Here is a 57,671-nt window from a genome sequence, read left to right as displayed (position 1 = left end):
CCCTCCATGTGAGTAATGCCAGTCAGTTAAGCAAATATTAGTAAAATGTAGTAAAAATGAGTGTATGTAAATACGCTCATTTTTTTTTATGACTTTATCTGAAAATTTAGATTGCACCCTTCAACATTCTTTACCTTCACTTAGCCATTTTAGTGAATTTATTGATTTCAACTGGATTGAGGAAAGTCTGAATCAAACAGGTAAGGCATCAATTAGAAGAAGGAAGTTACCCGCTGAACATGTGGTATGGCTTGTCATTGGACTCGCTTTATTTCGAAATCAACCTATCGGATATGTCGTAGAACAACTAAAACTTGTATTTGGTACAACAGAATATTGTGTTCCTAGCGCAGTAGTACAAGCACGACAACGTTTAGGATCAGAACCTTTAAATGCGCTATTTTCTTTACTTAGCCAAGCCTGGTTTGAAGAATCTCAGCAGCAATACTCAAACTTTCACGGTCTGAGTGTGTGCGCTGTTGATGGTGTTGTTTGGTCTATGCCTTATACAGATGAGAATTTTGCACACTTTGGTTCATCTAAAGGAAAAACTGCTGATGCTCCTTATCCACAAGTGAGAGCAACCTGCTTAGTAAATACCGCGACCCATGAAATTATAGATGCTCAAATAGGCAGTATGGATCAAGGTGAACTCACACTGGCAAGCCAATTATCTCCTTGTTCACACAGTATTACCCTATTTGATCGAGCCTATTTCTCTGCAGATTTTCTCATCGGGTGGCAAAAACGTGCAGAAGAAAGTCATTGGCTTATGCGTGCAAAAGATAATTTACGGTATGAGATTGTGGAGCGTAATTCGCAACATGACTTTCATATTAGAATGCCGATATCAACAAGAGCTAAAAAACTTAATCCAGCCTTAGGAGATTATTGGGAAGCACGTCTCATTGAGGTTGAGCAGGCAGGTAAGATTAGACGTTATATCACTTCACTAATAGATTCAAAGAGATATCCATTATTAGCTTTAGCAAAACTCTATGCCCAGCGTTGGGAAATAGAAATGTGTTACCGAGAAATCAAGAGTAACTTACAGGAAGGGAAGCATTTAAGGAGTAAACAACCTACCTTGATTTATCAAGAGTTATGGGGAGTCTTTATTGCCTATAATATTCTAAGAAGACAAATGAAATATATGGCTCAACGTGCAAAAGTCAGTCCTTTGAGAATGAGCTTTCATATTACCTCTATTGCTATCCTTAACCTATTGAAGTTTGATTCTTTGGCTTCCGCAGGCAATTTGCCTAAACATCTAGAAAGTTTAATGGAAAAATCTAAAAGGTATGTTTTACCGAAAAAAAGAAGTAGAAACTACCCACGAGTTGTGAAAGGGAAACCACAGAAATACCCAAAAAAATGCCAGTCAATCTCTTAACTGACTGGCATTACTCCATGTGAGGGCTTTTTTATTATTTATCTTTTTTATAAAAATACATCACTCCATCTTAGCTCAAAATTAATAGAAAAATCATTCAAGCTAAGTGCTTACTTATCTTCACATTTCTTTGCGCGTTCTCACTTGAATGCAGAACACTTTTCAAACAATCTCAAAGCTAGACTGCAAATTAAACGATATCGTTGCTGGACTCAAAACGATAACTCTACAGCGCATTCATGACCTAAGTCTTCATCTATTTATATCTGTCTTAAGGACATAAAAAAAATCATCCATGAATGCCGAAAACCTGGAGAAATATAACAATGCTATTTATTTTTGCTGTTCTGCTCCTCCTGCTGTGCTTATGGGCTGTTTTCTATTTTGAGCTCTCCCGAACCACGGGCGCATTTTCCCTGATTATTGCTTCGATTCTGGTCGCATTTATTAGCCCGTGGTCGCTCATCTTTGGCATTCCATTGATCATTATTAATCTGATTGTACTGATCGATCCATTGCGGATGGCAGTGATTACCCGTCCTTCTTATCGAGCGCTGGCCAATGCCATGCCAAGCATCAGCCCAACCGAGCGTGAAGCATTGGAATCCGGAACCAGCTGGTGGGAAAAAGAACTGTTTATGGGAGCACCGAACTGGGAAATTTTTAATAACTATCCTTATCCAAAGCTGAATAATGAAGAACAGGCTTTTTTGGACAATGAAGTGGAAACCCTGTGCAGCATGCTGGATGAATGGCAAATTCACGAGCAGAAAAAGCTGCCGGAGCATATCTGGCAATTTATCAAGGACAATGGTTTTCTGGGGCTGATTATTCCCAAAGAATATGGCGGGCGTGCCTTTAGTTCCTTTGCGCAAAGCCGCGTCATGAGTAAGATTGCGTCCCGTTCACTGACGACTGCGGTGAGTTGCATGGTGCCTAACTCGCTCGGTCCCGGTGAGCTGCTATTGCATTATGGTACAGAAGAGCAGAAAAAACGTTATCTGCCGGGCCTAGCCAAAGGACAGGAAATTCCCTGCTTTGGTTTAACTAGTCCAGAGGCCGGTTCCGATGCAGGGGCAATTCCAGATACTGGGATCGTCTGCTATGGTCAGTTTGAAGGTCAGGAAGTACTGGGCCTGCGAATGAATTTCTCCAAACGCTGGATTACCTTGGCTCCAATTGCCACTGTCATCGGTCTCGCATTCAAAATGTATGACCCGGATCGGCTGCTGGAAGGTCCTGCAGAATACGGCATTACCTGTGCCCTGCTGCCAGCGAGTCATGAAGGCGTGAAAGTCGGTCCACGGCATAATCCGGGTTCACCATTTATGAATGGTACGGTGGAAGGCAAGGATGTATTTATTCCATTGGACTGGATTATTGGTGGGGTAAAAAATGCCGGTAAAGGATGGCGAATGTTGATGGAATGTCTGGCAGTCGGTCGCGGGATTTCCCTGCCCGCATTGTCTACTTCAAGTGCTGAGATGACTTATCTAAATGTCAGTGCATTCTCGCGTATCCGTCAACAATTTAAAATTTCAGTGGGTAAATTTGAGGGTGTACAGGAAGCCAATAGTGAAATTGCCAGCGATACCTATATGCTCGAAGCATTCCGTTATCTGGTCACCTGCGGCCTGAATCAAGGTGGTAAACCAGCGGTGATGACCGCGATTGCCAAATACTATGCCACTGAAACCATGCGTAAAATTGTCAATCACGGCATGGATGTAGTCGGCGGTCGTGCCATCCAGATAGGGCCACGTAATTTCCTGGCACTCAATTATCAGGCAATTCCGGTATCCATTACTGTAGAAGGTGCTAATATCCTCAGCCGTTCCCTGATGATTTTCGGCCAGGGTTCGATGCGTTGTCATCCTTATCTATATGAAGAACTGCAGCTACTACAGGCAGAAGATAAAGATGCAGCAATGCAAAGCTTTAATGAACTGCTCTATAAGCATCTCGGCTATACCTTTAATCGTACGGCACGTTCTGTGGCTTATGCTTTTACCGGTGGTTCAGGTGCTGCACCGCAAAGTTCAGTTGATTTTACCCGGCCGTATTACAAAATCATTAACCGACTAAGTGCCAACTTTGCCCTGACTGCAGATATGTGTCTTGGCCTACTGGCGGGTGACATTAAACGTAAGGAAATGCTTTCCGGACGTCTAGCAGACATTCACGCTCATCTGTTTATTGCCTCTGCAATTCTGAAATTCTTTGAACATAGTAAGAAATCTGAAGCAGATCGTCTGCATGCCAAACTGGCTGTAGAAAAATCCCTATATACGGCACAGGAAGCGTTTTATGACCTGTTTGCCAATTTTCCGGTGGGCATTGCTGCTGGTCTGGTCAAATTTATCTGCTTCCCGTTTGGACGACCTGTAAAAAAACCATCAGACCAGCTGAAACAGCAAGTCGCCAATGTCATGATGGAAGACAATGCTTTCCGGAATGTGCTGAAAAAGCACGTTTACTACAGCACTGCTGAGGATGATGTGAATGGCCGTATGGAATCGACCTTTGCCATGCTGCTGGATATTGAACAACTTTGGGATCGTTTCAAAAAAGCTGAAAACAAAAATAAGTTCAAAGGACTTAGTTTTGCTGAGCATGTGGCAGATGCGCGCAAACAAGGTTTTATCAATGAACATGAAGCAGAAAAGCTGCTGCACTATAACGCCAAACGTTATGACAGTATGCTAACTGATATCTTTGACCTGCATCTACAGCGTGTGTTGGAACTGGAAAATCCATATCTTGAAAAAGCCGATTCTACTGGAACAGATACTTCCAGCCAAACCGATCCATCCCATCCCGCTACACCTTAATTTTAAGGCTTCACTGTTATTTCCAAAACGGAGTAATTTTACTCCGCTTTGGATTATTCTCCAAAGTGGCTTTTCAGCCACTTTTTTATGACCTTTGCACAATGGTATTTTGATAGGAAAGGACTAGTTAGGTGCATAAAAAAATTGAGGCAAAAACATGTCATTACAATATTATGAAAATGGCTTAAAAGTTCGTACTGAAGTGATAGGTGAAAGTATCGCTCATTAATTACCATTGCTTTCTTTACCGCTGAAAAGACTCCAACCGAACTCAAAAGCCATGTGCATGTGTGCATTGCGCTTTAAATAATGGTGCGACGGTTGAGGTAATTCAGGAAGTGTTATTACATAGTCTTCCCTACTGCGGTGCACCAGTTGCGCAGGAAGCTTTCAGTGCAACTTTGGAAGTGATTCAGGATTATCATGCAGATCAGCAGAATTAAAAAATTAAGACTTTTCCAAACATAAAAAAATCCCTCCGAAGAGGTAATGCCAGTCAGTTAAGCAAATATTAGTAAAATGTAGTAAAAATGAGTGTATGTAAATACGCTCATTTTTTTTATGACTTTATCTGAAAATTTAGATTGCACCCTTCAACATTCTTTACCTTCACTTAGCCATTTTAGTGAATTTATTGATTTCAACTGGATTGAGGAAAGTCTGAATCAAACAGGTAAGGCATCAATTAGAAGAAGGAAGTTACCCGCTGAACATGTGGTATGGCTTGTCATTGGACTCGCTTTATTTCGAAATCAACCTATCGGATATGTCGTAGAACAACTAAAACTTGTATTTGGTACAACAGAATATTGTGTTCCTAGTGCAGTAGTACAAGCACGACAACGTTTAGGATCAGAACCTTTAAATGCGCTATTTTCTTTACTTAGCCAAGCCTGGTTTGAAGAATCTCAGCAGCAATACTCAAACTTTCACGGTCTGAGTGTGTGCGCTGTTGATGGTGTTGTTTGGTCTATGCCTTATACAGATGAGAATTTTGCACACTTTGGTTCATCTAAAGGAAAAACTGCTGATGCTCCTTATCCACAAGTGAGAGCAACCTGCTTAGTAAATACCGCGACCCATGAAATTATAGATGCTCAAATAGGCAGTATGGATCAAGGTGAACTCACACTGGCAAGCCAATTATCTCCTTGTTCACACAGTATTACCCTATTTGATCGAGCCTATTTCTCTGCAGATTTTCTCATCGGGTGGCAAAAACGTGCAGAAGAAAGTCATTGGCTTATGCGTGCAAAAGATAATTTACGGTATGAGATTGTGGAGCGTAATTCGCAACATGACTTTCATATTAGAATGCCGATATCAACAAGAGCTAAAAAACTTAATCCAGCCTTAGGAGATTATTGGGAAGCACGTCTCATTGAGGTTGAGCAGGCAGGTAAGATTAGACGTTATATCACTTCACTAATAGATTCAAAGAGATATCCATTATTAGCTTTAGCAAAACTCTATGCCCAGCGTTGGGAAATAGAAATGTGTTACCGAGAAATCAAGAGTAACTTACAGGAAGGGAAGCATTTAAGGAGTAAACAACCTACCTTGATTTATCAAGAGTTATGGGGAGTCTTTATTGCCTATAATATTCTAAGAAGACAAATGAAATATATGGCTCAACGTGCAAAAGTCAGTCCTTTGAGAATGAGCTTTCATATTACCTCTATTGCTATCCTTAACCTATTGAAGTTTGATTCTTTGGCTTCCGCAGGCAATTTGCCTAAACATCTAGAAAGTTTAATGGAAAAATCTAAAAGGTATGTTTTACCGAAAAAAAGAAGTAGAAACTACCCACGAGTTGTGAAAGGGAAACCACAGAAATACCCAAAAAAATGCCAGTCAATCTCTTAACTGACTGGCATTACCTCCGAAGAGGGATTTTTAAAAAACTAGATTTAGTGATTAGCGTGGCAATGGAATATATTGCGAAGACGCATTTTGCTGGGCTTGACGTTCACCAACAGTTACTTCCAGATCCAGTTTCTTGCCATCACGCTCCACTTCAATGATGATTTTGCTACCTGGAGCTTGTAATGCCACATAGTTGATCAAGTGGGAAGCGGTCGTAATCACTTCTTTATCCACCTTGATAATGCGGTCACCACGTTTTAGACCGGCTTTGGCTGAAGGACCATTTGCCAATACATCTGCAACGACCACACCCTGCTCAACCGCCTGCGATAGTTCATTGCGCTGTGACGGCATCAAACTGATACCGAGCCAGCCACGCACTACACGACCGTCTTTCAGGATTGCATTCATCACTTGCTGACAGATTTTTGCTGGAATTGCAAAGCCAATCCCCAGTGAACCACCAGATTGCGAGAAGATCGCGGTATTCACCCCAATCAAGTTACCCGCCACATCAATCAGCGCACCACCTGAGTTACCCGGGTTAATCGCTGCATCGGTCTGAATAAAGTCTTCATAGGTATTAATCCCCAGATCAGAACGACCTGTGGCTGAGATAATCCCTTGAGTCACGGTTTGGCCAACACCAAACGGGTTACCAATTGCCAGCACCACATCTCCGACCTCATTACCACTCAGTTTAAATGGCAAGACCGGCAGTTTATCAAGTTCAATCTTGATCACGGCCAGATCCGTATCCGGATCAGTACCAATCACTTTGGCTTCAGCACGACGACCATCATTCAAGGCCACAATGATCTGATCAGCACGTGCAATCACGTGGTTATTGGTCAGGATGTAACCATCCGCACGTACAATCACCCCAGAACCCAGACTGTTTTCATTCGGCCCTTGCGAGAACTGCTCTGGAAGCTGATCCCCAAAAAACTCACGGAACACCGGATCATTCAATAAAGGATTGTCCTGTTTCTTCACTTTCTGGGTAGTGAAGATATTCACAACGGCTGGTGCAGCCACTTTAACCGCATTACTATAGGAGCTCACCCCACCCGTACGTGCCGTTTCCAGTAAAGGCTCGACTTTCTCCGCAGGCATCTTCACACCATCTGGTGCGACAGGTGCCTTGGGCTTCTGATATTGATGCCACCCAAGAAAAATGATGATCACTAGGATCAACAACACCCAAGGTAACCATGTAAAGGTCCGACGCACGTTATTATCCTCTAAATTTTTTAATTCGTTGATGACAAAGTAATTTGTGACCTATTGTAAAACTAAACACAAAACTAAACATAAAAAATGCAAAAGAGATTTGTGCTGCTTTAGTTACAATTCAAAATATGTTTTGATGGGTGCAATTTAAAGGTTTAGCGAGAAATTTATGGCGAAATTACAGGATATTATTCAGTGGTGTGACCAGACTTTAGCTGCTGCTGAATTTAAGGACTATGCCCCGAATGGTTTGCAAATCGAAGGCAAAGCTGAGGTCAATAAAATCCTCTGTGCCGTGACCGCTTCACAAGGCGCAATTGAAGCAGCGATTGACCAAGGTGCTGACCTGTTACTGGTACATCATGGCTATTTCTGGAAAGGTGAACCGTATCCGATTACCGGCATGCGCGGCCAACGCATTAAGACCTTAATTAAAAATGATATTTCTCTGGTGGGCTATCACTTACCTTTAGATAGTCACCCTACATTTGGTAATAATGCAGCCATTGCCGACCTGCTGGAACTGGAACATCTTGAACCGCTTGACCCGAATGAACGCCGCCCAATTGGGAATATCGGTTATTTAAAACAACCGATGAGTCCAGAAGCCTTTAAAGCCTATGTCTCAGAACGCTTGGACTATGATGCCATTCATTTACCAGCAGACAAGACAGAAATTCAAAAAGTCGGCTTCTGTACCGGTGGCGCACAGGATTTTATTCATAAAGCTGCAGCACAAAACTGCGACGCCTATATTTCCGGCGAAGTTTCAGAACGCACTTTCTATGAAGCACAAGAACTAAATGTACATTATTTCGCCTGCGGTCATCATGCCACTGAAAAATATGGTGTTCAACGCCTAACAAAAGCTATTTCACAGCAGTTTAATATTGAGTATAGTTACTTCGAATTAAACAATCCGATTTAATTTCACCAGACGGTATTTGACAGCGGCTTTATACGTATAAATTCAGGCTTTATTCTGTATTCTTATTTATCTGTAATGCGCATTTCTGCCTGTTTTTCTATTACAATAAGGCCACTTATTGTCAAAACCCAGCAAAATGCAAGGAATTGAAAACATGACAACCATTACTTTACCACCATTACCATACGACTACGACGCTCTTGCTCCACACATCAGCAAAGAAACTTTAGAATACCACCACGACAAACACCACAACACTTACGTGGTTAACCTGAACAACCTGATCGCTGGTACTGAGCTTGAAGGCAAAACTCTGGAAGAAATCATCAAAGCAACTGCTGGCGATGCTTCTAAAGCAGGTGTATTCAACAACGCCGCTCAAGTATGGAACCACACTTTCTACTGGAACTGCTTAACTAAAAACGGTGGCGGTAAAGCAACTGGCGCTTTGGCTGCAAAAATTGACGAAGCTTTCGGTTCTTACGAAAAATTCGCTGAAGAATTTGCTAACGCTGCTGCTACTCAATTCGGTTCAGGTTGGGCTTGGTTAGTTGCTGACGAAGTAAACGGTAACCTTTCTATTCTGAAAACTTCTAATGCTGATACTCCAATGGCTCACGGTAAAATTGCTGTCCTGACTATCGACGTTTGGGAACACGCTTACTACATCGACTACCGTAACGCTCGTCCTAAATATATCTCTACTTTCCTTGAAAGCCTGGTGAACTGGGACTACGCTAACGCTAAATATGCAGGTCAACCTGCTGGTGTTGAGAAATAATTTCTTATTTCTAAGCCTAAAAAATCACCCTTTATGGGTGATTTTTTTATTTTGAGCACATAAACGCATATTTATAAAGCAAACGTTTCATTTCTTTCAATTAATTGGTTGACGACCTGCACTTTCCTCCCTAAAATGCGCATCAGATTCTCCAATAGCTCAGTCGGTAGAGCGACGGACTGTTAATCCGCAGGTCCCTGGTTCGAGCCCAGGTTGGAGAGCCACTTTTCTCCCATAGCTCAGTCGGTAGAGCGACGGACTGTTAATCCGCAGGTCCCTGGTTCGAGCCCAGGTGGGAGAGCCAAGATTCCTAAAAAGCCCACTCATGATGAAGTGGGCTTTTTTTATCGGTGTCATTTTTTTGTCCGAATATTTTTAGGAGATATGCTGAATGCTTTAGCCCTCCTACTCGTAATTCTACTTCTACAAAAAAAGCTTTAAATTCAAACAAATTAAAACCAGATAACTAAGCTAACTTGTCTTTAGATTATTTTTAAAACATTCAAACCAGAATTATCGCTTTTTTCACAAAAGTTCCTTGACCCCTTTCAAAATCTCTCTATAATCGCTTTCAGATTCTCCAATAGCTCAGTCGGTAGAGCGACGGACTGTTAATCCGCAGGTCCCTGGTTCGAGCCCAGGTTGGAGAGCCATCTATTCTCCCATAGCTCAGTCGGTAGAGCGACGGACTGTTAATCCGCAGGTCCCTGGTTCGAGCCCAGGTGGGAGAGCCAAGATTCCTAAAAAGCCCACTCATTGCGAAGTGGGTTTTTTTATTTGCTATTTCTTCTGTCGTGTTCCATTTGAGTCAGATTATTTTCTTTGTGATTGGCTGCCTGGCAACGTTTGCCTTGATTTGCCTGCTCTTCCCACAACTCTTCGCCCGTCGACAAAAATTTTATCCCAAACGTGTCATTACACCGTTTGAAAGCAAGATGTTCACTCGTCTAAAAGATGCCTTTCCACATCATCATATCTTGGTGCAAGTGGCTTTTAGCGCGCTAATCACGCATGACAATATAAAAATGCGCAGCAAGTTCAACCGCAAGGTCACGGACTTTGTGGTGATGGATCGGGACTATAATGTGGTGGCAATTATCGAGCTAGACGACCCAAGTCATATTGGCAAAGAAAAAGAAGATGCGGAACGTGATGCGATGCTGATCGCTGCAGGCTATACCGTTGTCCGATACACCGAGATTCCGAGTATCAGACAACTACAGCGAGATTTAAGATAGATTCAAAAAATTATTGATCAGGCTTAGCTTCCGATGTTACCTGCCCTTCGGCTTGTGCCTGCTGTTCCGCAGCCTGTTTTTCCGCAGCTTCACGCGCTTTGATACGGGCAATCATTTCTGCCTGTTGCTGCTTATATTTTTCCTGGTTTTTTGCATCACTATTGATGGCTAAGAAAGCCATACTGACCAGGAAAATGGGAATACATAACGCAAGCGTACCAAAGATCACCAGCTTTTTAATACTACGCGGCTGTGGCTGCTGAGACATAACAAACCTATATTCATTACTTTTCATTGCACCACACTATAGCAAGCTCAAGGCTAGAATTAAACGCAATCAAAAAGGAGCCGAAGCTCCTTTACATTTATCGTGGTGTATTTGCTGGCATATGTTCACGAATAAAATCAACCAATTGAGTATTACTTTGAACAATCGCTTGCGTATGCGATGCATTTTCAACAGGAACAAAAGTTACGGATGTACCCAGATCAGCTAAGTTTTGCTGTAACGCCTCAGTGATTGGATATGGTACTGCCATATCTGCTGTTCCTTGAATAATCATCACAGGCACATTAATTTTTTCTGTTCCAGGTTGATTTTCTGTTAGGAATTTTGCCACTGACGGATTATTCTGAAAATCATTTACCAAACCTGGATAATCCAGAACAGTCCTATCCTCATTTTCATTTAGATATAAATTAATGTCCTCTATATAAGCACCAATTAAAGGACTTAAACAAAGTCCATTTTCGCCAGTGCTCCCTTCGGCCTTTTCAGCCACAACTCCAGCTCGTTCAGAAAAAATATTTCGATAATTAAAATCTGGCTCATAAGCTTTGATGCCTACAGCTACATAAGCCGCATACGCAAGCAATTCAGCATAGACAGCTTTTGCCGTTTCAACCTGCCCAGCATCGACCAAGTCTTTTAAAGCTTGTGGTGCTACCTGACTAATAATTACACCTAAGCTTGAGGCAGGTGCAGCTGCAACCGCTGCCTTGTAATTTGGATCATTATCAGCGACTTGAGCTGTAGCAAGTGAAGCATGTCCTCCTTGCGATTGCTCCACCGATACCCATGCTCCATTAAAATTATTACCTTGTTGCTGTTTAAAGGCTCTTACCGCATAAATTGCTGATTGGGCGGCGCTATTCAAATGTAAATAAGGATGGATTCCCCGAGTACCTAATCCTTCATAATCCGGGGCGACGATGACATATCCTTGTGCAAGAAGACTGCTTGCCAAGGTTTTAAAGTTTGTATTAAGCAAATTACGACTTGGCGCACATGAATCACCACTTCCTACCGTTCCATGCTCCCAAACCACAACACGCCAGCCATCACGAGGTCGTGGAGTATTCGGATAAAGTACCATAGCAGTTGCTTCGGCTAAGTCACCGCGCACATTTGGCATGTTATAGCGCATGACCTGAATATTCGATGCTTCAGCAAATGTATCAGCAGTATAAGGCTGTTGACTTAAGAAAATCCTTTCATCAGGAGTGACGGGAATACGGCGGTCATCATCATCGTCATTACACGCTGTCATCAACAATGACATCGAACAAACAACTGCCAGACAGGTTTTTTTGAAACCGTTTTTCACTATATTATTCATATTCTTTTCCCTTGTTATTCTTTATGATTTTCATGAAGAATCTAGAATTAAACTTGACATCCTCTCCGACCTAAAGGACGGAGATTCCTCCTGCGAGACGCCCATGTCCGAGCGCAAGAATATTCAGTGCTGAGTTTATATCTCTATCGTGGAATGTACCGCACTCCACACACTGCCATTCTCTTATTCCAAGTCCTGCTCTACCTTTCAGACTACTGGAGCGTGAGCCGCAGCACGAGCAAGTTTGGGTGGTATAGGCTTCATTGACTTCTTCATACCATACCCCTGCGTTCTCGCATTTATACTTGAGCATGGTTCTTAAGGTCGTCCAACCTGCATCGAGTACAGACTTAGCTAATTTTGTCTGTGCCAATGCTTTGGCATTCACATTACCAACGAAGATGGCTGCATGTTCATTCACCAGTTTATGACTGAATTGATGCAGCATATTTTGACGTAGATTTTTGATCTTGGCATGAATCGCTTTGACACGTTTTTTATTTCTTGCTCTTTGAGCAATACCAAGTTTTTGTTCATATTGACGATAGATTTTAGGCGCTTTGAACTTTACACCATCTGAGCAAGTCGCAAGGTCTTTGAGTCCTAGATCAATGCCAATTGAGGTTTTAGCGGTGGTTTTCTCTGTTTTAATTGAATCAACCACAAGACATACATACCAATGCCCTCGGCTATCCTCGACAAACGAGCCTGTTTTAACATTGTATTTACTTAGTCCGTAACTGTCCCATAGCTTGAATTGATGCTTGCCGTATTGGACATACCCATCGGCATATTTCACCGCCACTTTTTTAAATGGAATCCAACCGAGAGAACGTCTAGCATTTTTTTTGTTACTGACACGCCATTTTAGCTTGGCTTTTTTAAATTGCTTTCTTCGAGTAACTAATTCTTCCGCAACTGCCTGTATGGTTTGGCTGTGCAAATTGCACTCTTTTGATGTACCTTTCGTGTATTTAGCAATATCGTAAGCTGAAAAGAATTGTTGTTTTCTTTGCAAGTGTTTAAAACACAAATCATTGACATAGTTCCAGACAAAATTAACTTCAGATGCCAATTGGTCTAGCACCTTGCAATGTTTGTCTTTTATACGTAATTTAAGTGTCTTCATCACTAAAATATATTTGGTCTATGGATAATAGTCAAGAGATTAGAACAGGTCGTCACTGTGTTTTTAATATGCACGTTCATTTAGTCTTTGTGGCTAAATATCGTAGAGATGTTTTTACCAAAGCTATGCTCGAAACTATGAATGAAGTATTCAAGCGCATTTGCTTAGACTTTGAAGCTAAGTTGGTAGAATTTGATGGTGAGCATGATCATGTTCATTTACTTGTGAACTATCCACCAAAAGTAGCTATTTCTAGCTTGGTTAACAGCCTAAAAGGTGCATCTAGTCGTATTTTAAGAACTAAACACCCTGAAATTAAAAACAAATTATGGGGGAATGCTTTGTGGTCGCCTAGTTATTTCGCTGCATCGTGTGGAGGTGCTCCCATTGGGATTATTAAACAATATATCCAACAACAGCAAACACCGCATTAGCAATCCTAGCTAATCCCCACAAGGGGGACTAGCGGATTGCAGCCTTATATCCCCGCCCTGAAGGGCATAGGTATCTACACATCTTTAGGTACCTAGTGCAATAGTTGCGATTTCATTCAGTTCATCTATTGAATATTCTGAGAGCAGTTGAAGAGTATTTAGTAAAATCGAGAGTCCTGCCAATATGGCAGGCGCACTCTCTACCTTGCCTCTTTTCTGTTGTCTACCTGAAAGTCTAGTCAAAAATGCACGGACTTTCTGATTTTGTTCATCTGTACAACGCTGTACTCTCCACGTCAACACACAAGCCATACAACTGATTAGCAAACGCCTTAAAATCGCTTCTGGCGTAGTCTGAAGCCATGACTCAATATCATGGCCTGCTTGCTTGAGAAGTTTGAAATAACATTCGATTGACCAACGCCAGTAATACCAAGTCGTCAGTTCTACTGCGGTAATCTCAGTTGGTACATTACTGATCAATGACCATCTTGCAACTGTCTTTTCATTAATATCTTTAACCACCGCAATAATCAGTCTAGCCTCAATTGCAGCACCTTTCTGAGGAGCAACTCTTTGACCTAAACAATCTTTTTTATTTGATTTTGCAGCACGGGTAAGCCGAACATTGGTTTCTCCAACATAAAGCATATGTTGATTACCCTTATAAGAAATGGGTTTCACTTGCTGTATTTCGATACGTTCAGCAACTTCTCCAACTTTACATATTTCACCCTGATGCTCAATCCGATTTCCTTCCTTTGCTCGAATAAGCCATTGAAAACCATGACTGCTTAATTCCCTGAGATGAGCAATGGAATCTCCTTCACGATCAATAATATGTACGCAGGTTTTATCAAGAGGAAACTGTTCAACTTTTTGAATTTGTTCAGAAAGGGAGTCTAAATGGGTTTTACGTTCGGTCTGTTGCTCATTGAATGTCGAATAGCAACCTGAAGCACTAGAAAGGGTCTGAGCTAATGGAGCAACAGGTAGTCCAGAAGCAGCATCAACAAGTAAGCTCGTTTGTAATTCATAGCCTGAGTCGTACTGATGTGTCCTTTGGAGTTTTTGGGTTTTATTACGATGTGTCACATATTGGATTTGTGACCAATCATGAATAACTAAAGCATAACGATGCAGCGATGTCTTAATCTGATCACAAGCAAGTTTTTGAATAGGTTCATTTAATTGTTTAAATGAGATTTTATCATTATTTAAAAACCGCCATACAGCTTGCGTCGTTGCGAAACTATTTTTTTGAGCAGAGGCAATATCTTTGATTGCAGGAGCAAGTGAAGCAAGAGGATTCATATTGAGTTGAACGAGGTTGTTGTAACGTTTGACAAGGCGCTGATCTAAGCGAGAGATGTTAAAATTGAAGAGCATGCTCTTCAATTTAACGCAAAACATGGAAATTGTGTAGATACCTATGCCTGAAGGGCATAGGTATCTACACATCTTTAGGTACCTAGTGCAATAGTTGCGATTTCATTCAGTTCATCTATTGAATATTCTGAGAGCAGTTGAAGAGTATTTAGTAAAATCGAGAGTCCTGCCAATATGGCAGGCGCACTCTCTACCTTGCCTCTTTTCTGTTGTCTACCTGAAAGTCTAGTCAAAAATGCACGGACTTTCTGATTTTGTTCATCTGTACAACGCTGTACTCTCCACGTCAACACACAAGCCATACAACTGATTAGCAAACGCCTTAAAATCGCTTCTGGCGTAGTCTGAAGCCATGACTCAATATCATGGCCTGCTTGCTTGAGAAGTTTGAAATAACATTCGATTGACCAACGCCAGTAATACCAAGTCGTCAGTTCTACTGCGGTAATCTCAGTTGGTACATTACTGATCAATGACCATCTTGCAACTGTCTTTTCATTAATATCTTTAACCACCGCAATAATCAGTCTAGCCTCAATTGCAGCACCTTTCTGAGGAGCAACTCTTTGACCTAAACAATCTTTTTTATTTGATTTTGCAGCACGGGTAAGCCGAACATTGGTTTCTCCAACATAAAGCATATGTTGATTACCCTTATAAGAAATGGGTTTCACTTGCTGTATTTCGATACGTTCAGCAACTTCTCCAACTTTACATATTTCACCCTGATGCTCAATCCGATTTCCTTCCTTTGCTCGAATAAGCCATTGAAAACCATGACTGCTTAATTCCCTGAGATGAGCAATGGAATCTCCTTCACGATCAATAATATGTACGCAGGTTTTATCAAGAGGAAACTGTTCAACTTTTTGAATTTGTTCAGAAAGGGAGTCTAAATGGGTTTTACGTTCGGTCTGTTGCTCATTGAATGTCGAATAGCAACCTGAAGCACTAGAAAGGGTCTGAGCTAATGGAGCAACAGGTAGTCCAGAAGCAGCATCAACAAGTAAGCTCGTTTGTAATTCATAGCCTGAGTCGTACTGATGTGTCCTTTGGAGTTTTTGGGTTTTATTACGATGTGTCACATATTGGATTTGTGACCAATCATGAATAACTAAAGCATAACGATGCAGCGATGTCTTAATCTGATCACAAGTAAGTTTTTGAATAGGTTCATTTAATTGTTTAAATGAGATTTTATCATTATTTAAAAACCGCCATACAGCTTGCGTCGTTGCGAAACTATTTTTTTGAGCAGAGGCAATATCTTTGATTGCAGGAGCAAGTGAAGCAAGAGGATTCATATTGAGTTGAACGAGGTTGTTGTAACGTTTGACAAGGCGCTGATCTAAGCGAGAGATGTTAAAATTGAAGAGCATGCTCTTCAATTTAACGCAAAACATGGAAATTGTGTAGATACCTATGCCCTGAAGGGCGAGGTTTTACGGCTAAAGGGATAAAAAAAAGCACCCTTATAGGATGCTTTTGTTGTGAAACGACAAGATGCTGTTACAGAAGCGCAGCAAAGATTCCCAGGAAAATCATGACACCCACCCAGCGGTTATGCCGGAAAGCCCAGAAACAGCGCTGAGGATCTTTATCCTTGGTTTTGGACCACTGATATACGAAATCAATCGCGACTGCCAGAAGCCCAATCAAGCCAAATGGAATCAGTAAGTCTTCTATCCACAAAGCTGAACCAATCAGAACCAAACTAATGGCCTGCAAGATGCTGATGATCTGAATATCATGCTGCCCAAACAAAATCGCTGTCGACTTCACGTCAATCTTTAAATCATATTCACGATCCGTAATCGCATATTGGGTATCATAAGCCACAGTCCAAGCCAAATTACCAAAATACAGCAACCAGCAGGTTAAATCCGGTGTTTGCCCTACTGCGGTATAGGCCATCGGAATCGACCAGGAAAATGCTGCACCCAAGAACACTTGTGGCAAATGGGTATAGCGCTTCATAAACGGATAGATGAAGGCTAAAAATAAAGCCCCAAAGGACCAGTAGAAGGTTTCAATCGGCAGAAAAAACAGCAGACAAGCACTCGCCGCGACCAGCACCAGAAACACCATCACCGCTTCTTTAGCACTAATGATGCCTGTAGCCAACGGACGGGTTTTAGTCCGCTCGACATGGGCATCGACTTTACGGTCTGCAAAGTCATTAATGGCACAACCTGCTGCACGCATAAAGATGACTCCAAGAATCATCGGGATCAGGATACTAAGCTGAGGCACTCCCTTAGCAGCAACCCACAATGCCCACATGGTTGGCCAAAACACCAGTTCAGTGCCAATCGGCTTGTCGAAACGACATAGGTAATAATAGGCGCTAAAACGCTCGCGCCAAGTAATTGCTTGTGCAGTTGCCATATCAAGTTAAGCCTGTTGATTTTCTATATAACGCTGAAAAGCAGGTAAAAATGTTTCTTGTACAATGAATTTGCAGCCGTGCCAAGTATAGCAGCTCTGTCGGGTCCACCCATCCTCCAGATAGATCACACGACGTTCACAATGCGGATCGGTCCGTTGAAATAACAACCAACCAATGGGTTTAGAACCAATATGTTGAAAAATACGAGCACGTTTTTGCAGGCTTAAAATCGGGAAAATACTTTTGGCTTTGACCCAGGGCTCGGCATCACAACCATATAAATAGCTTTCCCGCACCCAAGAGGTATGCTGATGTGGCATCTTCATCCAGCTGGCATTTTTAAAACTGAGACGCCGAAAATGTTCCTGCTGTGGTTCTACCCGGAACTGCCCGCCTGCCAGGTCAGTTAATTGCTGGGTTAATGAACCTGAAGCATACAGCCATTCTTTTAATCTTGCAGGCATCTGCTGTCCATATGGATTCTTAACTTTCACACTCACCACAGTATCAACTTCACGATTAGGCATTATCAGTCTTGGCGATGACTTCATATTTTCCACTTGGTAGCTTTTTCAGAATCAGGCCGTCTGTGGTGATATAAAAACTTTTCGGATAGTCATAATCCAGCGCCAGCTCAGGATTACGTAGAGCCACAAATTCTGCCTGCTTATAACCTTCAGGTGTACGCCCAACTTCAACATAAGTCACTTCAGAAAAATTCAGTTTAAAGCCCTTGTCATGATCCTGCGGATCAATCCAGGGAAAAAAGCCGGTATGTTTTTTACGTGCTGCCATAATCATTTATCTTGAATCCATAACAGCATCATACAAAAAAACCCGCACAAAGGCGGGTCTTTTTTACAGTGAAATTCTCGGAAGAATTACAGGCTGTAGTACATGTCGAATTCAACTGGGTGAGTAGTCGTATTAAGACGACGAACTTCTTCAGTTTTAAGCTCGATGTACGCTTCAAGCATTTCTTTAGTGAACACGCCACCTTTAAGCAGGTAATCTTGGTCCGCTTTAAGCGCTTCAAGAGCCATTTCAAGGCTGTGAGCCACTGTAGGGATTTTAGCTTCTTCTTCTGGAGGAAGATCGTACAGGTTTTTGTCTGCAGCTTCACCTGGATGGATCTTATTCTGGATACCATCGATACCAGCCATCAGCAATGCAGCGAAACCTAGGTACGGGTTCATCATTGGATCAGGGAAACGTGCTTCGATACGTTTGCCTTTAGGGCTAGAAACGTATGGGATACGGATAGAAGCAGAACGGTTACGTGCTGAGTAAGCAAGCATAATCGGTGCTTCGAAGTGTGGAACCAGACGTTTGTAAGAGTTAGTCGATGGGTTAGTGATCGCGTTCAATGAACGAGCATGTTTGATGATACCACCGATGAAGTAAAGTGCAGTTTCTGAAAGACCTGCGTATTCATCACCAGCAAACAGGTTCTTGCCATCTTTAGAGATCGACATGTGAACGTGCATACCAGAACCGTTGTCACCTACCATTGGTTTAGGCATGAAAGTCGCAGTTTTAGCGTATTGATGCGCAACGTTCCAAACAGCATATTTGAACTGTTGTACTTCGTCAGCTTTACGAACCATAGTGTTGAAGCTTACGCCAATTTCTAGCTGGCAAGATGCAACTTCGTGGTGATGTACTTCTACACGACCTGGGCCCATAATTTCTTCGATTTTCGCACACATTTCTGCACGCATATCGTGGTGAGAATCTACTGGCGGAACTGGGAAGTAACCACCTTTAACACGTGGACGGTGACCAGAGTTACCTGATTCGTAATCTTTACCAGTAGACCATGCAGCTTCTTCAGCGATCAGTGTGTGGCGAGCGCCAGACATGTCAATTTCCCATTTTACTTCGTCAAATACGAAGAATTCTGGTTCTGGACCGAAGAATGCAGTATCACCAATACCAGTTGATTTCAGGTATTCTTCTGCACGGCGAGCAATTGAACGAGGGTCACGGTCATAACCTTGACCAGTAGAAGGTTCAATCACGTCACAAGTAACAACAACAGTAGGCTCAGCGAAGAACGGGTCAATAAAACCAGTCTCAGCATCTGGGCGTAAAATCATGTCAGACGCTTCAATACCTTTCCAGCCAGAAATTGAAGAACCATCGAACATTTTACCGTCTTCAAAAGTATCTTCATCGATAGTGTCTGCTGGGTAAGTCACGTGTTGTTCTTTACCTTTAGTGTCTGTAAAACGGAAATCTACCCATTTTGCGCCACTTTCTTGGATGAGTTGAAGGACCTTGTTCGCCATGCTCAGTTTGCTCCGATGTTTTTTTGTTGCACCCAGGGAGTGCGTGTTAGTAGTTGGTAGTTATAAAGCAATTACCGTACCAACTTTTAAAAGTATAGCTAAAATCCTGAAATCCTTATTAGAAAACGGTTATTAGAAGAAATACTTTGTCGCTATTATACTGTTTGCATAATTAAATGCACTATATTCAAGCATTCTATGTTTTTTTTGTTTTCATTACTTTCAAGCTGCACTTAAATAGTGCGACGTTTTTATTCTATAGGTTATTGCAAGTAAATAGTGCGTGCTTTACGTAGCTTTTCTTCAAACTGGGTAAGCTTTTAGGCATATTTCAGGGTAATTTTGTATCTAGCATCGGATAATTAGTTTTTCTTAAAATGTTTTTTCTATCAAACCCTCCCCAAATTGAGTCACTTTAGACAAAGAAAGACTAAGTACCCTTGATTATTTTGTTCAGATTAAAATTCAACTGTTGCTTTTTAATCCAACTTTTAAGAAATGAATATCGATATTCATTATTCATAACCTGAGTTCGATGAAATCCACTTAACCTTTTAGCATATTTTGGAAAGTTGGCTTATTGGGGTTCAAACAATAAGCCACTACAGCAGCCATGATATTCACCATGAAGTTATTTACCGAACGATGACGTGAATGTTCAAGTTGATGTAAATTTTTTAATTGATCATTCACTGTTTCGATCAATCCTCTTCTGCAAAGTAATTGTTTTTCTTCTTCAGTTTGGATGGGTTTATTTTTCATATTCCGACGTGATGGGGTCAATATTTTCAGTCCTCTTGCTGCTAAAGCTTCGGCTTTTGCTTTGCTCAAATAGCCTTTGTCTCCGAGTAGGATCCCTTTTAATTCTTGAGTTAAAGATTCTAATATAGCAACATCATGAACATTTCCCGATGTCAGCTTGAGATTAATAATTTCACCTAAATTATTGATAACGAGATGTAATTTAAAACCATAAAACCAACCCGTACTACTTTTTCCACGACCGGCCAAGCCTTTAAATACACGATGCCTTTTAATCCGAAGATTATGGCAAACTACCAATTTAGTGGAGTCAATGATACTGATTCCCGTATCTTTTCCTTTCACCTGATGGAAGAAGCTACTCAGAGCTTGCAAACAACGGGGCATGATTTCAATAAATCGGTTGTAGCTAAGCAGTTTAGGAAAAGCAGATTTCCAGAATGGAACGATCATTTGGCAATAAAAATATTTGAAGAATCTAAAACCGGATTGATGAAATAAAATGACAATGGTCATTGCTTCAGACAAGCTTAAAGCTGACTTTTTCAACCTGGTTTTTTGATTAGAAATTAAAGCTTTCTCTAAAGATTCATTAAATTTTTTGCAGAAATCATCCAAAATACAAAATAATTCGGTAATATGATCCATTGAGAAGCCTTGTTTTATAACATTTTGTCTTGAGAACCAATATGTTACAAAAACAGGGCTTTTTTTCTACTCTTTTTTTATATCGAACTCAGGTTATTCATATAAATAGATTTAACTTACTATTAGTTATTTACTCACAAGTTCATAGTATTCTTTATCAATTATGCCTTATCAACCTTGTGCATTTACTTAAGCAGAAAAATTGGGCAAATTGTTGCGCAGAAGTTTCAGATAATTTGCTATGATGATCATCGCTTTATTTTCACACAATGAAATCAACGGCTTAGTTTGATTCTTTCAAACGGTCCAAGCCAGCCACAATAAAGCGTAATCTAGATTACCCAAGCACGTTTAAGTGCATTAATTTCAATAGGTTAAGCTCATGCTTTTAATGATCGACAACTATGACTCCTTTACTTACAACATCGTCCAGTACTTTGGCGAGCTGAATCAGGAAGTAAAAGTAGTCCGTAATGATGCCGTGACTTTGGAAGATATTGAGCGATGGCAACCGAAGTATTTGGTCATTGGTCCTGGCCCTTGTTCACCAAGTGAAGCAGGCATTTCCATTCCTGCCATCCAGCAGTTTGCCGGAAAAATTCCGTTACTGGGTGTCTGTCTGGGCCATCAGAGTATCGGACAGGCTTTTGGCGGCAATATCGTGCGTGCCAAACGTGTGATGCATGGTCGCCTGTCTGATATGTATCACAGCGACAAAGGCATTTTCAGCAACCTGCCATCACCATTTTCAGCGACCCGTTATCACTCGCTGGTGATTGATCAGGCGACTTTACCGGAGTGTCTGGAAGTGACCTGCTGGACCAATGAAGAAGATGGTTCGATGGAAGAAATCATGGGGGTGAAACATAAGACATTGCCGGTCGAAGGCGTGCAGTTCCACCCTGAATCCATCCTGAGCCAGCATGGCCATCAAATCTTTAAAAACTTTCTTGAAATTTATGCCTAATGAGTGAAGTGCTAAACATGAATATTCAACAAGCGTTAAGCAACATTACTAAAAACATCCACCTGACTCAGGAACAAATGGAAGACGTGATGCGTACCATCATGTCAGGTGAAGCAACCGATGCCCAAATTGGCGCCCTGCTGATGGGTCTACGCCTGAAAGGCGAAAGCATTGATGAGATTACCGCTGCAGCGCGTGTTATGCGTGAATTCGCAACTAAAATTGATGTCAGCGATGTCCCAAATCTGGTTGATATCGTCGGTACTGGTGGTGACGGACAGAACCTGTTTAACGTCTCAACCGCCTCTGCATTTGTAATTGCAGCTGCCGGTGCCAATATTGCCAAACACGGTAACCGCGGTGTTTCCACTAAATCAGGCTCTTCAGACCTGCTGGAACAGGCAGGTATTAACCTGGATCTAAATATGCAGCAAACTGAACGCTGTATCCGCGAAATCGGTGTCGGCTTCCTGTTTGCACCGAACCATCACAAAGCGATGAAATACGCGATTGGTCCACGTAAGGAACTGGGAATTCGCAGTATTTTCAACCTGCTTGGCCCACTGACCAATCCAGCCGGAGTGAAACGTTTGGTCATCGGGGTATTCTCGAATGAACTGTGCCGCCCAATTGCAGAAGTGATGAAACAGCTCGGTGCCGAACATGTCATGGTGGTGCATTCCCGTGATGGTCTGGATGAAATCAGTCTGGCTTCTTCCACTTATGTAGCGGAACTAAAAGACGGTGAAATTATTGAATGGGAAATCACCCCTGAATCTGTCGGTATCGCTTCACAGACCCTGACTGGGCTGATTATTGAGAACTCTGCGGAAAGTCTGAAACTGATTAAAGACGCTCTCGGCAAGAAAAAATCACCGATCGGTGAAAAAGCCGCAGATATGATTGCTTTGAACGCCGGTGCCGGTATTTATGTGTCTGGCCTGACCACGAGCTATAAGCAAGGTGTAGCACTGGCACATGACATCATCTACGGCGGTCAAGCGCTGGAGAAAATGGGTATTCTCGGTGAATTCACCAAAACTTTAAAACAGTACGAAGCTTAAGACGGCAGGAATTAAAAGATCATGGTTGATATTGCAAATACGATTCTCGGTAAAATTATCGATCGTAAAAAAGAAGAATTTGCTGCTCGTCTTAAGCAAAAAAGCTATAAGGATGTGGAAGAGCTGGCACAAGCTGCAACACCCGTGCGTGGTTTTGCCCAGTCACTACAATCTAAACGTCCTGGCGTGATTGCGGAAATCAAGAAAGCTTCTCCTTCCAAAGGCGTGATTCGCGAAAACTTTAATCCAGCAGAAATTGCGGCTCAGTATCAGGAAGCAGGTGCTGCCTGCCTTTCAGTTTTGACTGATGTAGATTTCTTCCAGGGTGCGGATGAAAATATTCAAATTGCCCGTTCACACTGCGACCTGCCTGCCCTGCGCAAAGACTTCCTGATTGACCCGTATGGTGTGATTGAAGCGCGCGCCTTGCATGCTGACTGTATCCTGCTGATTGTGGCATGTCTGTCTGATCAGCAACTGGAAGAAATGTCGAAGACTGCCTTTGAACACAATCTGGATGTACTGGTTGAAGTACATAACGAAGAAGAGTTAGGACGTGCTTTAAAACTTTCAGAGCGTTGCCTGCTTGGCGTGAATAACCGTAACCTGAAAACCTTTGATGTAGACTTGAATACTTCACTGCGTCTAAAAGAGTTGCTAGATCCATCACGTCTGCTGGTCACTGAAAGTGGTATTGCTACCCCTGCAGATGTCGCCATGATGCAGGAACATGACATTCATGCCTTCCTAGTTGGTGAAAGCTTTATGAAGCAGCCACGCCCAGATCATGCTTTCCGTGAACTGTTCGGTGCGCCTGAAACGGTTTAAATATCTTAAGTCAGGGCAAATTTCGTTTTGCCCTGATTTTATCTCTGCTAAATGGCAATAATACTCTATTCGCCCTCTTTTCTTATCCAAATTTAACAGCACTAACAAGCAAATATTCCAGCAATAAAAAGCATGAAATAAGACAGATCACTCATAGGTATTATTTAGACCAATAACTACAATATAAAACTCAGCCTGTTTTTTAAATAAAGGTTAAAACAGCAAAGATCAAAAGCTAAAATTCCAATCTGTTCTCATTATTTTTATATAAAGATCAATTTAATATTTACCTGAATAAAATACCCATAATGTGTGAATGCAATTCAGTTCTCATTTTCCCCATTCAGGACTATAATTTATGGATATTTTTCATATCTTCCACGTTTTTTCATTATGAGCAAACACGATTCTTCACTTACCAAAGATCAGTTCAATCTGCTAAAACAGTTTAAAAAGCAGATCATCACTCCTGCGCGGGTCGTGGCTGAAAAACCTGTGGTAAAAACACCTGAGCAGGAACAGGAAGACGACCTGGAACTGTTCCGCAAGCAGATGCAAGGTGTGCAGAAGATCGACAGCAGCAATATTGCCAAAATTGACAAGCCTGCCAAGAAAAAACTGGATGCCCAAACTTTGGCGAAACGTGCTGCGGCTGAAGGCCCGATGGAAACGGACAATACGGTTCTGTCCGATACCCAGGCGATGCTGAATCCGGTCGGCAGTCAGGCTGCACTGAGCTATCGTATCGCGACCTTACAACACAAAGTCTTTGAAGATCTGAAAGCGGGCAACCTGCGCTGGTATGAAGCGGTGGATCTGCATGGCTGTACCGTAGAAGAAGCTCGCGTCGCAGTGCTGCAAATTATTCAGATGGCGAAAGATGAAAATCAGAACGTCATCAAGATCGTCCATGGTAAAGGTCCGGAAGCCATTTTAAAAACTTATGTGAATGGCTGGTTGCGTCAGCACCGTGATGTTCTGGCCTTTGTCAGTGCGCCTGAAAATCAGGGTGGCACCGGTGCCGTGCTGGTTCTGCTCAAGCGTGCAGAAAAGAATCCAAAGTTTAAACAGTAATCGGAATTGACTCCAAATTAAGGCATTGTAATAGTTTTCTGCTACAATGCCGTCCTTGTTCTTTCTCAGTGTAAGTGAATACGTCATATGACTATGCAGCAATCCTACGCAAACATTCTTACTGCCGTTGGTGAAGATTTAAATCGCCCTGGTCTCAAAGATACGCCTATGCGTGCTGCCAAAGCCTTTTCGTATTTGACTTCTGGTTATAGTCAAACGCTGGAAGAAGTCACTAACAATGCCGTTTTTCCGTCTGATAACCGTGAAATGGTATTGGTGAAAAATATCGAATTTTATTCACTGTGCGAACATCATTTATTGCCATTTTATGGCCGTGTTCACATTGCCTATCTACCTGAAGGTCAAGTATTAGGTCTGTCTAAATTTGCCCGTATTACGGAAATGTTTGCCCGTCGTCTGCAGATTCAGGAAAACCTGACCAAGCAGATCGCAGATGCCGTAGCTGAAGTGACTGGCGCACGTGGTGTTGCAGTCGTGATTGACTCTGCACATATGTGTATGATGATGCGTGGTGTAGGCAAACAGGAATCAACCACCCGTACCGTATCTTTTGTCGGCGATTTCAAAACCAATAAAGAAGAACGTCGTGAATTCCTGAGCGCAGTGCCTGAAGGCTACTAAATATATCAATTTCAAAAGCCTCAACACTTGTTGGGGCTTTTTTATTTGTGTTTTAATTCCGCAAATTTGAATATTTTTAAGGAATTAGCATGTCAGCAATTTGGTTAGCCGGCCAAGGATTAACACACAGCGAAGCCACCATTGACTATCCCCGTCCTGACCGCTTGGTCAATGGTAATCCGAAACGTACCACCTACAGTTTATATGAACATCCCAACGTGAACTGCGGCATCTGGGAATGTGAAGTCGGCGCCTGGAATATTGTATTTGCCGAGAATAAACAGGAATTCTTTAATGTCATTGAAGGCGTAGTTCGCCTGCATAATACCGATAAAACAAGTTATGTTGAAATCAGAAGCGGTGAAGCTGGAGTAATCCCACCTGGTTTTATCGGTACCTTTGAAGTCGTGGAACAAGTGAAAAAATATTTTGTGGTGGTTGAAGTTTAAAACCTGCATCTGCAGGTTTTTTTCTTCTTATAATTTTATTGGCCAATTTTTCTCTACATAGTCTTACAGAATTCCTGCTCTTCTTTTCTTCAATATCGCCTACATTCTTTTTAGTATTTTTCATAAATTTGAACTGCTATTTTTTATCTCTATGACCATGCCTCAAAAAATGAGAAAAATAAAATTAATATCAGGATAAATATGACTAGAAAGAGCCAATCTGCCACTGTTCCACGGCGACCGTCACGAGTACAATCAGATAGCTTTGACTATACGCTGGATTTTGACCAGATTAATTTTAGAGAACATCCTGAACTGTATCGTATTGGTCGTGGTGAACAGGGTGTGCTTTCTGTCGAACCGTATAAGTCAGAAATCCTGCCTCATTGGCGATTTGCGGATGAAGAAAAAGCTAAAGAAAGCAGCACAAAAATTTATACCATGTTCTTGGACTATCTGAATAAGGAAGATTTTGTCGGTGCCGATATGGCACGTAAATTTCTGCAGATGGGCTATACCCGGGCACGACGCTATGCCAATCATAAAGGCGGCAAGAAATATGCTGGTCCAGTACCCAAAGATAAAAAAGGTTTAAGTGGTGCCCATGGTCGAGCAGAATTACCACGCCAGCAGGAAGATCCGGTAAAGGCTGCGGCAGCCCGAATCTTCAAACAAAAATGGGATGAAGCACGGCTCCATCCCACCTATATCCAACAGAAAGAGAAATTCCTAAACTGGATTCAATCTCTACAATCAGATTAATCAAGCCATAGGAATAGCAGACTTCGCAGAAGTATCAGGACCATTCTTAAGCAAGTACACTCGATTTCGACCAGTATTTTTTTGCGGCGTATAAGGCAGCATCCGCACTATCCAGGAATTTCTGATAGTCTGGGTGACCATCATAGATGGCACAACCAATACTTACGGTACATTTAAACTGGATGCCTTGTGCTGTAGTGAGCAGGCCTGACTCAATACATTTCCGGATATTTTCTGCAATGCCGAGTGCCCGCTGCTGATCGGTATCGACCAGCAACAGCAGGAATTCTTCCCCACCGACCCGGAATGCATAGTCACTGCCACGGCTGTATTTCTGGATATTTTCCGAAATACATTTCAGAGCCAGATCTCCAGCGGCATGGCCAAACTTATCATTGATGGTTTTAAAGAAATCAGCATCTAAGGCGAGTAAAGCCAGTGGCGTACGGTTTTGGCGCGCATAGGTAATTTCACGCGAAACAATCGTATTCAGATAACGGCGATTAAGGAGTTGGGTCAATGAATCATTGCCATTTTCAATATATTCGGCCACCTGGAACAGCTGGTCGATCAAGTGCTGCACTTCACGATTCAGCTCCCGAATATGCTGGATCAGCTCCAATTTTTGTTCTTTATTCGAAGACTCAGCCAATGCCTGATTCAGCTTGTCGACTTCGTAAATCCGGTCAATGATCAGCTGAGCCTGATCGGAACCAGTAAAGGCATAAGAGGCTTTATGAATAAACCACAGACCAAATTCAGATTTGGATAACATCGGATGACGGAAATTTTCTTGGCCAGAAAAGACTTTGAACATCAACTCATTTTCCCAATCCAGTAATGAGCCGCGCTGTTTATCTTTCTGTACCGCTACGTCCTGCATCGCAGAAAATAAACGGTAACTGTGCTTGATTTCCTGGTTCTTGGCTGTACGAGCTTCATAAGAACGGCACATGATCTCGGTCGCCAAACCGGTGATCTGCATGAGATAGCTGCAGGCAGACAAAGTTAATAACTGTGAATTTTCCTCTAACAGTTCAAAAATCTTACGATTAATTTCCCGGATCCCGCGCATGATCAGCCAGCCCGGAATCCCAACCCGTGCATGTACATGGCCCACGGTATGCTGTTTTTTTACCGCCTGTAAAAAATGCTTGTTAATGCCGACACTGAAACTTTCAATCAGCCATTGATGCAGGGTATTCCGCAGGCGCTGCTGAATGAGAATATCGGAAAAGAATTCTGCTGATTCTTTTTCCAGCAGCATCTGTTTATAGAACTCTTCAACCAGAACCGGGGCATTATCTTGAATAAATTGAAAAGCATGGAGCAGATCATCTGATGAATAGTTCTGACAGATCTGCTGCCACTGCTCAGCTAACATATCCATACATTCATTGTCCATACTCAAATACCCCAAAAGATTAAGTGAACAATATAGCAAATTTAAATCAATCTTCTACCCTACCCATCTATATTTTTTATTAATCAGGGCTTAATTTAATCAATAAATGCACCCATTTTGATGGACTTTAACTGTATGGAATCTAATATTTTTTAGATATATTACTCAATTTTTCACTTAAAAATAGTGAATAAAGTTCAAGAACGTTGACTGCCAGTCTAGCTTGTCTTGTTGCTGATACTGCCAGCCGATGCGAATGGCATTTTGTGTATTGAACGCATATTGCGCCTGAGTATTCAGATTCAGCATCCATTCATGACTGTCATGCCAGTACGGCAGTTCTAGCTGTACCAGGCTTTGAATATTTGACGTCCAACTATTTTGACAACCGACCGTCGGCCCGATGCCTGCTCGCCAGCCCTGATCCAAAGCTTTGCCCAACTGAACATGGTTTTGTAGCTGTCCGTAGCACAAATGGTTGCGTGCATCATCTGCCAGGCTAAAGCCAAACTGTGTCTTTAAACCGAATACCCCGTGCTGTTCATCTTCACTAAACTGGCCATCATGCAGTGCCTCCTGTTGCCAGCCCAAGTTAAATCCCCAAGACAACGGCGTTTTAAATGGCGTCACCGGACTATAGGCATTGACAGTGAGTACATCCAGATGTTTTAGCTTAAGCTGATCTTCACGGTATTGCAGACTACCATCGAAAAGTACCAGTTGTGTTCCAATACGATAGCCACCGAGTGGATCCATCAGGTCATGATAGGCCTGCCGGTGACCGATTTCGATGATTTTTTTGCCTTGAACTTCGCCGGTTTTAAGTGAGAAATTACGTGCTGCATGTCCTTGTACCGGATCAGTTTCTGGTGTCGAGACTTGCAGTCGCTGACGTTCAAAAGGCAGCTGGCTTCGCTGAATCAGAAGCTGACGTAATCTTGGCTGGGCAATTTTGGGATCAACTTTCTGACCGATAAACTGTAGGTACAGATCATCATAGGCCATCTCCAAAATTTTGGCCTGATCCTGTGTTGAATAAGATGCTAATAAACTTTGATCCTGATTCTGCGCTGCTAATGCTAATTCATGTGCTGTGCGGGCAAGTTTATGACCATGCTGTGCTGCCTGTGCATTCAGCTGGGTTTCCAGTGCCGGGCGATAGACTACATCTTTAATCAGTTTTTGTTGCTGAATCGCTTTAATGGTTTCCACGGGAATGGCAGCAACTTTAAATTTTTCCTGCAAGTTTGCTTCTGGCCGTACCAGATCAATCAAGCCTAATAAACGGTAAGCACAATTGTCCTGCACAAAATAGTAGGGAAACTGTACATGCTTCATTTCCCAGATATGCTGCACCAGAAATTGGGTTTCTTCTGGCGTTAAGGTGAGTTCATATTCCCACAGATCTCGACTTTCAAAATCACCATATTCTTTAACCTTACGATAATAAGGCATCAGGGAATATTCACCGGGATATTGCCCGGTTAAACCTTTCCAGGCATAGGACCAGCTCTGCTCTCCCTCAACCGTTGCAGCATAATTCACCGCATAAGAAACCAGTTTCAGTTCAGCCTGATCTTTGGGATCGAGTCGTAGCAAGGTATGCCCAAACATCGAGCTGGGATTACCCATAAAATCGGTGGCATAAATCAGGGTTGCTTTATACGGCTTGATCTCGGAAAGCCACTGATCCAGTTCTGAACATTCTGTTTTTGGCAATGCATCAGCAGGAATCTGCAGTTTCTGGATAAGAAATTGACTGCGTGCTGGGAAACGGCATTGAATAGACTGATCTGGTTCAGCCTCATGAAATAAAGCTTTAATATTCTCTGCAAGTTCTGCCTTTAAATTCTTTTGCCCTTCAGGATGATAAAAATAGCCGGCATAGCTAACTTCACTTTGCCCATTTTCACCTGCATACATTAAACGTTTCCAGGTGATGTCCTGATCAAGTCGCCGGTTTTCCGCCTGCTGGATATATTGTTCTGCAAGATTTGCATAAATAGTAGAACTAAAACAACTAATTAAAATGCTGGAACAGGTAAATACGCAGGACTTCATCTGAATCATGACTTTCTCATTTTTTGGACATAAAAAAACCCTGCCATCAGACAGGGTTTTCGGGCAGATTAAACGTAAGCTTTCAGCACGTCGTCATTTGCCATCACTTGTTGCAGAGATGCCAAAACGTCTAGAGAAGTTTCATTTTCTGCTGCATAGATTTGAGAGAAGTTATTTTTAGATACGCTAAAGAAACGTGCCTTATCTTCAGATTTGATATTCAGCAATTCAGCCAGTACATTCAGGCTTTCACCTTCACCGACTGCCATATCACGTGCCAGCGCTTCAGCATTTTCATTGGTAAAAGTTACCACTTTTGCAGTAATTGTACCGGTACCGCTACAGCCTAAAGTACCAAAGGTAATACCGAATAACTGGTTAGCGAAGATACCATTCGTTGTTGCTGCCAGGATTTTTGGCAATTTACCTGATTGGCCTGCCCATACCTGAGTACCAATACCACAACCTGTGTCACGGTCAGCAAAAGCAGCTGTTGAACCGACTGCCAATACTGCAGCCAAAGCAATTTTTTTTAACACGCAAATTCAAATCCCAAGTGCGACACATTTGTAATTAGTTGAAAAAGTTAGGTGTATTCATAGAATCATTAGACTTTTTCAACTCGCAATTGGAAAGCACACAATGAAGAAATACACCCAACTTTCTCAAGATGAAAGATACGAAATTTATGCTACTTTGAAAAGTAAAAGCTCAATCGCTAACCTTGCTCGGGAGTTAGGGCGTTCACGATCAACCATCTACCGTGAATTAAAAAGAAATACTGGGCAACGTGGATATAGGGCTCAACAGGCAGCTAAATTTGCAAGTCAAAGACGGTACCGTCCTTCCTCATCAATGACAGCATTTGCCTTCGCCTATATTGATTATTTAATTGGCTTGGACTGGTCACCAGAACAAATTTCAGGTGCTTTAACACAACGCGGTTGGCTGGATGTACCTTCACATGAGTGGATTTACCAGTACATTTATCAAGATAAATCAAAAGGCGGTAAACTCCATCTACACTTAAGGCATCAGAAGAAATATCGAAAACGAGGTTACAAAAACACGGATCGTAGGGGGCAAATCATTGATAAAACAAGTATTCACTGTCGAGACCAGGTCATTGATCAACGACAACGTTTAGGAGATTTCGAAGGTGACACGGTGATTGGTAAACATCATAAAGGTGCTTTATTAACCCTTGTTGATCGAAAGAGCCTGTATGTACATATTGTTCATTTAGGATCAACGAGAGCATCCTCTCAAACGATTACTTGTGCGTTAGATCGTTTACGAATGAGCCATGCTTATAGTGTGACATTTGATAATGGTAAAGAATTTTCCGAACACAAAAGAATTACTGATGCCGGGATAGAGACGTATTTTGCTGATCCTTACAAGTCTATTCAGCGAGCTAGAAATGAAAATACGAATGGTTTAATCCGTCAATATCTGCCAAAATCATCATCGTTTGATGACGTGTCAAACGAACAAATAGAGCAGATAGAATTTGCACTCAACCATCGTCCTAGAAAAACGCTAGGTTGGTATACACCGAGTGAAGTTATGGCTGGTTTTTATACTGTTGCACTTGCCGCTTGAATCCGCCACATTCATCATTCTCCAGAAAAATTTTTATAAAGCTTTCTTGTTAATGCATTTTTGTGTATTTGTGATTACACGCTGTTAGATTATCGAGAAGTTAGACATATGGCAAAACAAATTTGCTCATTTTTTCATCTTTAATATTCTGTGCATTCATCAGCGATTTTAGCTTTTCAGCTTCCAGTTTCCTTGCTGATCACGAATACCTAAAATCTTCATTACTAATACCAGACTTAACAATAACAGCAGATACCAGGAACCCAGTTTGGCCCAACCGACCATATGCCATTTCTCTACCTGACTTGGATAGAGCCAGATCTGATAGAAAGTACTAATGTTTTCCGCAATCCAGATAATAAAAGCCAGTAATGCTAATACAGGTAACATTGGTAATTGAAAGGTATGCTGATTCAACTGAAAACGGATACGGGTGTTCCAGAAAATTATCACACTCCATATAAAGAGAATGATGCGGTAATCCGGAATAAAAAACTTGCTCATGAAGTTGATATAAGACAACACTGCCAATGCCAGCATATTGGTAAAGCTTGGCAGTCGTTCAAAAGACACCTGAAATAAACGTAATGAACGGGCAAAGAAGCTGCCGACAGCTGAATACATAAAACCAGCAAACAACGGCACGGTCAAAATCTTGAAGATCGCTGGTTGCGGATATTGCCAGGAAGCGATTGCCGGATGGGTCAGGAAAATTTCCATACCCATCGCCAGAATATGGAATAGTGCAATTACCCGAGCTTCTGCCCAAGATTCTAATTTGGCATAGAGTAAAATGACCTGAATGATCAGCGCATAAAACAGCAGATAGTCATAACGGTAGAAACCATAAAACAGCTCACTCCCCATCGAAGCACTAACCGCAAAAGCCAGCAGAAGCAGAATCCCAAATAAGGCAGCCGAAGCTGCCTTAAATGAAAATTCCAACCCTGATTTGAATAGGTTGATCAAGGTTTACATCCTAAAGATATTTGGCACTGTACTCATGCACGGTATCAATAAACACTTTAGGGTTTGCCGGATCGACCCATTGGGTAATACCATGGCCGAGGTTTGCCACATAACCGGTTTTTTCACCATTCGCGTAAGCATCGTCTAGCATCAGCTTGGTCGCTTTGGCAATCGCTTCAGGTGAACCATACAGCGTTGCTGGATCCAAGTTACCTTGCAGCGCTGCACGACCCGCCACGGTCTGTCGGGCAACATTGAGTGGGGTGGTCCAATCCAGTCCAAAAGCATCTGCGCCAGTCGCCACCATTGGCTCAAGCCATTGCCCACCACCTTTGGTAAACAGAATCACTGGTACCTTGCGACCGTCTTTTTCACGCTGCAAACCTGCCACGATTTTTTGCATATAATTGAGTGAAAATTCAATATATTCACGATGAGCCAGTGCCCCACCCCAGCTGTCAAAAATCTGCACGGCTTGAGCACCGGCATCAATCTGCGCATTCAGGTATTCAGTTACCGCATCCGCCAGACGTTCCAGCAAGGCATGCAGCACTTCTGGCTGAGAATACATCATCTGTTTGGTAAAACGGAATTCCTTGCTCGATCCACCTTCCACCATATAGGTTGCCAATGTCCAAGGACTACCCGAGAAACCAATCAAAGGTACCTGACCACCTAAAGCAGAACGAATCGTAGAGACTGCATTCATAACATAGTCCAGATCGGCTTTGGCATTAAACTTAGGTAAATTCGCCACATCCTGCTCGGTACGCACAGTTTTGTGGAACTTTGGCCCTTCACCTGCTTCAAAATAGAGGCCTAGTCCTAAAGCATCCGGAACGGTTAAAATATCCGAGAACAGAATCGCAGCATCCAGCTCATAACGGCGTAAAGGCTGCAGGGTCACTTCACAGGCAAAGTCAGTATTTTTGCAAAGTGACAGAAAATCCCCTGCTTTGGCCCGAGTTTCGCGATATTCTGGTAAATAACGACCCGCCTGACGCATCATCCATACTGGCGTGGTATCTACAGGCTCACGTAACAATGCACGCAGAAAACGATCATTTTTTAAGGTCGTCATTCACATTCCCATCAATCTTTGACATTCGGGACATCATAACAAAAAGCCCGCTTTTTTAATAACTTCACATTACTTTAAAAATCGATCATGATAAGCAGCTAATGTGTTGTTTCACAAAACAACTACTGCATCTACATAGTTTTTCTGTAATACTTATTACGTTATTTAAATAGTTTATGAATAATTAGGTTGAATTACATGTTCGTTCGCACAATGCTCGCCATGAGTTTAAGTTGCATCTTTGCAGGTACTGCTTTCGCTGCTTCTGCTACTGAACAGCCACTAAATCCCCAAAAAGTAGTGACCGATGTTGCGGTTCAAGATCCAATTGATCCGCTTGCTACAGAAGCATCAGCAGCCAAGTCTGGAGATGCGAAAATTACGGCTCAGGAGCAGCGCGAGCTGAATCAGTCTTCTGAGACCTTAGATGACCTGCAGGAAGCAGAAGATACTGACGCTGCTATTGGTGCTGCACCAACTGTATCATCAAAAACTATTGCAACGACTGCGAATAAAGCGTCATGGACGCTGGAAGGCCTGAACAATGCCGAATGGTATGAAAATATTGGTAAAGGCCAATTCCCTGTCTATGCACGTGCGCATGTAATGCTGAACAATGCCCATGCTTCACCAGGTGCGATTGACGGGACTAGCGGTAAAAATACCCTGAAAGCGATTGCTTCATTCCAGCAAATGAATGGCATCAAGCCAACAGGTGAACTGACCAAAGAAACTTGGGATAAGCTGGTGGCCCTGCAAGGCAATAAACCAGCGTTTATTGAATACACTATTACCGAGGAAGACCTGAAAGTTCCTCTGGCAAAATCAATTCCAGGCGACTACGCTCTGCAAGCGAAAATGCCAGGCTTGTACTACACCAGCCGCACCGAAATGTTTGGTGAAAAATTCCATATGGATGAAGCGTTCCTGAAACAGTTGAATCCAGGTGCGAACTTCAACAAAGCAGGTCAAAAGATTATCGTGACCAATGTGCGTAACAACCTGTCTGAAGACATTCACCTGATTGTGGCACACAAAGGTGCAAAACAGCTGTATCTGTTTAACAGTAAAAATCAGATGGTCGGTTCTTTCCCGGCAACCATTGGTGGTACCGATACCCCATCACCAACGGGTACTCATAAAGTGGTCGGTGTAGCACGTAATCCTCATTACAGCTACTCACCTTCTAACTTTGTACAAGGTAAAAACCTGAAACCACTGACTTTACCACCTGGTCCAAATGGTCCTGTAGGGAATATCTGGATTGCACTCAGTAAAAAATCATTTGGTATTCACGGTACACCAAATCCATCAATGATTTCTAAATCATACTCACATGGCTGTATCCGTCTGACCAACTGGGATGCAAATGACTTGGGTCGTAAAGTGAAAGCAGGTGCTACCGTTCGCTTTGTCGAATAATCATCTGCTCATCTAAATAAAAGCCTGCTTTCGAGTGGGCTTTTTCATTTTTGGAAAATGTCCCGTCCTGAAATAAGTTTACACCTTAAGAGACTTATTTTATGGAACATAAACGAGAACAACGAGTTAAACGTACACAACGTGACTATAGCTTTGCCTTTAAAATGATGGTGGTACATGAAGTAGAAAAAGGGCAAATTACTTATAAGCAAGCTCAGGCAAAATATGGTATTCAAGGAAGATCAACTGTGCTGGTATGGTTACGCAAGCACGGACAACAGGACTGGACTTCGAATATGCCGACTTCTTCTAAACGCCAATTGACACCCCAACAACGAATCCGCCAATTAGAAAAGCAGTTAGCCGCAGAAAAGCTTAAAACTGAATTTATTCAGGATGTGATTTATCACATTGATAAAGAATGTGGGACTGATCTTGGAAAAAAGTATACCGAGCACGTTTCAAAGATTGGCAAAGCCAAAGAAGACTAAGCGTTTCACGTTATTGTCAGTGGTTGGGAATCACCCGACAAGCTTATTATCAAGCAGAAAAACGTGCTCAAATGACTGCACAAGCAACTGAACAAATACTTGAGTTGGTTATGGAATATCGCTGTCTCATGCCAAGTATCGGAACACGTAAGCTGTATTGGCTTATTAAAGGCAAATTGTTGCAACGTGGTTTAAAGTGTGGATGGGATCAGTTATTTAAAATATTGAAAGAAAATAACTTATTGATTCGCCCTAAGCGTCGCTATACAAAAACTACGGATAGCAAGCATTGGATGAAGAAGCATCCAAATTTATTAAAGGATTATTCAGCAGTGCAAGCCAATGAAGTCTTTGTTAGTGATATTACCTATGTTGAGAGTGCTGAAGGTGTGCATTATTTATCCTTGGTGACAGATGCTTATACCCGACAGATTAAAGGTTATAAGTTATCGAATGATATGCGTGCGGAGAATGTTGTGCAGGCTCTACATATGGCGATGCAGCAAGCGACAGATCGAGCGACTAGGATGATTCATCATTCAGATAGAGGTGCTCAATATTGCTCTGAGCTATATCAATCGGCATTGCGCCATTATGGGATATGTCCTTCCATGACAGATGGCAAGGACTGTTATCAGAATGCATTAGCAGAGCGAATTAATGGAATATTAAAGCAGGAGTTTTTAACCACGCGATGTCAAACCATGAAGGAGTTAGATCACTTAATTGCGGAATCTATCATGATTTACAATTGTTATAGACCGCATTTAAGTTTAAATATGAACACCCCGAATCAGATGTATGAGCAAACAAAAACCGAGCTAATTGCTTAACTCGGTTTGAAGTGGAATACTGTCAATCTATTTCAGGACAAGACAAAATGATTGCATCGTTGCAAATCTGCAATGATCTGTCGCATGAATATGCTTTTTAGAAAATGAGTACAACGCTAAGATGAACGCATGTTAGAAAAATGATGAGATCAAAAATGGATGCTTTCCTGCATAAAAGTGAAAACCGTGGTCATGTCAAAATGGGCTGGCTGGAATCACGCCACAGCTTTTCCTTTGGCAACTGGTATAACCCCAATTATAGGGGCGTCAGTGCCTTACGCGTAATCAATGATGACCTGATTGACGCACATCAGGGCTTTGGTCAACATCCGCATGACAATATGGAAATCCTGACCTGCGTGCTAAAAGGTACCATTACCCATCAGGACAGCATGGGCAACCATGGTGGCATTTCTGCTGGTGAATGGCAACTGATGAGTGCGGGTGCTGGTGTTCGTCATAGTGAAATGAATCAGGGTGATGAACAGGTACATTTACTGCAAATCTGGATTATTCCGAATGAACGAGATGCCGAGCCAAACTACCAACAGATTCGTCTTGATCCACGCGAACAGCCTAATCAGTGGCATCTGATTTGTGGGCCAAATACCAATGCACCGATGCATATTCGTCAGAATGCTGAAGTCAAAACCGCAGTGATTGAACAAGGTCGTGCCCTGCCAATCAAAGCTACCCAATACATTAACTATGTACATGTAATTGAAGGTAGTGTGCAGATTGGTGAATATACCTTAAATGCCGGTGACGCCTTAGCATTCCTTGAAGAGGTTGAAATAAAAGCTTTGGAAAATGCACAACTGATCTGGTTTGATCTACCAGAAGTCAAACACCAAGATTCTTAAAAATGTTTTAGATGACGATTGATCAATTTGGTTAATCGTCATGCTTGCATTAACAAAATAATATTGAAATTAGCTTAGGCTATTTTTTATTTTAGAAAATAAATCATACCAAGACACGTTATATCTTTACCGAAGCCTATCCTTTTTTAAGTAAAAATATTTCAACTTTACCTTTAACCAGGGTATCTCATTTTCCTATCTGGTCATTTTCAGCCAAACAACCTCAGTATTACAACTTTAATTCTAAGAATCAGAAGAGAACACCCTTATGAACCAGATCTTAGATATACAAACCAGCCAACAACAGGCTTTACTGTATTTATTAACTTTCTTAAAACAGCATAATTATCAGTTTACTACTATCACCCCTTTGTCCCATCAGCGCATCCTCAACCGTAAACGTCATCAAGCGTCTCAAGAAATGACCTTGCGAGATATTTTTGGCTGGAATCTGCCTTTTCAAAAAACTGATCTTGATTCAGAACTTTTTGCAATTTTGGATCAGCACTTTCTCTTGCAAAAACAGGGAGAACATTATTCGAGTTTAGTCCGGGTTTCTTCACTCGAAGATGATCTTTTTATCCATTCTGCTTTTCCAACAGTTGAACAAGATGCGGTATTTTTTGGTCCGGATACCTATCGCTTTGCCTATCATTTAAAACAATATTTAGCCAGCCAATCACGACCATTTAAACGGGCTGTAGAATTATGTTGTGGGACTTCAGCAGCTGCCGTAGCAATTGCCAAAAAATTTCCAAACTATAATGAATTAATTGTGGCTGACTTGAATCCTAAGGCACTGAACTATAGCCAAATGAATATCAATTTTGCTGGCTTAAAAAATATTTATCCAGTCCAAAGTAATTTATTCTCAAATATTGAAGGAAAGTTTGACCTGATTTTTGTCAATCCTCCTTATCTGATTGATCCGCAGCAACGTCATTATCGGCATGGTGGTCATGAAATGGATGGTTGTGATTTGGCTTTTCAGATTATCAAGAAAGGGATTCAACGCCTGAACTCTCAAGGGCATTTGTTTTTATATACTGGTGTTCCGATCCACCAATCTGGCAACCGCTTTTTGCAATGTTTAGAAGAATTAATGGCACAACAGAAAAATATCAGCTGGTTTTATGAAGAAATTGATCCGGATATCTTTGGGGAAGAGTTAGAACAACCAAGTTATCAGCATATAGAAAGGATTGCTTTGGCGTTGGTGAAAATAAAAAGAGTGATCTGTCAATATTAAAAAATCTATAAAGCCAAATTTATGTACTTCAAAATTTTAGACAATAAAAAAACCCAGTCTTTCGACTGGGTTTTCATATCTGGCGGAAGCGGTGAGATTCGAACTCACGGAGGGGTATAAGCCCTCGTCGGTTTTCAAGACCGGTGCATTAAACCGCTCTGCCACGCTTCCATGTGCGCAATCATACGGAGCTTTTCGGCAACTGACAAGTGAAAATTACAGTGAATGCAATCAACTGCATATAGTTTCATCAAATCCTTACAAACTGGCTGCCAATTCTGCCCCTTCACGAATCGCACGCTTGGCGTCCAGTTCCGCAGCCAGTTTAGCACCACCAATAATATGGTAATTGGCCAAAGTTTTCTGCCCTTCTGCAGGCATTAGATCTTTGACTGACTCCTGTCCGGCACAGACTACGATAGTATCGACACGCAGCAACTGGTCATGACCATCCACTTCCACCCATAAACCTTCATCAGTAATCGCTTTATACTGCACACCACGCAGCATACGTACGCCATGTTTTTTCAACTGAGCACGATGCACCCAGCCTGTGGTTTTACCCAGACCTGCACCGAGCGGTGTAGTCTTACGTTGCAGCAGATAGATTTCCCGAACTGGTGGCTCAATTTTAGCAGGTTGAAAACCTCCCTCACTAATGTAATGCGGATTGGGATCTACCCCCCATTCTCGTTTCCAGTCATCCAGAGGTTGTGGCTGCGGCTGGTGTGGAGGTTTAAGTAAGAACTCTGATACATCAAATCCAATTCCACCCGCACCGATCACTGCGACACGATTACCAACATTGGCACCATTCAACACTTCTACATAAGAAAGTACTTGTGGCGCATCACTGCCTGGAATTGTGAGAGCACGTGGAATCACGCCAGTGGCAATAATCACTTCATCAAAACCTTCACGTTCCAGCTGTTCACGATTGACCTGGGTATTTAGACGGACTTCAACCTTGTTCTTTTCCAGCTGAACTTTGAAATAGCGAATCGTTTCGTGAAACTCTTCTTTGCCTGGAATCACTTTCGCCAGATTAAACTGTCCGCCAACATCATTGGTCGCTTCAAACAAAGTGACATCATGACCACGCCCTGCAGCGACTGTTGCTGCTGACATGCCTGCAACTCCACCACCGACAACGGCGATGCGTTTTGGCTTTTTGGTTTTGACATAGACCAGTTCAGTTTCATAACCGGCACGCGGATTGACCAGACAGGTCACGCGTTTATTTTTAAAGGTATGATCGAGACAAGCCTGGTTACAGGCGATACAGGTATTAATCTCATCAACACGATTGGTCGCAGTTTTATTAACCCAGAATGCATCAGCCAGTAATGGACGTGCCATCTGTACCATATCTGCCTGACCGGAAGCCAGAATTTCCTCAGCCGTTTCCGGCATATTAATTCGGTTGGATGCAATCACAGGAACAGAGACATTTTTCTTCACTTCTGCGGTGTAATCCACAAATGCGGCACGCGGTACAGAAGTGACAATGGTTGGAATTCGTGCTTCATGCCAGCCAATCCCGGTATTCAGCAAGGTAATCCCAGCTTTTTCCAGTGCTTTCGCAACGGTAATGACTTCATCCATGGTATTGCCATCATGCACCAAATCCAGTATGGACAAACGGAAGCAGATAATAAATTTCTCACCAATCTCGGCACGAATGGCTTTGACAATCTCTACCGGAAAGCGCATGCGATTTTCAATCGAACCACCCCAGCGGTCAGTGCGCTGATTGACATGCCGGCTCAGGAACTGGTTAATCAAATAGCCTTCTGAACCCATAATTTCCACGCCATCATAACCGGCTTTTTTCGCTAGATTGGCGGTTTTCACATAATCCTGAATGGTGTCGAGAATCTGTTTTTCGGAAAGCTGACGTGGCTTGAAAGGAGAAATCGGCGATTTAATTGGACTCGCAGAGACTACAAAAGGTTGGTAGCCATAACGACCGGCATGCAGGATCTGTAATAATATTTTCGCGCCATGCTTATGTACAGCATGCGTCACCAGCCGGTGCGGTGCAACATCACCCAGCGAATTCATGGTTCCACCGGCAGGCAACAACCAGCCCTGACGGTTTGGGGAAATCCCCCCTGTAATGAGCAGGCCTACGCCCCCTTTGGCGCGCTCCCCAAAATAGGCCGCCAGTTTCGGGTAATTATAAAAACGATCTTCCAGCCCGGTATGCATCGACCCCATCACTACCCGATTCTTGATCGTGGTAAACCCCAGATGAAGCGGTTTTAAAATATTCGCATAACGAGTCGTTGTCATGACTAATCCCTTTCATTATGGCTTTGCAACTTGTTGCATTCTAATGTAGCGCGTTTTTAATTTTTGTTTATGGCATATTCAAAAAATTATTGCTCTGCAAAGTCAATTCAGCTTTCCCACTGTTTGTTGGAGCTTTTCCATAAGGCAATCAGGCCTAATACCGTACCAATCGGGAAGCTCAGCAACATCAGAACTGACATGACACGTGATAAAGTACGCCCTTCGCCCTGACCTTTTTTCACTTTTAATGCTGCCTGAATATTGAAATAGATTAGCACCAGCAATAACAGGATCACGATTCCCAGGCTCAAGTTCGAAGCAGTGCGTTGCTGATATTCCAGATACAAAAAGGCAATGCCACTAAACACCAATAGACCGGCATAAATGCCATGTAAAACAGACAAAGTCTGGTTCGGTTCACGCAATTGTGGCAGTTGTGGCGGGATCACTTTTGAATTCATTAGACTCTCCTAAAAAATTGTTATTGTTGGTTTTATTACGTCAGGATCGGGTAAAGATAACTGACCACTTATTAAAACCCAAGACTGGGTATAAATCAGTAATTTTTCGATCAATTTATGCAAAAACATAACCAGAGATTTTTCCATAAAATCATTATTTAAAGCCTTCTTTTCTATAGGCAAAAAAAATGCAGTGCGAGCACTGCATGAGATAGGCCAGATGACGTTGTTATTGTTGTTATTCGGGAATTTTATTTATTTCCAGTATTTCAGCTTGGAGGTATGTCCAATACCCACGTTAAAGCTGTTGGTTGGATCCAGTTTCTGGTAATGGTTTTTTAGTGCCGGTTTGGCAATGTAGAGATGCCCCACATTATGTTCAGCCGGATATTCCGCACCGCGATCATCCAGCAGCTTCCACATCGCATGTTCCATTTCCAGCGGATCAACACCTTTTTTCACGATGTAATCCTGATGGAATACGTGACACAGGAAATGACCATAATAGAGTTTGTGCAGGATCTTCTCTTCCATTTCCTGTGGCAGAGTTTCTACCCACTGACGGTCATTACGACGCAGCGCAATATCCAGTGCCACGATATCTTCAACTTCGCTTAAATGCGTGTCGCGATAACGGATCGCGGCGCCCGCTACGGCGAAACGGTGCAAGAAGGCTTTACGCCCTTCTTCTTCAGTACACAGGAAATAATTTCCAGTTGAATGAGCCTTAAAGTAGCTTTCAAAGAAGGCTTGAACCTGTTCCACATCCTGATTTTCGATACGTAGAATCAAGTGATGCTCATACAGATCACGGTATTCATTCATGCGTTTCGGCAAATGCGATGGCAGCATTTTGCTGACCATTTGCAGAATCTTGTCGCTTAGGCCACGCATGCCGATTTTTTGCAACACGCCATCGACCTTGTCTTTCATGGCAAATGCAGCAGGCACTTTAGCCGTACCGAATTTTTCAATGAACATGAAAGTGTCTTTGCCGTATTCCGCACCGATGTCATATGCCACACGGTGGATATATTCCCCGGCAATCGGCAAACGTGGCAGGTCTTTTAACAGGAAACGGCGGATTTCAGTCAGGTCATCCTGAGAATTAGTACCGACATAGAACACCTGGCTTGGAATCTTTTCAAAAGTATCCAGACGAACTGCAAACACGCAGACCTTACCGGCAGAACCCGAAGCTTCAAACAGACGGCTTGGGTCGGCATTAAAACGTGCCGGGGTATCGGCATCCACCTGACGCACATCATGGCTATAACGATGATCGGATGCACAGCGATGTTCCTGTTGCTGGATGTCCTGATCACCATAGCGTTTCTGTTCCAGATTTTTCAGAATTTCTTCCGGGCTATTCCCGAGGTTAATACCCAAATGGTTAATCAGTTCCAGCTGACCTTGTTCATTCACGCGGGCATACAGTGCCAGTTCAGTATAGGCTGGGCCACGACGCACCAAGGCACCGCCGGAATTATTACACACGCCACCCAGTACTGAAGCACCGATACAGGATGAACCAATTACCGAATGCGGTTCACGGTTAAACGGTGCCAGCTGTTTTTCCAGGGCATCGAGTGTAGCACCCGGTAGACATACGACCTGCTTGCCATCCTGAATCACTTGAATGCCAGCCAGACGACGGGTACTCATCACGATCACCGGACGATCATATTCACCAAATGGTGTAGAGCCACCGGTTAAACCGGTATTGGCCGCCTGCATGATCACGATACAGTCAGCTTCAACGGCAACTTGCAGGACTTTCCATTGTTCCAGCAATGAACCCGGTGCTACCACCGCAAACACTTCACCTGAACCATAACGTCGCCCCTGTCGATACAGACGAGTATCGTTATCATCGGTCAGCACATGTTGCTGGCCGACTACAGCCACCAGTTTCTTTAAGGTCGCAGTAGTGTCAAATGAGTTTTGCATAGTTCAGCCCCGGTTCATTTTCATGGCTGTCTGTTTAGCAAATCAGCCATAAGCATGTTTTGGATTTTTATCTCGTTTGTGAAACAGCAGAAATTCCGCTGTTTCGAATGGGTTAAAGATGACCACTTCCAAGCGGTCATCCCCGATTTACTTTATTGTGAAAGTTCACGATCCAGTTTAACCAGACAGTCTTCTGTGATATCAGCAATTGACTTGGCACCGGTCAGGGTCATGGCTACACGCATTTCCTTATCGATTAGATCAAGCAGGTTGCTGACACCGGCACCGCCTGCAGCACCGAGTGCATACACGAAAGCACGACCTAACATACAGGTATCCGCACCCATTGCCAGCATACGCACCACATCCAGACCGTTACGGATACCTGAATCCACCAGAATTTTTAGGTCACCTTTTACGGCATCCGCGATTGGTGGGAGTGCACGCGTTGTTGATAACACGCCATCCAGCTGACGACCACCATGATTGGATACCACGATACCATCGGCACCGAAACGTACCGCATCTTTGGCATCTTCAGGATCCAGAATGCCTTTGATCACCATTGGGCCATCCCAGAAATCACGGATCCATTCTAGGTCTTTCCATGAAATCGATGGGTCAAAGTTGGCACCTAACCAGCCGATATAATCTTCCAGCCCTGTTGGTTTACCGAGGTATTTAGAAATGTTACCCAAATCATGCGGACGGCCCAGCAAGCCCACATTCCAGGCCCAGTGTGGGTGCAAGCAAGACTGTAAATAACGGCGCATAGCGGCATTTGGACCACTCATACCAGAGTGGGCATCACGGTAACGTGCGCCCGGTACTGGCATATCTACGGTGAAGACCAGGGTTGAACAGCCAGCAGCTTTAGCACGTTCCAAGGCATTACGCATAAATCCACGGTCACGCAACACATACAGCTGGAACCACATCGGACGGGAAATCGCCGGTGTCACTTCTTCAATTGGACACACTGATACGGTTGATAAAGTAAATGGAATTCCTTTTTTATCGGCTGCAACCGCTGCCTGCACCTCACCACGGCGTGCATACATGCCGGTCAAACCCACAGGCGATAAAGCCACCGGCATCGACAGGGTTTCATCAAACAGTTTGGTTTCTAGGCTGAGCTGTGACATGTCATTCAGGACACGCTGACGCAGCGCCACTTTTGATAGATCTTCTACATTGCGCTTCAGCGTATATTCCGCATACGCACCACCATCGATGTAATGGAATAAAAATGGTGGCAAACGACGTCTTGCTGCTTCGCGGTAATCATTCGCAGAAGAAATAATCATAATCTAGGTCCTATTTAATCGACTGGCACGCTGACGACGAGCTTCTTCTTCATCAATCATACGTACCCGTTGAACTACAAATTCGATGTGTCCACAAACTGCTTTGCGCGCAGCTTCCGGATCTTGGCGTTCGATGGCATCCATCACTTGAAAGTGCTGGTCATACAAAAGCTCAAAATGACGTGGTGTGGTATAGACTTTGCGTCGTCCCAGCATCACGTTGTATTGCAATAAATCGAAAATGCCGCGCATCATTTGGATTAGCACCAAATTATGCGAAGCTTCCGCAATCGCCAAATGGAAGTTGGCATCAGCAATTGCAGATTGAGCATCATCACCCTGCATTTGGAAATAATGAATCTGCTCGAAACAGTGACGAATTTTTGCAATATCTTCAGGCGTAGCACGCTGTGCGGCATACCAGGCCGTCCCCCCTTCAAGTACCATACGTGCTTCTTGCACATCGGTACGATATTCAGGGTCTTGGTTCATTAAGCTGGTAAGCGGTTCAACAATTAGATTTTGTGACCAGTTAACCGGCAGTTTCTGTAAAAACGTCCCTGCCCCCACTTTACTGACCAGCAAACCTTGACTGGCTAATTGTTGAATCGCCTCTCTTAATGATGAACGAGAAACACCCAGTTTCTCGCACAATTTACGTTCAGCAGGCAAACGGTCTCCAACCTGCATGTTGTTTTCTTCGATAAGCAAACGCAGACTTTGAACAACTTTGTTGGAGACTTTCATTTACGATCCTCAATTGCCTGTTATGGAATCATCCATGGGAACACATAAGCTTGTAAGGTAATAATGATACCGATCATCACAGTAAAGGTGATACTGTGTTTTACGGTGAAGCGGAATAAATCCGATTCCTTACCAACCAAGCCTACGGCAGCACATGCAATCGCAATCGATTGTGGTGAAATCATTTTACCTGTTACACCACCACTGGTGTTCGCAGCTACTAACAATACTTCTGGCACGCCGATCTGCTGTGCAGTGGTTGCTTGAAGTGCAGAGAACAATGCGTTTGCTGACGTATCAGAACCTGTTAAGAACACGCCGATCCAGCCCAGGAATGGTGAGAAGAAGGTAAATGCATCACCGGTATGTGCCAACGCTAATGCCAGTGTTGCAGACATACCTGAGTAGTTGGCGATGAAGGCAAAAGACAGCACCATACCAATCGAATAAATTGGTGTTTTCAGCTCACGGAAGGTTTCCGCAAAAGTGGATACTGCTTCACGTGGTTTCATTTTCAGGTAAATCACGGTGATCACAGCTGCGATCATGATTGCTGTACCAGTTGCAGATAACCAGTCGAACTTGTAGATCGCTTCATAGTCTTTCACTTCAGCAACCACAGGTGGCATTTTCTGGATCATTTCATGCAGGAATGGCACCTTGATCGAAATCACCAGGTCATTCAGTGGACCGCCTTTGGCAAACAGGTCTTTGAACGGTTTGATACTCCACAGGGTTACCATCGCTGTTAATACTGCAAATGGAGACCATGCTTTGGCAATTTGACCGATGGTGTATTTTTTGTTGGCTTCAGCTGCAATGCTGGCATCTACTTTTACATCCTGGTCTTCAAAACGGAAGATACGTTTTGGTTTCCAGAATTTCAGGAACAGGGTCAAGCTGATAAGAGATGCAATCGCTGCAGTGATGTCTGGCAGTTCAGGACCAACATAGTTCGAAGTCAGGAATTGCGCCAGTGAGAATGAAGCACTTGCCACGATGATTGCAGGCCAAGTTTCTTTAATCCCGCGCCAGCCATCCATGATTGCCATAATCCAGAACAGTACGATTGGTACCATGATTGGCAACTGACGGCCCACCATCTTACTGATGTCCAGCGTTTCAAGACCTGAAACCTGACCCGCTACGATGATTGGAATCCCCATTGCACCAAAAGCTACCGGTGCAGTGTTCACGATCAGACATAGACCAGCTGCATACAGTGGTTTAAAACCTAAGCCCACTAACAGTGCCGCAGTAATGGCCACTGGTGCACCGAAACCTGCTGCACCTTCCAGGAAGGTACCGAAGGCAAAGCCGACTAAAAGCATTTGCAGACGCTGGTCTTCAGTAATGGACAGAATCGAAGAACGGATAATATCGAACTGACCGGTTTTTACCGAAACTTTATACAGGAATAATGCCCCGAGAATAATCCAGGCAATCGGCCACAGACCATACAGGAAACCATATGCCAACGAGGCAAATGCCATCGGTGCTGGCATTCCATAAGCAAATAATGAAACCAGAAGCGCCAGGACAACAGTAATGGTTCCTGCGACACTCCCCTTCATTCGAAATACGGTTAAAGCTAAAAAGAAAAATACAATTGGGATCAACGCGACAATACTTGAGATCCAAATATTGCTCATGGGATCATAAATTTGCTGCCAGGTTTGAAGCATTGTCGTCTCCTTGAAATGCTTGGCATATGCACATCATCACACAAACGATCTTTAATAAATTGGTACGACCAATATTGATTAAATTTCAGTAAGTAGCCGTAAATTGGTCGAACAATAGTAATTTTTGAGCTTTTTAAGATCAATATTAATTTTAAAAGATATAATTAGTCATACCAATTTTGCATGCAAATTAAACAACTCTAGAATTTTTAAGTTTTATTAAATTATTGTTTTATATTGATTTTATAGTTTTGAGTTTTTTCAGTTTTTGTTGGCTTAAACTTTAGTCTAAACCAGAAAATTTTGAGTGGTTCTACGGATTTCAATCTTTCCTTCGCTACAAAAATAACTGTAAACAAGTGGGAAATTTATTCAGAGCAAACAGCGACATCTGAATAAATTTCCTGCGATAAAAATAGATTAAAGTGGCTAGAAAAAAGTAGAACAACTATGTCCTACTTGCTTTCTGGTGCATGCGATAAAGAATTTTGCATCAACTTGGCTTTGGGTTGATAAGCACTGCACAAAATTCCAAGACAGATAAAAACAGCGCCCAGAATAACATTACTCCCCAGCGGTTCATTCCAGAGCCAATAGCCAAAAAACAGGCCAAGAACAGGAATACTCATAATGGAAATAGAGGCCACAAAGGCATCCACCTGACTCACAATCCAGCTCCACAACACAAACCCAAAACTGGTGCCGATGACCGCGATATAGGTCAGTAATGAAAAATTAAATAAATTGCTCCACACTTCCCATTGCACCGGTTCAAAACATAGCGCAGTGAAGAAAATAATGAAGCCACCTATTCCCATCTGCCAAATGGTGAGTTTAATTTTGTCGTATTGGGCAAAATATTTTTTGATATAGACGGTAGACGTTGCCCAGAAAAATGCAGTCACGATTAACAGGGCTTCACCGAATAAAGTGGCATTGAAATGAATATCCAGAATTTGTCGCCATAAGATAGCAACCAGACCACTAGTACCCAGAATCAAGCCTAAAATTTTCGGTCTATTCAGGCGCTCATTTAAGAAGAAATGCGCCAGCACCCCAATGATGATAGGCATGGTAAAGACCAGCACCGCAGACAGGCCGGAATCGACGAACTGCATGGCAAAGGTTTGTGTAGCATAAAAGCCGATACATACCAGCAAGCTTAAAATAATGATGCGTTTCCATTCCGATTTTTCCGGTAGCACTGACTTGCCTAGACACCACTGGAACAGCATTAAGGCTGCGGCACCCAGCAAAAGCCTGACGGAAATAAATAAGAACGGTGGAAAAATTCCCAAACTATATTTCACCAGTCCCCATAGAGAGCTCCAGATCAGGCAAAGCAAGCAAATAACGCTGAACACCTTAATATTCATTTTCTGATCTCATGACTTGAACTGGAAACGATTTTAAGCAATCATCAATATCATGAATAATGTTATGTTTTAATACATCCATCTTTTTTATTGATACCAGTCTGAGAATTTTATAAAGTGAGCTGCGATGAATATTGATATTGGCGATATAAAGTCTTTTGTGACCGTGGCAGAACTGAAAAGTATTTCAGCAGCGGCTAGCAAGCTCAATTATTTGCAGTCTAATATGACCGCAAAAATTAAAAAGATTGAAAATCACTATAAAAGACCGTTATTCATCCGCAAGCCTAAAGGCGTTGAATTAACCGAAGCCGGTTTGCATCTGTATGAACAATACAAAAAACTGATATTTACCTGGGAAGAAACCGAAAACAAGATTCATCAACAGCAGCAGTATTTACGCTTCGGGACCAATACCAGTTTGGGCGGCATGCGCTTCTACCCTTCATTGAAAAAGCTTTATGAAGCATATCCAGATCTTTCCATTACCTTAAAAACCGGCACCACCGTTTCCATTGAAGATGAATTGTTACAAGGCCATATCGATCTGGCTTATATCCTGGGCCGGGTTAAAAACAAAAAACTGCACTACCAGCTGCTGGCAAATGATGAATTAATACTGATTGGCAAGGACGTGATCAATCATCAGAAATTTGAAGATTGTTTACGTGGACAGAATATTATCGTTGCTTCAGACCAGTGCTGTTATTGGACTACCTTAAATCAGATGTATAGCGATTTTCATATCCAGAAAGCTGAAACCATTATGATTCACGATCTGGAAGCGCTGATTAATTTTACCCAGATCGGTATGGGCATTTCGATGATCGCCAAATCCATCGCCGAGCAATATCAAATTGAATACTTCAGGGAAATTCCTGCGCAATATAAAGAAATTGGTTTATACCTGGTGACCCGCAACGATCATGCGTTTAGCCCGCTTGAAAATCAGTTTATTGGACTGAATGATGCATTGAACTAAAAGTGTTTTAATCAGCACATGATCACCAGATTATCGTGAAATGACTGAGCCCAGATATGAAGTGTAAGAATCTCATGCAGTAGATGATGCAAATTAGCTAAAGGCGTATTTTTCATTGTAAATATTTAATCCAGCCTAAAAAGCTGACAAAAGCTCACCATTAAAGTTCATTTTTTTAAATTTTTCGCTTTTTTCAGAAAAAATGTTTGGGTAAAAGTGATAGAATACCGCATTTACAGATTCTCCTTGGCCACCAATTTCGTGGTGCCTATTTGAAATAGTTAGGACTAGCAATGACTGATAATGCAACTATCTTGCAGAGTGTACCAGTAGGCAAAAAAGTCGGTATCGCCTTTTCTGGTGGTCTAGATACTTCAGCTGCTTTATTGTGGATGAAACAAAAAGGTGCTGAGCCTTATGCTTACACTGCGAACCTGGGCCAGCCAGACGAAGACGATTACGATGCCATCCCTAAAAAAGCAGAAGCTTATGGCGCAGTAAAAGCACGTCTGATCGACTGCCGTCTACAACTTGCATTAGAAGGTATTGCTGCAATTCAATGTGGCGCGTTCCACATCTCTACTGGTGGCGTTCCTTACTTCAATACAACTCCACTTGGCCGTGCAGTAACAGGTACCATGCTTGTGACTGCAATGAAAGAAGATGACGTAAACATCTGGGGTGACGGTTCAACTTATAAAGGGAATGACATCGAGCGTTTCTACCGCTACGGTCTGTTGACTAACCCTAACCTGAAAATCTACAAACCATGGTTAGACCAGACGTTTATTGATGAGCTGGGCGGCCGTGCTGAAATGTCTCAGTTCCTGATCGACAACGGCTTTGACTACAAAATGTCAAAAGAGAAAGCTTACTCAACTGACTCAAACATGTTGGGTGCGACTCACGAAGCCAAAGATCTTGAACACCTGGATTCAGGTATCAAAATCGTTGAGCCAATCATGGGCGTTGCCTTCTGGAAAGAAGACGTTGAAATCAAACCTGAAGAAGTATCAATTACTTTTGAAGAAGGTTTCCCTGTTGCGATCAATGGCAAACACATTGAAGATCCAGTTGAATTCATCCTTGAAGCAAATCGTATCGGTGGCCGTCATGGTCTAGGTATGTCAGATCAGATCGAAAACCGTATCATCGAAGCGAAATCTCGCGGTATCTATGAAGCACCGGGGATGGCACTGCTGCACATCGCTTATGAGCGTCTGGTGACTGGTATCCACAACGAAGACACCATCGAACAATACCGCATCAACGGTCTGCGTTTGGGTCGTCTGTTGTACCAAGGCCGCTGGTTCGATTCTCAAGCACTGATGCTGCGTGAAACTGCACAGCGTTGGGTTGCGAAAGCGATCACTGGTACTGTCACTTTAGAACTGCGTCGTGGTAATGACTACACTATCATGAACACTGAATCTCCTAACCTGACTTACGAACCAGAACGTCTGACTATGGAGAAAGGTGATTCTATGTTCTCTCCAGCAGACCGTATCGGTCAGCTGACTATGCGTAACCTGGACATCACAGATACTCGCGCAAAACTTGGTATTTATACAAATTCAGGTTTATTAGCTGTAGGTACAGGTTCAGCAGTTCCACAACTGAAAGACAAAAACAAGTAATTTTGCTGAATGGCTTAAGCAATAAAAAACCGCTCGAAAGAGCGGTTTTTTTTATGACTGGCATTAAAGGTTATAGAGTTTATCAAATTCATCTGCGGTGAGATTCTGGTAATAAATCTGGTTCCGCCCCAGGATCTTGGCTTTATACAGCGCCTGATCAGCAATACCGAGTAATGCTTCTTTACTGATGTCCTGTTCGCCTCTATACACCGTCAATCCCAGACTGATGGTGACATATTGGGATACGGTTGATTTTTCATGGGGAATCATCAAGCGTTCAATGGCTTTAAAGATATTGGTGGCCACTGCATAGGCACCATTGGCATCGGTTTCGGGTAACAGCACCACGAACTCTTCCCCACCATAACGCGCGACAAAATCCATATGCCGGATAGCATTTTTAATCGTCACCGCGATGCTGGAAATAACGTCATCACCCTTTTGATGTCCATAAAAATCATTATAGTTTTTAAAGAAATCCACATCGATAAATAGCACGGCTAAAGAGCTGTTATCGCGTTTTGCCTGCGAAAAATACACATTTAGCATTTCATCGAAAGTACGGCGATTGGAAATCTTGGTCAGTTCATCCTGCTGGCTGAGATGCAGCAGTTCAGTATTATGAATCCGGTGAATCTGCTCACTAATCTTAGCCCGGGCAGAATACAGAAAAATCATGCGCTCACGAGCAAAAATCATATGGCTAATCACAAAACCCAAAATAGAACTGCCCACCAGAATCCGCATAAACACCACTGGACCAAAATCAATCTCTATCCAGATCAGGCTAGCCACACTGGCGATCGCGGCCAATACTCCAGTCACCAACATCTGTAAAGGTTTAACTCCGGTCAGGATATAGCCCAGTACATAGATGATGCTGACGATTGCCATGGCTTGCAGTTTCATCGCTGGAGTTAGAATCGACATGGTCAGGCAGGACGTGGTCACCAGTACCCAGAACATCAGCACCAGTGAAGCAGAATGAAAATAAGGTCTGAGCTTGGGCAAAGTAGCGAAAAAATAGAAGATCAGTAACGTTAATCCGCCATTAATAATCCCCAGCAGACACAAGGTAAAATCATGGACAAAATACTGATCTTCTAAAATCCAGTAATCTGTAGGAATGATGGTCAGCATCAAGACAAAATAAGATAAGACCCCGGCCCAGACATAGCGTTCCGCATGCTTTCGGGCACGTTCCATATTTTTAGACCAAAATTCATCCTCTAACGGCTGTGGAAAGACTCGCCGTATTTTCTGACTTTGCCCCGCGATCAGTGCTTCAATCTTTTCTTTCTGATCCTGCAACTTGGCTAAATTATATTTGTATTCCATTGCTTAGCGCATGCATGTAATTTTTTTAATGATTTTAAAATAGCATACTTTTTCAAATTAATTCATCTTTATCATGTATTTTGTCTATATTTCACATTACCATTTTTAGCCCAGATGCATTATCATTCAAATTATTTCTCTGATTGAATTCGCCTTGAATACGATTACGATTCTCCAGCCAGACGACTGGCACGCTCACCTACGTGATGGTTTAGCGCTTAAGCGCACAGTTCCTGACTTAGCCCAACAATTTTCCCGCGCAATCTGTATGCCAAACCTGGTTCCACCAGTTAAAACTGTGGAAGAGGCACTTAGCTATCGCGAACGCATCATGGCACATGTGCCTGAAGGCGTGAACTTTGATCCGCGCATGGTACTGTATTTCACTGACAATACCTCTCCGGGTGAAGTGCGCAAGATCAAAGAGTCTGAGCATGTCAGCGCAATCAAGCTCTACCCTGCTGGTGCAACCACCAACTCGGACAGCGGTGTCAGCGACATCCGTAAAGTGTATGCGGTGATTGAGCAGCTTGAAGAACATCAAGTGCCGTTATTGCTGCATGGCGAAGTAACCCATAATCACGTCGATATTTTCGACCGTGAAAAACGTTTCCTGGATGAAGTACTTTCGCCATTATTAAAACAGTTCCCGAAACTGAAACTGGTACTGGAACATATCACCACCAGTGAAGCAGCGAATTTTGTCTTAGAACAAGATCGCAATGTGGCTGCGACCATTACCCCACAGCACTTGCTGTTTAACCGTAATGACCTGCTCGTAGGCGGTGTAAAACCCCATTTCTATTGCCTGCCAATTTTAAAACGTCAAACACACCAGCAAACATTACTGGAAGTGGCGACCAGCGGTAATCCGAAATTCTTCCTCGGTACCGACAGTGCACCGCACTCAAAAAATGCTAAAGAAAATGCATGTGGCTGCGCAGGGTGTTATAGTGCGCCTACTGCAATTGAACTCTATGCTCAGGCATTTGATCAGGTCGGCAAGATTGACCGTCTGGAAGGTTTTGCCAGCCATTTTGGTGCTGATTTCTACGGCCTGCCGCGCAATACCAATACCATTACTTTGGTAAAAGAAGATCAAGTGATTCCTGAGAGTCTGGACTATTTGGATGGTGAACAGATTATTCCGCTGTATGCGGGTAAAACCATTCAATGGAGAAAAGTGTGACAAATGAAACTCTCCCAGTCATTGGTCAACGTTTCCGTGGATTCCTGCCTGTTGTTGTCGATGTAGAGACAGCAGGCTTTAATGCACAAACCGACGCCTTACTGGAAATCGCTGCCATTCCTATTGTTTTCAATGAGAAAGGCGAATTTGTGCCGGGTCAAGCCCACCATGCACATATCAACCCATTTGAAGGGGCAAATCTCGACAAGCGTTCGCTCGATTTTATCGGTGTAGATCCGTTTAACCCGATGCGTATCGCGATGGCCGAAGATGAGAAAACTGCGTTAAAACGTATTTTTAAATCGATCAATGAAGTACGGCGCCAGCAAAACTGCACCCATGCAATTTTGGTGGGCCACAATGCGCATTTCGATTTAGGTTTTGTCCAGGCGGCTATTGCCCGTACCGGTACCAAGAACCAGAACCCGTTCCACAGTTTTTCTGTATTCGATACAGTGACTTTGAGTGCGGTGATGTTTGGTCAAACAGTACTGGCAAAATCCTGTATTCAGGCTGGTATCGAATTTGACGGCAAAGAAGCTCACTCTGCTTTATATGACACGCAGAAGACGGCTGAACTGTTTTGCTATATTTTAAACAAACTCACCCCCCACTTGCTTGACACTTTGGTGGCGGATCAATAAGATACCGCCATCTTCTAAACGTCCCTATCGTCTAGAGGCCTAGGACATCGCCCTTTCACGGCGGTAACCGGGGTTCGAATCCCCGTAGGGACGCCATCTTATTTTTCCTTCTTCTATATTATTTTTCATCCAGAATCTCTATATCTACTGTTATGCCCTTTCTGATTTGCTTAGGCTATAATCAAGGCAAGTTGAGAATTTGATATTTTTCCATGTTAAAAAAAATACTGATTGTTTTACTGATTCTGGCGCCTTCTGCCCTGTACCTTTATATTGTCAGCCGTGATGGCAATAAAACGCCTGAACCAGCAGTAACTGCACCGGCAGATCAAAAGCAGACCGAGCAATATCAGACCCCAGATCACTAATCTTAGTGATCTTTATTATATTTAATTTTTAGATTATATTTTACCATTCGTTTGAAATTTCCTATTAATTATCAATCTTCCTGCATTTCAAACATAAAATAACAACCTTTATTTCTCTCCTAATTTTTTGTAGTTATGCAATCTCCCTCTCCACCTTCACAGCAGCGTGCTGTTGAGGGTCATACTCCATCGTTAAAACGTGCCATGGGCACACGCCACCTAATCATGCTCTCCCTCGGTGGCGCGATTGGTACCGGCCTGTTTATGGGTTCCGGTGAAGTCATTTCCCAGGCCGGCCCACTAGGTGCCGTTCTGGCTTATATCATTGGTGGCCTGATCGCCTATATGGTGATGCTTTGCCTCGGTGAACTAGCTGTACATTTACCGGTATCCGGTTCATTCGGTGCCTTTGCCTCGAAATTTATTGGCCCGGGTACCGGTTATATGGTGTCCTGGATGTACTGGCTGGGCTGGTCAGCCACTCTAGGTACAGAATTTACCGCTGCTGCGATTTTGATGCAGGAATGGTTCCCGCAAACTTCGATCTGGTTATGGACTCTGATCTTTGCTGCAGGTGTACTGATTTCCAACCTGAGTTCGACCCGTACTTTTGCTGAATCAGAATTCTGGCTGTCCCTGGTGAAAGTGGCGACTGTGCTGATTTTCATCATTCTGGGCTTTGGCTGTATCTTCGGCATGATTCCCTTCCAGGGTTATGAATCTGCGCCACTTTTCAGCAATCTGACTGAACATGGCTGGCTGCCAAATGGCTTGATTCCACTATTCACTACTCTGCTCATCGTGAACTTTGCCTTTAACGGTACCGAGATGATCGGGATCGCCGCTGGTGAAACTGAAAATCCTGAAAAGAATGTACCGAAGGCCATTCATGCTGCAGTATGGCGTTTGATGATTTTCTTTGTCGGCACCATCATCGTGATCAGCTCGCTACTAACTTATACCGATGCTGGCTTACAGGTCGGTGGTCATGGTGGCCTAAGTAGCAGTCCATTCGTATCTGTATTTACCCAGATGGGTATTCCTTATGCAGAAGACTTTATCCGTTTCGTGATTATCACTGCACTGCTGTCTACTGCAAACTCAGGTCTCTATGCAGCTTCACGCATGATGTGGGCACTATCTTCTCAGAACCAGTTACCGCGTATTTTCTCCAAGGTAAATAAATCTGGCGTACCGCATATCGCAGTTTGGGTGACCATGATTGGTGGCCTTCCAGGCCTGCTGTCTGAACAGTTTGGTGCCGATGTGATCTTTAAAAACCTGATGGGTGTGGCAGCATTTACCATGGTGATTGTCTGGATGAGCATCTGTTGGAGTCAGTTCAACTTCCGTCGTCAATGGTTAAAACAAAGTCATAGTGTTTCAGAACTGAAGTTCCGCACCCCTTGGTTCCCACTGGTACCAATTTTGGGCTTTGTGACCTGTACAGCAACCGGCTTGAGTATGGCAGCTGACCCGGAAATGCTGTCTGGTTTTATTGGCTGCCTGCTATTTATGGCAGCGTGTTATGCCAGCTATTACTGGTTGTATCACAATAAATCTTAAGTTTTAGATTACTTTCTAAAAGTGAATCCAATACTGGTTGGGTTCACTTTTTTTATTTCTGTTTCAAGTATTTGCTACAAAAAAAATCATCCAATAAAATCCAGCTGCTGTTTTGCCGAATGTTTAAGCTGTTAATACATTTTTAGCAAAAAGCCTTTTGACAAAGCGCTGTCGAGTCCTTAATATAGCCATCACCTCATAACGTCCCTATCGTCTAGAGGCCTAGGACATCGCCCTTTCACGGCGGTAACCGGGGTTCGAATCCCCGTAGGGACGCCATATCTAGATCATCTCCGATCAGCACTAATTGAAATTTACTATTATTCCATTGCAGATTTGTAGTTTTTCACTACAATAGCTCGCTTCATTCCTTTTGAAGTTTTTCATATTTCCTATGCACTCATCTCCGAATGATGCTTCGCATCAGGGCAATTCTGCGCCTTTAAAACGCGCTATGAGTACCCGACATCTGGTCATGATTTCGCTGGGTGGCGCAATCGGGACTGGTCTTTTTTTAGGTTCGGGTGAAGTCATTGCACAAACGGGGCCTATAGGTGCCATTCTTGCTTATCTCCTTGGTGGGATCATCGCTTACATGGTTATGCTGTGTCTGGGTGAACTTGCCGTACATATGCCTGAATCCGGTTCATTTGGCGCTTATGCCAAACGTTATATTGGACCGGGCACAGGCTATACCATTACCTGGTTATACTGGCTGACCTGGTCGGTAACCTTGGGAACCGAATTTACCGCTGCAGCACTGTTGATGCAGGAATGGTTTCCAGACAGTTCCATGTGGATGTGGACACTGATCTTTGGTGCTTTTGTCTTTATCCTGAATCTGACCTCAACCCGCTGGTTTGCCGAATCTGAATTCTGGCTGGCACTGGTTAAAGTCGTCACCGTGGTCGCCTTCATCCTGTTTGGCCTGCTCGCCATTTTTGGCGTCATCGGCTATCAGGGTCATGAATCTGCTCCGCTGTTTAGCAACCTGACTGCTCAAGGCTGGTTCCCGGAAGGCTTATTCCCGATTTTCACTACGATGTTAATCGTGAACTTCGCCTTCTCTGGTACCGAACTGATTGGCGTAGCTGCTGGTGAAACCAAAGATCCAGCCAAAAACGTACCAAAAGCAATCAATACCTCGATCTTTCGTCTACTGATTTTCTTTGTCGGCACCATTCTGGTTGTGACTGCATTACTCCCGCATCAGGAAGCTGGCCTTCGTGCTGAGGGTGTGAGTAGCAGTCCGTTCGTAACGGTATTCCAGCACATTGGTATTCCATATGCGGAAGACCTGATCCGCTTTGTGATCATCACCGCACTACTGTCTGCTGCTAACTCAGGCCTGTTCGCGGCTTCACGGATGATGTGGTCACTTTCTTATAGTAAGCAACTTCCTGCAGTGTTCTCACGGATAAACAAACGCG

General features: G+C 42.9%; 49 protein-coding genes, 7 tRNA genes and 2 pseudogenes (1 of these 58 running past the window's edge). 33 read left to right on the top strand and 25 right to left on the bottom strand.

All coding sequences use genetic code 11. The features are described from left to right. The first annotated feature begins 88 nt into the window (after positions 1–88). The 4 genes and pseudogenes from ABEF84_RS05425 to ABEF84_RS05410 all read left to right on the top strand — a co-directional run bounded on the left by ABEF84_RS05425 (position 89) and on the right by ABEF84_RS05410 (position 6,090). Positions 89–1,393 (top strand): IS4 family transposase, encoded by a 1,305-nt coding sequence (locus ABEF84_RS05425; protein ID WP_347453003.1) that lies wholly within the window; start codon positions 89–91, stop codon positions 1,391–1,393. A 326-nt stretch (positions 1,394–1,719) separates the two neighbouring features. After that, on the top strand, positions 1,720–4,224 hold the full coding sequence (locus ABEF84_RS05420; RefSeq protein WP_034586915.1) for an acyl-CoA dehydrogenase: 2,505 nt from the start codon (positions 1,720–1,722) through the stop codon (positions 4,222–4,224). 213 nt (positions 4,225–4,437) lie between these two features. Next, positions 4,438–4,667, top strand: a pseudogene (locus ABEF84_RS05415) (carboxymuconolactone decarboxylase family protein); the annotation flags it as partial. A gap of 118 nt (positions 4,668–4,785) precedes the next feature. Next, the gene (locus ABEF84_RS05410) at positions 4,786–6,090 is read left to right on the top strand and encodes an IS4 family transposase (protein WP_347453003.1); all 1,305 of its coding nucleotides are present in this window, start codon (positions 4,786–4,788) and stop codon (positions 6,088–6,090) included. A 51-nt stretch (positions 6,091–6,141) separates the two neighbouring features. On the opposite strand, the gene ABEF84_RS05405 is transcribed toward ABEF84_RS05410, so the two are convergent. Continuing rightward, on the bottom strand, positions 6,142–7,323 hold the full coding sequence (locus tag ABEF84_RS05405; protein ID WP_034586912.1) for a S1C family serine protease: 1,182 nt from the start codon (positions 7,321–7,323) through the stop codon (positions 6,142–6,144). A gap of 169 nt (positions 7,324–7,492) precedes the next feature. Here ABEF84_RS05405 and ABEF84_RS05400 point away from each other — a divergent pair, with 169 nt between their 5' ends. The 7 genes from ABEF84_RS05400 (at position 7,493) to ABEF84_RS05370 (ending at position 10,270) form a co-directional block, all read left to right on the top strand. Further along, complete coding sequence (locus tag ABEF84_RS05400; RefSeq protein ID WP_347454354.1) at positions 7,493–8,251, top strand: Nif3-like dinuclear metal center hexameric protein; 759 nt, start codon at positions 7,493–7,495, stop codon at positions 8,249–8,251. A gap of 154 nt (positions 8,252–8,405) precedes the next feature. Then, entirely contained in the window at positions 8,406–9,032 is a 627-nt protein-coding gene (locus ABEF84_RS05395; RefSeq protein ID WP_034586905.1) for a superoxide dismutase, read from the top strand. 148 nt (positions 9,033–9,180) lie between these two features. Continuing rightward, positions 9,181–9,256: transfer RNA gene (locus ABEF84_RS05390), tRNA-Asn, on the top strand. A 4-nt stretch (positions 9,257–9,260) separates the two neighbouring features. Continuing rightward, a tRNA-Asn gene (locus tag ABEF84_RS05385) sits at positions 9,261–9,336 on the top strand. A gap of 273 nt (positions 9,337–9,609) precedes the next feature. Next, positions 9,610–9,685: transfer RNA gene (locus ABEF84_RS05380), tRNA-Asn, on the top strand. A 5-nt stretch (positions 9,686–9,690) separates the two neighbouring features. After that, positions 9,691–9,766 (top strand) — tRNA-Asn (locus ABEF84_RS05375). Between the two features lie 60 nt (positions 9,767–9,826). Then, a complete protein-coding gene (locus ABEF84_RS05370) occupies positions 9,827–10,270 on the top strand; it encodes a DUF2726 domain-containing protein (protein ID WP_034586918.1) in 444 nt (147 codons plus the stop codon). 10 nt (positions 10,271–10,280) lie between these two features. Here ABEF84_RS05370 and ABEF84_RS05365 read toward each other — a convergent pair whose 3' ends face one another. The 3 genes from ABEF84_RS05365 to ABEF84_RS05355 all read right to left on the bottom strand — a co-directional run bounded on the left by ABEF84_RS05365 (position 10,281) and on the right by ABEF84_RS05355 (position 13,018). Beyond that, positions 10,281–10,538 carry a hypothetical protein gene (locus tag ABEF84_RS05365; RefSeq protein WP_034586902.1) on the bottom strand — a complete coding sequence of 86 codons (258 nt, stop codon included), beginning with the start codon at positions 10,536–10,538 and terminating at the stop codon, positions 10,281–10,283. Between the two features lie 97 nt (positions 10,539–10,635). Further along, entirely contained in the window at positions 10,636–11,889 is a 1,254-nt protein-coding gene (locus ABEF84_RS05360) for a lipase family protein (RefSeq protein WP_347473788.1), read from the bottom strand. A gap of 70 nt (positions 11,890–11,959) precedes the next feature. Then, positions 11,960–13,018: a transposase gene (locus ABEF84_RS05355; protein WP_347454317.1), complete on the bottom strand. Its 1,059-nt coding sequence runs from the start codon at positions 13,016–13,018 to the stop codon at positions 11,960–11,962. Between the two features lie 20 nt (positions 13,019–13,038). Here ABEF84_RS05355 and tnpA point away from each other — a divergent pair, with 20 nt between their 5' ends. Continuing rightward, positions 13,039–13,452: an IS200/IS605 family transposase gene (gene tnpA, locus ABEF84_RS05350; RefSeq protein WP_075167884.1), complete on the top strand. Its 414-nt coding sequence runs from the start codon at positions 13,039–13,041 to the stop codon at positions 13,450–13,452. A gap of 84 nt (positions 13,453–13,536) precedes the next feature. Here the strand turns inward: tnpA and ABEF84_RS05345 are convergent, their stop codons facing one another. The 7 genes from ABEF84_RS05345 to ABEF84_RS05315 form a co-directional block, all read right to left on the bottom strand. After that, positions 13,537–14,766 (bottom strand): transposase, encoded by a 1,230-nt coding sequence (locus tag ABEF84_RS05345; RefSeq protein WP_168419539.1) that lies wholly within the window; start codon positions 14,764–14,766, stop codon positions 13,537–13,539. Between the two features lie 149 nt (positions 14,767–14,915). Then, a complete protein-coding gene (locus ABEF84_RS05340) occupies positions 14,916–16,145 on the bottom strand; it encodes a transposase (protein WP_347454975.1) in 1,230 nt (409 codons plus the stop codon). 205 nt (positions 16,146–16,350) lie between these two features. Further along, a complete protein-coding gene (gene ubiA, locus ABEF84_RS05335) occupies positions 16,351–17,229 on the bottom strand; it encodes a 4-hydroxybenzoate octaprenyltransferase (protein WP_034583005.1) in 879 nt (292 codons plus the stop codon). 6 nt (positions 17,230–17,235) lie between these two features. Further along, entirely contained in the window at positions 17,236–17,694 is a 459-nt protein-coding gene (locus ABEF84_RS05330) for a chorismate lyase (RefSeq protein WP_227504116.1), read from the bottom strand. A 55-nt stretch (positions 17,695–17,749) separates the two neighbouring features. Beyond that, entirely contained in the window at positions 17,750–18,025 is a 276-nt protein-coding gene (locus ABEF84_RS05325; protein WP_034583011.1) for a hypothetical protein, read from the bottom strand. An 86-nt stretch (positions 18,026–18,111) separates the two neighbouring features. Continuing rightward, entirely contained in the window at positions 18,112–19,521 is a 1,410-nt protein-coding gene (gene glnA, locus ABEF84_RS05320) for a type I glutamate--ammonia ligase (RefSeq protein ID WP_034583009.1), read from the bottom strand. Between the two features lie 546 nt (positions 19,522–20,067). Next, on the bottom strand, positions 20,068–20,931 hold the full coding sequence (locus ABEF84_RS05315) for an IS982 family transposase (protein WP_004679438.1): 864 nt from the start codon (positions 20,929–20,931) through the stop codon (positions 20,068–20,070). Positions 20,932–21,313: 382 nt separating this feature from the next. Here ABEF84_RS05315 and ABEF84_RS05310 point away from each other — a divergent pair, with 382 nt between their 5' ends. The 7 genes from ABEF84_RS05310 (at position 21,314) to ABEF84_RS05280 (ending at position 26,717) form a co-directional block, all read left to right on the top strand. Continuing rightward, on the top strand, positions 21,314–21,898 hold the full coding sequence (locus ABEF84_RS05310) for an aminodeoxychorismate/anthranilate synthase component II (RefSeq protein WP_034582995.1): 585 nt from the start codon (positions 21,314–21,316) through the stop codon (positions 21,896–21,898). A 17-nt stretch (positions 21,899–21,915) separates the two neighbouring features. Next, positions 21,916–22,962, top strand: coding sequence for an anthranilate phosphoribosyltransferase (gene trpD, locus ABEF84_RS05305; RefSeq protein ID WP_034582999.1), 1,047 nt, complete (start codon positions 21,916–21,918; stop codon positions 22,960–22,962). Between the two features lie 21 nt (positions 22,963–22,983). Next, on the top strand, positions 22,984–23,790 hold the full coding sequence (gene trpC, locus ABEF84_RS05300) for an indole-3-glycerol phosphate synthase TrpC (protein ID WP_034582993.1): 807 nt from the start codon (positions 22,984–22,986) through the stop codon (positions 23,788–23,790). A gap of 393 nt (positions 23,791–24,183) precedes the next feature. Continuing rightward, complete coding sequence (locus tag ABEF84_RS05295; protein ID WP_347454356.1) at positions 24,184–24,864, top strand: Smr/MutS family protein; 681 nt, start codon at positions 24,184–24,186, stop codon at positions 24,862–24,864. A 93-nt stretch (positions 24,865–24,957) separates the two neighbouring features. After that, complete coding sequence (gene folE, locus ABEF84_RS05290) at positions 24,958–25,506, top strand: GTP cyclohydrolase I FolE (protein WP_347454976.1); 549 nt, start codon at positions 24,958–24,960, stop codon at positions 25,504–25,506. A gap of 89 nt (positions 25,507–25,595) precedes the next feature. After that, complete coding sequence (locus tag ABEF84_RS05285) at positions 25,596–25,955, top strand: cupin domain-containing protein (protein ID WP_034582983.1); 360 nt, start codon at positions 25,596–25,598, stop codon at positions 25,953–25,955. Between the two features lie 201 nt (positions 25,956–26,156). After that, positions 26,157–26,717, top strand: coding sequence for a DUF4385 domain-containing protein (locus ABEF84_RS05280; RefSeq protein WP_347454357.1), 561 nt, complete (start codon positions 26,157–26,159; stop codon positions 26,715–26,717). On the opposite strand, the pseudogene ABEF84_RS05275 reads toward ABEF84_RS05280, so the two are convergent. From ABEF84_RS05275 to ABEF84_RS05265, 3 genes and pseudogenes are all read right to left on the bottom strand, one after another. Further along, positions 26,718–28,122: pseudogene (locus tag ABEF84_RS05275) on the bottom strand (diguanylate cyclase). A gap of 177 nt (positions 28,123–28,299) precedes the next feature. Then, positions 28,300–30,183 (bottom strand): DUF4105 domain-containing protein, encoded by a 1,884-nt coding sequence (locus tag ABEF84_RS05270; protein ID WP_347454978.1) that lies wholly within the window; start codon positions 30,181–30,183, stop codon positions 28,300–28,302. Between the two features lie 68 nt (positions 30,184–30,251). Next, positions 30,252–30,722 carry a DUF3015 family protein gene (locus ABEF84_RS05265; protein WP_347454358.1) on the bottom strand — a complete coding sequence of 157 codons (471 nt, stop codon included), beginning with the start codon at positions 30,720–30,722 and terminating at the stop codon, positions 30,252–30,254. Between the two features lie 103 nt (positions 30,723–30,825). On the opposite strand from ABEF84_RS05265, the gene ABEF84_RS05260 reads away from it, so the two are divergent. After that, on the top strand, positions 30,826–31,788 hold the full coding sequence (locus ABEF84_RS05260) for an IS30-like element IS18 family transposase (protein WP_075174500.1): 963 nt from the start codon (positions 30,826–30,828) through the stop codon (positions 31,786–31,788). 168 nt (positions 31,789–31,956) lie between these two features. Here ABEF84_RS05260 and ABEF84_RS05255 read toward each other — a convergent pair whose 3' ends face one another. Both ABEF84_RS05255 and hemE read right to left on the bottom strand, forming a co-directional pair. Continuing rightward, positions 31,957–32,757: a DUF817 family protein gene (locus ABEF84_RS05255; RefSeq protein WP_347454359.1), complete on the bottom strand. Its 801-nt coding sequence runs from the start codon at positions 32,755–32,757 to the stop codon at positions 31,957–31,959. Positions 32,758–32,767: 10 nt separating this feature from the next. After that, positions 32,768–33,838 (bottom strand): uroporphyrinogen decarboxylase, encoded by a 1,071-nt coding sequence (hemE, locus tag ABEF84_RS05250; RefSeq protein WP_347455623.1) that lies wholly within the window; start codon positions 33,836–33,838, stop codon positions 32,768–32,770. 198 nt (positions 33,839–34,036) lie between these two features. Between hemE and ABEF84_RS05245 the strand changes: the two genes are divergently transcribed. The 4 genes from ABEF84_RS05245 (at position 34,037) to ABEF84_RS05230 (ending at position 38,696) form a co-directional block, all read left to right on the top strand. Then, positions 34,037–35,260 (top strand): L,D-transpeptidase, encoded by a 1,224-nt coding sequence (locus tag ABEF84_RS05245; protein ID WP_347453785.1) that lies wholly within the window; start codon positions 34,037–34,039, stop codon positions 35,258–35,260. A gap of 101 nt (positions 35,261–35,361) precedes the next feature. Further along, a protein-coding gene (locus ABEF84_RS05240) for an IS3 family transposase (protein ID WP_347454443.1) occupies positions 35,362–36,584 on the top strand; the annotation gives its coding sequence in 2 pieces (ribosomal slippage) (positions 35,362–35,698 and positions 35,698–36,584; 1,224 coding nt in all). A 155-nt stretch (positions 36,585–36,739) separates the two neighbouring features. After that, the gene (locus ABEF84_RS05235) at positions 36,740–37,447 is read left to right on the top strand and encodes a pirin family protein (protein ID WP_347455621.1); all 708 of its coding nucleotides are present in this window, start codon (positions 36,740–36,742) and stop codon (positions 37,445–37,447) included. Between the two features lie 268 nt (positions 37,448–37,715). Continuing rightward, the gene (locus ABEF84_RS05230; protein WP_347456272.1) at positions 37,716–38,696 is read left to right on the top strand and encodes a class I SAM-dependent methyltransferase; all 981 of its coding nucleotides are present in this window, start codon (positions 37,716–37,718) and stop codon (positions 38,694–38,696) included. Between the two features lie 80 nt (positions 38,697–38,776). Here the strand turns inward: ABEF84_RS05230 and ABEF84_RS05225 are convergent. The 8 genes from ABEF84_RS05225 to ABEF84_RS05190 form a co-directional block, all read right to left on the bottom strand. Continuing rightward, a tRNA-Ser gene (locus ABEF84_RS05225) sits at positions 38,777–38,867 on the bottom strand. A gap of 87 nt (positions 38,868–38,954) precedes the next feature. Continuing rightward, entirely contained in the window at positions 38,955–40,991 is a 2,037-nt protein-coding gene (locus ABEF84_RS05220) for an FAD-dependent oxidoreductase (RefSeq protein ID WP_034584514.1), read from the bottom strand. Positions 40,992–41,098: 107 nt separating this feature from the next. Then, positions 41,099–41,452, bottom strand: a complete 354-nt coding sequence (locus ABEF84_RS05215; RefSeq protein ID WP_034584516.1) for a hypothetical protein — start codon at positions 41,450–41,452, stop codon at positions 41,099–41,101. A 255-nt stretch (positions 41,453–41,707) separates the two neighbouring features. Beyond that, positions 41,708–43,402 (bottom strand): D-lactate dehydrogenase, encoded by a 1,695-nt coding sequence (dld, locus tag ABEF84_RS05210; RefSeq protein ID WP_034584519.1) that lies wholly within the window; start codon positions 43,400–43,402, stop codon positions 41,708–41,710. Between the two features lie 152 nt (positions 43,403–43,554). After that, positions 43,555–44,709 (bottom strand): FMN-dependent L-lactate dehydrogenase LldD, encoded by a 1,155-nt coding sequence (gene lldD / locus ABEF84_RS05205; RefSeq protein WP_034584520.1) that lies wholly within the window; start codon positions 44,707–44,709, stop codon positions 43,555–43,557. 3 nt (positions 44,710–44,712) lie between these two features. Then, positions 44,713–45,456, bottom strand: a complete 744-nt coding sequence (gene lldR, locus ABEF84_RS05200) for a transcriptional regulator LldR (protein ID WP_034584522.1) — start codon at positions 45,454–45,456, stop codon at positions 44,713–44,715. Positions 45,457–45,476: 20 nt separating this feature from the next. After that, positions 45,477–47,141, bottom strand: coding sequence for an L-lactate permease (lldP, locus tag ABEF84_RS05195; protein ID WP_034584524.1), 1,665 nt, complete (start codon positions 47,139–47,141; stop codon positions 45,477–45,479). 455 nt (positions 47,142–47,596) lie between these two features. Continuing rightward, positions 47,597–48,517 (bottom strand): DMT family transporter, encoded by a 921-nt coding sequence (locus ABEF84_RS05190; protein WP_347453780.1) that lies wholly within the window; start codon positions 48,515–48,517, stop codon positions 47,597–47,599. A gap of 127 nt (positions 48,518–48,644) precedes the next feature. Here ABEF84_RS05190 and ABEF84_RS05185 point away from each other — a divergent pair, with 127 nt between their 5' ends. Continuing rightward, positions 48,645–49,499: a LysR family transcriptional regulator gene (locus tag ABEF84_RS05185; protein ID WP_347453779.1), complete on the top strand. Its 855-nt coding sequence runs from the start codon at positions 48,645–48,647 to the stop codon at positions 49,497–49,499. A 293-nt stretch (positions 49,500–49,792) separates the two neighbouring features. Then, complete coding sequence (argG, locus tag ABEF84_RS05180) at positions 49,793–51,136, top strand: argininosuccinate synthase (protein WP_347453778.1); 1,344 nt, start codon at positions 49,793–49,795, stop codon at positions 51,134–51,136. 63 nt (positions 51,137–51,199) lie between these two features. On the opposite strand, the gene ABEF84_RS05175 is transcribed toward argG, so the two are convergent. Next, positions 51,200–52,474, bottom strand: a complete 1,275-nt coding sequence (locus ABEF84_RS05175; RefSeq protein ID WP_347453777.1) for a diguanylate cyclase — start codon at positions 52,472–52,474, stop codon at positions 51,200–51,202. A gap of 154 nt (positions 52,475–52,628) precedes the next feature. Between ABEF84_RS05175 and pyrC the strand changes: the two genes are divergently transcribed. The 7 genes from pyrC to ABEF84_RS05140 form a co-directional block, all read left to right on the top strand. Next, positions 52,629–53,663, top strand: coding sequence for a dihydroorotase (gene pyrC, locus ABEF84_RS05170; RefSeq protein WP_347453776.1), 1,035 nt, complete (start codon positions 52,629–52,631; stop codon positions 53,661–53,663). After that, a complete protein-coding gene (gene rnt, locus ABEF84_RS05165; RefSeq protein ID WP_034585049.1) occupies positions 53,648–54,307 on the top strand; it encodes a ribonuclease T in 660 nt (219 codons plus the stop codon). The genes pyrC and rnt overlap by 16 nt, the downstream gene beginning before the upstream one ends. Before the next feature lie 20 nt (positions 54,308–54,327). After that, positions 54,328–54,403: transfer RNA gene (locus tag ABEF84_RS05160), tRNA-Glu, on the top strand. A gap of 116 nt (positions 54,404–54,519) precedes the next feature. Beyond that, on the top strand, positions 54,520–54,675 hold the full coding sequence (locus tag ABEF84_RS05155; protein WP_347453775.1) for a hypothetical protein: 156 nt from the start codon (positions 54,520–54,522) through the stop codon (positions 54,673–54,675). Between the two features lie 135 nt (positions 54,676–54,810). Beyond that, positions 54,811–56,241: an amino acid permease gene (locus ABEF84_RS05150; RefSeq protein WP_034582272.1), complete on the top strand. Its 1,431-nt coding sequence runs from the start codon at positions 54,811–54,813 to the stop codon at positions 56,239–56,241. A 203-nt stretch (positions 56,242–56,444) separates the two neighbouring features. Then, positions 56,445–56,520: transfer RNA gene (locus ABEF84_RS05145), tRNA-Glu, on the top strand. Between the two features lie 115 nt (positions 56,521–56,635). Continuing rightward, on the top strand, positions 56,636–57,671 hold the 5' portion of the coding sequence (locus ABEF84_RS05140) for an amino acid permease (protein ID WP_347453773.1). 377 nt of this gene lie beyond the right edge of the window; 1,036 of the gene's 1,413 nt are visible here — the first part of the coding sequence; its start codon is at positions 56,636–56,638; the stop codon falls past the right edge of the window.

The sequence above is a fragment of the Acinetobacter sp. ANC 7912 genome (assembly GCF_039862785.1).
GTDB lineage: Bacteria > Pseudomonadota > Gammaproteobacteria > Pseudomonadales > Moraxellaceae > Acinetobacter > Acinetobacter thermotolerans.
The sequence above is the reverse complement of the archived record's forward strand: the minus strand, read 5'-3'. Positions and strand labels throughout refer to the sequence as shown.

Excerpts from the sequence above, each read along its gene's own strand:
- lldD (WP_034584520.1), bottom strand. The coding sequence starts at position 44,709 with ATGATTATTTCTTCTGCGAATGATTACCGCGAAGCAGCAAGACGTCGT.
- ABEF84_RS05355 (WP_347454317.1), bottom strand. The coding sequence starts at position 13,018 with ATGAAGACACTTAAATTACGTATAAAAGACAAACATTGCAAGGTGCTA.
- ABEF84_RS05340 (WP_347454975.1), bottom strand. The coding sequence starts at position 16,145 with ATGAATCCTCTTGCTTCACTTGCTCCTGCAATCAAAGATATTGCCTCT.
- ABEF84_RS05220 (WP_034584514.1), bottom strand. The coding sequence starts at position 40,991 with ATGACAACGACTCGTTATGCGAATATTTTAAAACCGCTTCATCTGGGG.
- ABEF84_RS05325 (WP_034583011.1), bottom strand. The coding sequence starts at position 18,025 with ATGGCAGCACGTAAAAAACATACCGGCTTTTTTCCCTGGATTGATCCG.
- ABEF84_RS05295 (WP_347454356.1), top strand. The coding sequence starts at position 24,184 with ATGAGCAAACACGATTCTTCACTTACCAAAGATCAGTTCAATCTGCTA.
- ubiA (WP_034583005.1), bottom strand. The coding sequence starts at position 17,229 with ATGGCAACTGCACAAGCAATTACTTGGCGCGAGCGTTTTAGCGCCTAT.
- ABEF84_RS05245 (WP_347453785.1), top strand. The coding sequence starts at position 34,037 with ATGTTCGTTCGCACAATGCTCGCCATGAGTTTAAGTTGCATCTTTGCA.
- ABEF84_RS05150 (WP_034582272.1), top strand. The coding sequence starts at position 54,811 with ATGCAATCTCCCTCTCCACCTTCACAGCAGCGTGCTGTTGAGGGTCAT.
- ABEF84_RS05270 (WP_347454978.1), bottom strand. The coding sequence starts at position 30,183 with ATGAAGTCCTGCGTATTTACCTGTTCCAGCATTTTAATTAGTTGTTTT.
- lldR (WP_034584522.1), bottom strand. The coding sequence starts at position 45,456 with ATGAAAGTCTCCAACAAAGTTGTTCAAAGTCTGCGTTTGCTTATCGAA.
- ABEF84_RS05185 (WP_347453779.1), top strand. The coding sequence starts at position 48,645 with ATGAATATTGATATTGGCGATATAAAGTCTTTTGTGACCGTGGCAGAA.
- ABEF84_RS05395 (WP_034586905.1), top strand. The coding sequence starts at position 8,406 with ATGACAACCATTACTTTACCACCATTACCATACGACTACGACGCTCTT.
- ABEF84_RS05175 (WP_347453777.1), bottom strand. The coding sequence starts at position 52,474 with ATGGAATACAAATATAATTTAGCCAAGTTGCAGGATCAGAAAGAAAAG.
- ABEF84_RS05315 (WP_004679438.1), bottom strand. The coding sequence starts at position 20,931 with ATGGATCATATTACCGAATTATTTTGTATTTTGGATGATTTCTGCAAA.
- ABEF84_RS05285 (WP_034582983.1), top strand. The coding sequence starts at position 25,596 with ATGTCAGCAATTTGGTTAGCCGGCCAAGGATTAACACACAGCGAAGCC.
- ABEF84_RS05310 (WP_034582995.1), top strand. The coding sequence starts at position 21,314 with ATGCTTTTAATGATCGACAACTATGACTCCTTTACTTACAACATCGTC.
- trpC (WP_034582993.1), top strand. The coding sequence starts at position 22,984 with ATGGTTGATATTGCAAATACGATTCTCGGTAAAATTATCGATCGTAAA.
- hemE (WP_347455623.1), bottom strand. The coding sequence starts at position 33,838 with ATGACGACCTTAAAAAATGATCGTTTTCTGCGTGCATTGTTACGTGAG.
- folE (WP_347454976.1), top strand. The coding sequence starts at position 24,958 with ATGCAGCAATCCTACGCAAACATTCTTACTGCCGTTGGTGAAGATTTA.
- ABEF84_RS05410 (WP_347453003.1), top strand. The coding sequence starts at position 4,786 with ATGACTTTATCTGAAAATTTAGATTGCACCCTTCAACATTCTTTACCT.
- ABEF84_RS05260 (WP_075174500.1), top strand. The coding sequence starts at position 30,826 with ATGAAGAAATACACCCAACTTTCTCAAGATGAAAGATACGAAATTTAT.
- ABEF84_RS05235 (WP_347455621.1), top strand. The coding sequence starts at position 36,740 with ATGGATGCTTTCCTGCATAAAAGTGAAAACCGTGGTCATGTCAAAATG.
- lldP (WP_034584524.1), bottom strand. The coding sequence starts at position 47,141 with ATGCTTCAAACCTGGCAGCAAATTTATGATCCCATGAGCAATATTTGG.
- tnpA (WP_075167884.1), top strand. The coding sequence starts at position 13,039 with ATGGATAATAGTCAAGAGATTAGAACAGGTCGTCACTGTGTTTTTAAT.
- argG (WP_347453778.1), top strand. The coding sequence starts at position 49,793 with ATGACTGATAATGCAACTATCTTGCAGAGTGTACCAGTAGGCAAAAAA.
- ABEF84_RS05360 (WP_347473788.1), bottom strand. The coding sequence starts at position 11,889 with ATGAATAATATAGTGAAAAACGGTTTCAAAAAAACCTGTCTGGCAGTT.
- ABEF84_RS05215 (WP_034584516.1), bottom strand. The coding sequence starts at position 41,452 with ATGAATTCAAAAGTGATCCCGCCACAACTGCCACAATTGCGTGAACCG.
- trpD (WP_034582999.1), top strand. The coding sequence starts at position 21,916 with ATGAATATTCAACAAGCGTTAAGCAACATTACTAAAAACATCCACCTG.
- ABEF84_RS05190 (WP_347453780.1), bottom strand. The coding sequence starts at position 48,517 with ATGAATATTAAGGTGTTCAGCGTTATTTGCTTGCTTTGCCTGATCTGG.
- ABEF84_RS05230 (WP_347456272.1), top strand. The coding sequence starts at position 37,716 with ATGAACCAGATCTTAGATATACAAACCAGCCAACAACAGGCTTTACTG.
- dld (WP_034584519.1), bottom strand. The coding sequence starts at position 43,402 with ATGCAAAACTCATTTGACACTACTGCGACCTTAAAGAAACTGGTGGCT.
- ABEF84_RS05345 (WP_168419539.1), bottom strand. The coding sequence starts at position 14,766 with ATGAATCCTCTTGCTTCACTTGCTCCTGCAATCAAAGATATTGCCTCT.
- ABEF84_RS05365 (WP_034586902.1), bottom strand. The coding sequence starts at position 10,538 with ATGTCTCAGCAGCCACAGCCGCGTAGTATTAAAAAGCTGGTGATCTTT.
- ABEF84_RS05330 (WP_227504116.1), bottom strand. The coding sequence starts at position 17,694 with ATGCCTGCAAGATTAAAAGAATGGCTGTATGCTTCAGGTTCATTAACC.
- ABEF84_RS05400 (WP_347454354.1), top strand. The coding sequence starts at position 7,493 with ATGGCGAAATTACAGGATATTATTCAGTGGTGTGACCAGACTTTAGCT.
- ABEF84_RS05280 (WP_347454357.1), top strand. The coding sequence starts at position 26,157 with ATGACTAGAAAGAGCCAATCTGCCACTGTTCCACGGCGACCGTCACGA.
- ABEF84_RS05420 (WP_034586915.1), top strand. The coding sequence starts at position 1,720 with ATGCTATTTATTTTTGCTGTTCTGCTCCTCCTGCTGTGCTTATGGGCT.
- glnA (WP_034583009.1), bottom strand. The coding sequence starts at position 19,521 with ATGGCGAACAAGGTCCTTCAACTCATCCAAGAAAGTGGCGCAAAATGG.
- ABEF84_RS05425 (WP_347453003.1), top strand. The coding sequence starts at position 89 with ATGACTTTATCTGAAAATTTAGATTGCACCCTTCAACATTCTTTACCT.
- ABEF84_RS05155 (WP_347453775.1), top strand. The coding sequence starts at position 54,520 with ATGTTAAAAAAAATACTGATTGTTTTACTGATTCTGGCGCCTTCTGCC.
- rnt (WP_034585049.1), top strand. The coding sequence starts at position 53,648 with ATGGAGAAAAGTGTGACAAATGAAACTCTCCCAGTCATTGGTCAACGT.